The organism is Pseudoalteromonas sp. T1lg75, from assembly GCF_002964705.1.
Taxonomy (GTDB): domain Bacteria; phylum Pseudomonadota; class Gammaproteobacteria; order Enterobacterales; family Alteromonadaceae; genus Pseudoalteromonas.
This window is the reverse complement of record NZ_PQCD01000049.1, coordinates 1-57,671: the sequence shown is the minus strand read 5'-3', so window position 1 is coordinate 57,671 and position 57,671 is coordinate 1. Positions and strand designations below refer to the sequence as shown.

Genomic DNA, 57,671 nt, shown 5'->3' with positions numbered 1-57,671 from the left:
CGATGATTAAATTACCGTATCCCCTGAGCGCGTCCCCAGCGTAAACAACCACACCGTCCGCCGCTGCTGAGATAGCCGTTCCTGTTTTGTTCGCTATTTGCAATCCCTTGTAGCCATTCTCACGGTTGGAGAAACCTTGCGTTACTTTCCCCCGGGTGGGCCATTTCCACTTTATTTTGTTAGCTGCTCCTGACGATTTGCTAACATTTTTTTTACTAGTCTTATTCTGAACATACTCCCGTTGATTCGGCTTAGCAACCTCTTTCTTGATATTTTCTTTGGTTTTTTGACCTGTTTTTCTAGGCTTTTTACTCGAATTAAGGTATCTTTCTCGCTTTTTCTTTTTTAGCCACTGAGATTCTAGGTAAATGAGTTGATTGGGATAAATGGTATAGGGAGGTTTAATACCGTTTATTTTCGCGACTTCGCGCACATCTTTCTTTGCACTAAATGCAATGGAGTAGAGGGTATCGCCTTTTTGCACCCGGTAATGTTCACCGGTTATATGAATTTTACGTGTCACCTTGGCCTGACCAGTTTCCAGAGAGGAAACCGGCGCAGGGGCGGTGCGAGAGGAGCAGGCGCTAATAACAAAAGAAACCAGCAGCAATAAACTGGTGTTTTTGAAACTCATGCAGCGCCCTTCCATTAGCTAGCGAAGTACTAAATATAAAACGATTGCCAGGCCGACGACAAGCCAGCCCAAGATTTCCACATATTGGCGTAACTTTTCTTCCATGCGCGCGCCACCCCACTTCATCAGCGCCGCCACCAAAAAGAAGCGGGCTCCGCGGCCTATGGCCGAGGCCAGTAAAAAGGGCAAAAAGGCCATCTGTAACAAGCCCGCACCTATGGTGAAGACCTTATAGGGAATGGGTGAGAAACCGGCAAGAAACACCACCCAGACGCCATAATCCTTAAACCAGGCCAGCGCATGGTCAAATTTATCCTGCCAGCCCATGGAGGCAATCAAGGGCTCAACCACAGGCTCAAAAAGCCAATAACCCAGGGCATAACCCAGGATGCCGCCGATCACCGAGGCCAAGGTAGTCAGCAAGGCAAAGCGCCACGCCGTAGAGGGCTTGGCCAAACACATGGGGGCCAGCATCACATCGGGGGGCACGGGGAAAATAACCGATTCGGCAAAACTCATTCCAGCAAGATAACGCTCGGCATGGCGGTGTCTTGCCCAACGCAGCGCGGCGTCGTACAAAGCAGTAAAGAGGCGCAAAGAATATCCTTAAATTATATCGCCAGGCACCAGTGGCACGAAGCGCACATCGGCTATGACTTGTTGTTTAAACTCATTTTCGCAGCGAGTATACAGCATCAATTTTTGCTCTGCATCGCCTATGGGCACTATCATCACCCCGCCCTCGTCGAGTTGCTCCAGCAACTGCTGTGGCACGGTTTTCGCCGCGGCGGTAACGATAATCCCCTGAAAGGGCGCTTGTGACGCCCAACCTTTCCAGCCATCGCCATGTTTCATTGCCACATTGTACAAATCAAGCTGCTGTAAACGTCGCTTCGCTTGCCATTGCAAGGCCTTGATGCGCTCAACCGAATACACCTTGTCGAACAGCTGCGCCAAAATAGCACTTTGGTAGCCCGAGCCAGTGCCAATTTCCAGCACCTTATCGTGCACCCCATGCTGGCGTAATACCTGGGTCATCAGCGCCACGATATAGGGCTGAGAAATGGTTTGCCCCTGACCTATGGGTAAGGCAGTGTTCTGGTAGGCTTTATGTTGCAATACATCATCGATAAACAGGTGGCGCGGCGTTTTCGCCATCACCTCGAGCACCTGTTCGTCGCTAATGCCTTCGTGAGCCAGCAGCTTGGCCAATGAGCCGGCGCTGCGTTTGTAGTTAGTGATCATTGTCTTGCTCCGCTAACCAGTGCTGTAATGGAGCAATGCTTTCTCTGGCTGTCATATCTACGCTCAAGGGCGTGACCGAGGCATAGCCTTGACGGATAGCCGCAAAATCTGTGCCCTCTCCGGCGTCTAATTCCGGCCCCAAAGAACCATACCAATACACCTTCCGGCCCCAGGGATCGCGCTGGGCGGTCATGGTTTCGGCCTTGTGTCTGGCGCCCAAGCGGGTCACCTTGACGCCCTTTAGCTCGCTGTAGGGCACGTCGGGAACATTGATATTGATGATCTGATCTTTGGGTAAGGGATGACTTTTTAGTTTATTGATGATGTCAACGGTTACCTGGGCGGCGGTTTCGAAGTGCGTACAATCATGACCAACCAAGGACACGGCGATGGCAGGCAGACCCATATGGCGCCCTTCGGTGGCGGCGGCCACCGTGCCCGAATACAGGGTATCATCCCCTAAATTAGCACCATGGTTAATACCGGCTACCACCAAATCCGGCTGCTCGGAAAACAGCGCGTTTAGGGCCACATGGACACAATCCGTGGGGGTGCCATTTACGCTGATAAAGCCATTCTCCAATTTCTGCGCCCGCAATGGATTCATTAACGTCAGCGAGTTACTGGCACCGCTGCAATTGCGGTCCGGAGCAACCACATCGACATCGGCTATCTCTTTTAAGGCCTGATACAGGGCTGCTATGCCCTTGGCATGTACGCCATCATCATTGCTCAGCAATATCTTCATCATGACTCCTTGCAATACTGTTTTCGCACTGGCGGTAGTCCACCAATTCTCGTAACAACGCCGTGGCAAAACACCCTTTTTTAAGCGAAAAGCTCAGTTCAATCGAGTCGCTCGTGGGCATTTTTACCTGTAAGTTTTCCGGATATAAGCGCAGCATACGACGCTCGGTTTTTAAGCCGACCTCGGCCAAGCCCTGACACCAGCTTTGATAGGGTAACAACCACTGCTGCTCTTCCTCAACCAGTCCCTTCTCCCCCTTGCCGACCAAGGGCGCCGACAACTCGATGTCACCCTCCACCAGGCGAGTAATATTTTCCGGGGTAATGGCATCGGTAAAAAATGCGTTGCTGCCACTGAGCATAAAGACTTCATGTTGCAGGGTTTTGGCAAGGCCATGCTCGGCCACGCGCAGGCTGACAATCTGGTTAAAAATATAAGAGCGGGCGGCAGAAATCACCATAGACCTTAGTTTACGATCGCGAATTTGCTCACCGGCAAACATGCGTTCCGCCATCACCAAGTTATGGCCATCGTGACCAAAGCGTTGCTCGCCAAAATAATTCGGCACCCCTTGGCGCACCGCATTGATGCGGCTGAGCACTGCCAGCGGCTCGCTCACCTCGCGCAGCACTATGGTAAAACGGTTGCCCTTATGGCAGCCGGTACGCAACTTGCGACCATGGCGCACCTGTTTGGCCACAAAAATTTGCTCATCGTTAAGGGCGCTAAAGTCCAGCTCCTGTTTAATGGGCACTGGCACACTAAACCATTGCGAACACACACCTTGGCGGTCTTTTTGCCCAGCGTAACTGACATCCCGTGGCGCCACCTTGGCAAATTTGGCGATTTTTTTTGCCACATTGACCGTGTTGATACCGCGCTTGATCACATGCAAGCACACATGCTCGCCACTGCCATCGAGTTCAAAACCCAACTCTTCATCAACCATAAAATCTTCCGGCAGGCGCTTAAAGACCGCCGTGGCGCTGGGTTTGCCATACAAATACTGTAGCGATGCTATCGGATCATTTTTCTCCGGCGCTAAAGGCGCTTGTTGCCCAGAGGTTGAAGGCTCTTTCATGGTTGCTGAACCAACAGGGCTACCGCATGGGCGGCAATGCCCTCTTTACGCCCGGTATAGCCAAGCTTTTCCGTGGTGGTGGCCTTGACATTAACCTGGTCCAGGCTGATTGCCAGATCCGCCGCCAGACAGCCACGCATGGCATCAATATGCGGACTCATCTTCGGCGCCTGCGCCACTATGGTCAGGTCGACATTGGCAACCACAAAGGCGCGCTCATGCACCTCGCTCATGACTCGACGCAACAAAATACGGCTGTCTATGCCGGCAAATTCGTCGCTGGTGTCGGGAAAATGTTTGCCAATATCGCCCAGCGCCATGGCCCCGAGCAAGGCGTCACACAGGGCATGAATAGCAACATCGCCATCTGAGTGTGCGATAAACCCTTGTTCATAATCTACTTTTACCCCACCTATGGTGAGCGGCCCATGACCACCAAAGCGATGCACGTCAAAACCATGGCCAATTCGAATCATAAAATCTCCGTCATCTGTTGCGCTAACAGGAAATTAGCGAGCTGCAAATCTTCTGGGGTAGTTAACTTAAAGTTGTCGCTGCGACCGGCGATTAAACGCACCGGGTGTCCGGCCCACTCCATCGCCGATGCTTCATCAGTGATGGTGGCGCCACAGGCTAAGGCGTCACGCAAGGCTTTACGCAACTGAGCATAAGGGAAAAACTGTGGCGTCAGTGCCTGATAAAGGTGCTCACGCTCTATGGTTTGCTGCACATGGCTGTCGCCGCGCTTGATGGTATCCCTTACCTTGGCGGCTAAGATGCCCCCCTCGCCATAGTGCTGACATTGTGTAATCAGACGTTCGATGTCGGCGGGGCTAACCAAGGGTCTGGCGGCGTCATGCACCAATACCCACTGCGGTGGAGTTGCTGCAAGGGCATCAAGGGCGGCAAGCACGGAGTCGGCGCGCTCTTTACCGCCGATAACCGTATTCACAAATTGGGAGTCGATGGGCAGCTCGGCGAAGTACTCGTCATGGGCGCCTATGGCCACGGTAATACCCTTGACCGCCGCCACCTGGGCGAGCTTATTCAGACTGTGCTCTAGCACGGTTTTGCCCTGTAGTTCCAAATACTGTTTAGGGCGTTGAGATTGCATCCGCGCACCAACTCCGGCGGCGGGCACTATGGCAATAATGCCGTGATTTTCACTCATATAACTACTTTGCGTTATTGTTTTGTCTCTGATTGTTTACTCGGTAGGACCCGATAAAACACTTCTCCAGGCTTGATCATACCCAGCTCATGGCGGGCACGCTCTTCGACCCCTTCCAAATCCAGTTTTAAGTCTTGTATATCGGCTTCGAGTAACTTGTTACGCTTATTTAATTGCTGATTCGTTTGCTCATGATTGGCCACCGCCTTGGTTAAACGGCTATAGTCTTCGATGCCGTTGTGACCAAACCACAGCAGGTATTGCAGATACAGCAACAATGCCAACAAACCCAATTGGAATAATCGCATTAGCTTTCCTTCATCGGCAGTGGTTGCTTAAAGTTTTTCCAGTTAATTCGTGTTGTTAATAGCATTTCTCTCAGGCTCAAAGTCCGTGGTGAGGTCACCTTGTGTTGTTGCCAGCGGTGACCGCAACAAGCCGGTGTAAAGTGTTTTTTATTGGGTACCAGTAACTGCACGTCCTGGGCCGAGCTTAATCGCGTATCGCGATATTGGCCGTCGAGATCAAACCAGCCCGCCTGATTACAATGCAAACGGTTGCTGCTGACCTGGTCAAGGGTATCGAGCACCACAAATTGCAACCGCCCCTGCGTAACCAGTAATGGTACTAAAATACCGACTTCGGCATAAGCGCTAAAAAACGCTAAATTAGCGGATTTATCGCTTTGTGGCGGTCTACTCGCCTGTTTGGCTATCCAACTGCCATTTTGCCCATCCAAGGTTAACGGGCAATGACCATGAACGATATGAAAGGCGGCGCGCTCCACGTAATAGGGCAGACTGTCGAGCAAACGTGCCAAACGTGTGCCATCGCCTTGATGCGTTAATTGCTGGCTTATGCGGTGCAACTCGCGGGCATAAAAGGCATTACACAATTCGGCATACAGCACTCGTTGTTGATCGAGTGCAAATAAGTCTGCTTGCTGCGATGGTTGTTGCCGCACATTGCCTCCCACTGGTTGTGCTTAAGTTTATACCATAGTTGCGCAAAATTTGAGAAGCACCATGGGGAGGCCGTATAAATTACCCCGGCTGTTGGCCTAGGCGGGCAAAACCCGACTCTAAAAACTGCACCACCTGCGGGCGTTTTTTACCAATTAAGAAGCTGCCATCGGCTAAGAACATAAAGTTCTGCCAGTGCTGCTTAAATACATCGAAACGGGTTTCGATTACCTCGTCACGACTGATGCAGAAATACACAGTCGTGTTGTCCTGCCAGTCCAGATGAGCAAGAATTTCCTCAGGGATGGCGTCACCGGCTTCAAACGCCCGCTCCCAAAACACGTCATCGTGGGGCCAGTGCTGAGCCTGTTTGACCCAATCGGCGTCGGTGAAAAAGTCCGGGTGATCTTTGTCACGGCTGATAAAGGTGGTCCACAATACCGCCGCGCGGGTGGCGGTCATGGGTTTGATTTGCGCCAATTGCGGCGCCGGTATTAAAAGTTCTTGGTGTCGAAACACCCACGCCTTGGCGTACTCATCCAAAGGAAGATAGTTCATTCGTGCTTATGCCTGCTGCACTCGTTTAATGGGGCCATTATACGCATCTGTGGCGGCGCTGTCACAAGCCGACTTGGTAGTAAATGCCAACTATGGCAGACTAGGCTAATTCGATGTCTGACCAGTGTTAGGAATTTCCACGTGCATTTTGATTCAACCGACCATTATATTGCCAGTAGCGCCCTGAAACAGGCGGTCAATGCCGCCATCGCCTTAGAAAAACCGCTTTTGATAAAAGGTGAGCCGGGCACGGGGAAAACCCTGCTGGCCGAAGAGCTGGCGAATAGTATCGGCAGCGAACTGATCCAATGGCATATCAAGTCCACCACCAAAGCCCAGCAAGGCCTGTATGAGTACGATGCGGTATCGCGCCTGCGCGACTCACAACTCGGCGACGAGCGCGTGCATGATATCGGCAATTACATAGTTAAAGGCAAGCTGTGGCAGGCCTTTGGCGCCAAGGAGAATGAGCCGCGTCCGGTGCTGCTGATAGACGAAATAGACAAGGCCGATATCGAATTCCCCAACGACCTGTTGTTAGAGCTCGATAAAATGGAGTTCTTCGTTTATGAGACAGGTGAGCGCGTCCGTGCCGAGCAACGCCCCATAGTGATCATTACCTCAAACAACGAAAAAGAACTGCCGGACGCCTTTTTACGCCGCTGCTTCTTCCATTACATCGATTTTCCCAGCGCCGAGGAAATGCACAAAATCGTCGCCGTTCACTACCCGAATATCAAACAAAAGCTCTTGCGTGAAGCCTTAGAGGTCTTCTTTGGTTTGCGTCAGGTCGACGGACTGAAGAAAAAGCCCTCCACCAGCGAGCTGTTGGACTGGCTTAAGCTCTTGATGGCCGAAGACATAGCGCCCGAGGTTTTACATGGCAGCGCCACTAAAGGCGGACTTATGCCGCTCTTTGGTGCTCTACTGAAAAATGAGCAAGACGTTTCCTTGATTGAAAAACTGGCCTTTATGAGTCGCCGCTAATGCTCATCGAGTTTTTCTTCACCTTAAGAAAATACCGCCTGCCGGTAAGCCTGCGAGAGTTGCTCGACCTCATTGGTGCATTACAGGCCGGGGTGGTGTTTGCCGACAGCGAAGCCTTTTATCATCTAGCCCGTACCATAATGGTGAAGGATGAAACCCATTTTGACCGCTTCGATAAGGCCTTTGCCGATTACTTTTGTGGCATTGAGGATATCGACCTGCTCGACGCTTTGAAGGCGCAATACCAGCTTCCCGAGGACTGGCTGCGCAAGGAATTTGAAAAACAGCTGAGCGCCGAAGAAAAACGCCAACTTGAGGCCATGGGCGGCCTCGAAAAACTGATGGAAGAGCTCAAAAAGCGTTTTGAAGAGCAGCAAAAACGCCATGCCGGCGGCAATAAATGGATAGGCACAGGCGGTACCTCGCCCTTTGGCGCCTATGGCTATAACCCGGAGGGAGTGCGCATCGGTCAACCCGGCTCGCGCCAGCGCCGCGCCGTTAAGGTGTGGGATAAACGCCAATACCGCAACCTCGACAGCGAGGCCGATATCAGCTCGCGGACCATGAAACTGGCACTGAAAAAACTGCGCCGCTTTGCCCGCACCGGAGCCAGCGATACCCTGGACTTAGGCGCCACCATAGCCGCCACCGCCAAACAAGGCGGCATGCTGGATGTGAAAATGGCGCCGGAGCGCCATAATGCCGTTAATGTGATCATGTTGTTCGATATTGGTGGCTCCATGGACGACCATATTCAACTGTGCGAGCAGTTATTTAGCGCCGCTCATGGCGAGTTTAAACACCTGGAGTTTTTCTACTTCCATAACTGTGTTTACGAGCAGGTGTGGCAGGATAATGCCCGCCGCTATGACCAGAAGATAGACACCCACAGTCTGATGCAGCGTTTTGGCCGCGATTACAAGGTTATCTTTGTCGGCGATGCCACCATGGGGCCTTACGAAATCGCCTACCCCGGTGGCAGTGTTGAGCATTGGAATGAGGAGCCCGGCGCCGCCTGGCTGCAGCGCATTACCCAGCATTTCGACAAGGTGGTGTGGCTGAATCCACAGCCACAAACGCATTGGCGCTACTATCATTCCATCGAGATGATCGACCAGTTAATGGCCAAGGGCGAACAAAGCCGTATGTTTCCCCTGACCCTGGACGGCATCAGCGCCGCAATAAAAATGCTGACCTAGATTTATCCCCAGCGCAGCCAAATCTGCAGGCCGATAAACCCAAGGCTAAAGCCGACCAAATACGTCAAGCCCAACCAGCTTAACAGCCGCAACCACAGCGGCTGTTTAATCTTGGTTTGGCGCACCAAGCGCATATTCAACCAGGCAAATACCGGCGTGGTTAAAAACGCCAGGGTCATGGCAAAAGTCAGCATCTCTTTTAAATTGCTTTTGAAAAACAGGATCACCGCCATTCCCGCCACCGCCTGCATGATCAGCCAGGTATTTAAATGCTTTGGCAACGACCAGTTAGGCATCAACTTGGTGCCGGTGTACAAGGTCCGCGCATAGCCATCGAGTACAGTTAACGTAGTCCCCAGCATACATAAAAAGGCCACGGTGGCGATAAGCCATCGCGACCACTCGCCCATGGTATTGGTGTACATATCGATCAATTGCTGGGCAAAGGCCACTCCCGCCAGGGCAATTTGCGTATTGCCGCCATACTGAATGAGTACCCCCAAAGAGCAAAACACCAGTGCCAGTAAAGCGGTGACGATAAATCCGAAGTTAAAATCAAACAACCCCGCCTTGAGTGGCACCTGGGTTTGCTGCCGCTTTGCCTGCAACCACAAAGAGCTGGCCACGGAAATTTCTATGGGTGCCGGCATCCAGCCCATCAATACCACAATAAAACTTAAGGCCGTCAGCGACAGCAGGTCGGGCGGGGTGAAATCAGCGGCCGCATTCATGGGCACACCACCGCTTTTAAACAGGGCTATCACTAGCGCTGCTATGGTACTGATGGCGAGCACCGCCATAATCCATTTGGCAGCGCTGTCGAGCGCCTGATAATGCCCGAGCACCAAGAGCGTCAGGCAAAACAGTAGAATAATGATGCACAGCACCGTCAAGCTAATGGCGCCGCCGACCACATAATGCAACAGCGCCGCCGTCAGTAGTAAGACCCCGGCGGTATTAACGATGGCGGCAATAATATTGAGGGCAAAAAAGCAGTAAAAATACCAGGGGCCCTGGCTTTTATAACCGGCCACCAGGTTATTGCCAGTGACTAATGTGTATTCAACGCCGAAACGAAAAAACGGATACTTCAACAGGTTGACGGCGATAATCAACCAGATCATTTGCCAACCGAATAAAGCTCCTGCCTGGGTTGAAGCCACCAGATGTGAGCCGCCGATTGCCGCGGTGGCCATTAAAATGCCTGGCCCCAAGGCCTTTAGATACTGCCAGTATTGCACCAGATTACTCTTTATAATTATTATCTTGCGCCCAAGACTAGGGGAGATGGCGGGTGTTTTCAACCGCCTTCTTACTCTGCTTCAGCACTGCATAATTGGCAACAAAGGCACAATCCGCTTGTTTTTATTGCTACTTTTTGTTTACCTTTTTATAATCTCGATGAGTAGAGCAAGGAGCCCAACCGTGGCTCCTTTTTTGTTTTTGCAGGAGTCCAATGTCTTTATCTCGTTGTTTTCTAGCCGCTGCGGCCCTGCTGTGCAAGCCCATTATCAGTGATGCAGCACCAACCCAAGTAAGTGGTTTTGCCACCTTAGGCGTCAGTTATACCGACTCCAATGAACTGGCTTTTCGCAATGATGTCTCGGACGATAACGGCAAAAGCAAACAAGCAGACTTTGGCTCGCTGTCACGCATCGGCGTGCAGTTACATAAGAGCTTCAATGAGCAATGGGCGCTGACCGGGCAATGGGTGCTTAAGCGCCAGCTAGACTACGATCTGGATCAGCTGACCCAACTCGCCTTTATAAACTATTCCCCGTCGGCCAGCTGGAACATCAAGCTCGGGCGCAGTGCGCTGGACTTGTTTATGATGAGCCCTTACCGTAATACCGGCTATGCCTACACCGAAACCCATGCTCCGGTAGAGTTTTATGGCCTGATCCCGCACCAAAGTATCGACGGCATTGAACTGGCCAGTGCCCATGCCACCGACGAGGGCACCTTCTCCAGCCGCTGGTACTATGGCCATTCCAGTGATCATTTATCGAATCTTGAGTATCAATGGCAGCTAGATCTGGAAGACCTCACCGGCGTTACCCTGGCCTTTGAGCAGCATAATTGGTTGCTGCGCCTTAATCACAGTCAGGCGCGCATCGGTGGCAAAGAAATTGGTCATTATCCGCAGATCCGCCAAGCCGCGCAGGGCATAACCCCGAACGATTGGCCACAGCTGGCGGCATTACTGGGCAATATGAACCCGGTCGGCAGTCGGTTACGCTACACCACCGTAGGGGCTCGCTATGATAGTGGTGACTACTATTTGCAATCCGAGTTTGCCTATATCGATGCCAACAGTGATATTTTGACCCATGTGATCAATGGCTACCTGAATATAGGCAAACGCTGGCAAGAGTACAGCTTGCAACTGGGCTATTCCTTTACCGATGGCAAAGAGAATAATATCCCCAAGGCGCAGGCCCCTTCGCTGTTAAGCGAAGCCCTCTATCGCGAAATAGAGCGCAGCTATAACTATTACATTAATGACCAATCGACCCTGTCGCTCAGTGGTCGCTATGATTTTCGTGCCGATATGGCGGCCAAATTGCAGGTCGAATACGTAGACCTTAAGCGAGCCGATAATCAGTTTATGCTGCGTCAGCAAGATATGACGGCGCAAGATTCATTTTTGGTGCTCAGCGCCAGTATCGATTGGGTGTTTTAATATGAAGGTATTTGCCGCCCTGATACTGACCCTGCTCGGCACCAGCTTATCGGCACGCGGCGCCGAGGCCATCGCCGTGATTGTGAATATCGACAATCCCACGAAAGCGCTGACAACCAAACAACTGATCGACCTGTACATGGGTAAGCTCATAGCCTTTCCTAATGGCGAGCGCGCTTCCCCCTTGGATATGCCCCATGACTCAGTGCTGCGCCGCGAGTTTTATCAGTTGCTTACCAATAAACCCATTGGCAGTATTAACGCTTACTGGTCGCGGGTAAAATTCAGCGGCCACGCCCAATCACCACAAAGCATGGCAAGCAGTACCGAGGTTTTGCAGCGGGTGAGAGACATTGACAATGCCATTGGCTATGTAAAGCTAAAGGATGTAACCAACGATGTGAAGGTGGTATATACACTTGCTCAATAAGCACAGCCTGATTTTACGCCTGGCGATGGTGTTGGTCCTCACCTCCTTGATTGTCGGTGTGAGCGCCGTCAAATATTACTATCAAAGCATTTATCAGCAAGAGGTTGATAAGGCCCAGCGCGCCATCGAACAACTCCATAAAACCGTGGCCAGCACGGCGTCCATCGCCGCCTACCTTAAAGACAAAGACCTGGCTCTGGAAGTGATCAACGGCTTACGTAAAAACGACATAATTCTGGCGGCGGTGATCAGCAGTGAAGACGAACTCTTGGCCAGCGGTGGCGAACATAACCCCCATACCGCCTTGCCCTATCCCCTTTACCACCCCTTTTTAGCCGATGATGTCGTCGGCTATATAGCTCTGACCCCGGCTCAAGAAGGCATTCAGCAAGGCGCCAGAAATATAGCCCAAAGCAGCGTCACCCTGCTGCTAATACAAACCAGTACTCTATTGCTGACCTTCATCATCCTCGCCTATTTTATTATTGCCAAGCCCATGGCCAGACTCAGTGCCGAGCTAAAGCAAATCACCGCCGGTTCCAACAATCGCCTCACCGTCCCCTTTGCCCAGCATGACAGCGAAATCGGCGAAATGACCAAAAGCATTAACAACATGCTGGCGGTGGCGGAGTCACACTTTAGCCAGGAGCGCGCCCTGCGCAGCGAGGTACAGGAGCTCGGCAATCGCCTGCAATTGCTGTTTGAGCACGCCTCTTCGGCGATGATCCTGGCCACCCAGCAGGGACAGATCATGCTCTACAATGCCTCTACGGAAAAGCTGCTGGCCCGCCTCAATCTGAGTATCTGCGACAGCCTCTTTGAGTTGGTAGCGCAGGCTTTTAAAGACGGTGACACCTTGGTCGAGCGCATACGCGATAGCCTGGATCAGGACGATGTGGCCCGGGGAGAGTATCAATTGCTTAACGACACCACCGGCCAATCTATTTGGGTGCATATCCTGGTAACGCGCAGCTACGCACAGCAACAGCAATCTTATTTGCAGATCTTCATCCATGATATCAGTAGCCACAAACAGCAACTGGCCCATTTGAACCATGCCGCCAGCACCGACAAACTCACCGGCTTGCTTAATCGCATTGGCGCCGAGCGCGAGCTGGATAAGCGCTTAGCAGCGCAGCAAAATGTCACCCTGATGCTTATCGATCTGGATGGCTTCAAACCCATTAATGATATTTATGGTCATGATGCCGGTGACGAGATTTTACGTTATGTCGGACAACAGCTTAGGCAAAACCTGCGTAAGGATGATCTCTGTATTCGCTGGGGCGGTGATGAATTTGTGGTGGTGGTTGATGCACTCGAAAAAGAGCAGGCCATGCAACTGGCCACTAAACTGCATCAAGCCCTCTGCCAGCCCACCACATTAAGCAACTCCGAGCAGGTGGCCGTGGGAGCCAGTATCGGGGTGGCGGTCTCACCAAGACACGGCGGCGATTTCAAGTCTCTGATTGTTGCCGCCGATAGGGCCATGTATGGGGTCAAACGCGGGGATAAAAATGCGGTGGCCTTCGCCGCAGACTAAACCTCGCCGCTACAGCTGCTTAAGGTACTCGCTCTGATAGCGACTGGCATCGGCCTCAACATTGTAGCGCTGGGCCAAAGTATCAAGCTGGGCCTGGGAAATGGCCAGTTCATCCATGGTGATGGTGTTATCGTCAAGCTGCCACAACTGCCGTGAACCGCTGTAATTAAATTGCAGTGCGTGCATGGCCTGCACATCGCCCTGCTCCGCCGCCGCCTTAATCTTGGCCAACTTACGGGTGATCTGATTTAGCGCCTGCTTCAAACGCCACACATACACCACCTCGGTCATAAAGGGATGATGCTCGACACGCTTAAGGGCAAAACCGATGGCGACACAACTGACGACAACACCCAGCAGGTTCCAATGGAAGTGACTGCCGCTGTCGCTAGGAAGAGCAAGGATCAAGACTCGCGCGATACCTAGACTGCCCACCACTAAGGCTGCTATACAGGCAACTATCACCATATTGAGATGCTTACGGTAGCGGGTTTTGTCTATCTGTTCCAAGGTCATGCGGGTGCCCTACTGAAAATAAAAAGCGGGGGCATTATACCCCCGCCTGTTGGCAATAAATAGCGCTATTTAGCGACTCAGCCTAGAGCACAGCCAGGCTCACCAGGAAGTAGGCGACCAGGGTTAAGGCACCGCCCACCAAGGCATAAGGCATCTGGGTTTTCACATGGGTGAGGAGATCACATCCGGAGGCAATGGCCGACACCGCACTGGTATCGGAAATTGGCGAACAATGATCGCCGAATACGCCGCCCCCTAGGATGGCACCCAGCACCAGTGAAGGTGGCAGACCCAGGGCCTGGATTAACGGCACGCCAATGGGTATTAGAATGGCGAAGGTGCCCCAGGAGGTGCCCGTGGTAAAGGAGATCACCGCCCCGGTTAAAAACAGCATGGGCACCACCAAGGTGATGGGCAGATAATCCCCCACCAAGGAGGCCACAAAAACGCCGGTTCCCAGCTCTTTAAGGCTGGCGCCCAGGGTCATGGATAACAAGACGATGGCCACCAGCGGCAGTAACTCACCCATGCCCTTGAAGCCCATCTCGACCAGTTTATGGTGACTGAAGAGCTTGCTGGCGCTCAGCAGGAAATAGGCCACAACACAGGATAAAATGGTGGCATAAAGCACCGACTTAGAGCCGCTGCCGGCGGCAATGTCGCCATTGCCGGTCCAGAACATAAAGCCGACCATGGATACCACCAGGGTCAGTAAAGGCACCAGCATAAAGCTGGCCTTGGTGCCCTTGTCTGCCTCGGTGGGCACATTCACTTCCAAACGCTCAAGCTTTTGCTCCGCTTCCTTCATAGGCCCATGCACCTTATCAAAGGCGATGGTGTAAGCAACGATCAACAAGGCGATGATGGCATAAAAGTTATAGGCGACACTGCCCCATAAAATACTTACCGCCGATTGCTCTAGCTCATAGTTGCTCAGCAGCCCGAGCACATAAGCGCCCCAGCCATTAAGGAGAATAAGGATACACACGGGGGCACTGGTACTGTCGATAATATAGGCTAGACGGGCGCGGCTCATTTTAAACTTATCGAATAAGCCGCGCGATAGGATACCGGCGGTCAGTACACTGAGGTTGGATTCAATAAATACGGCAATGCCGGAGAACATGGTTAAAAAGCCCACCTGGCGTTTTGATTTGGCCACCCCCTTGCCGATTAACATGTTCACGGTTGCGGCCACACCACCGGACTCGCGAATATAGGCGAGCAGCGCGCCAATAAGCACACTAAAGAGAATGACGCGACTGTTACCCGGCGATGAGGCCGTCGCTACCACGCGCTCTATGGTATTGATAAAGGTATAGAATAAGGTATTACCCTCGCCACTTATCGCCAGTAAGAACTCGGATGTTGCCACGGCCAACAGCAGGGCCATGATCACTTCTTTACGCCAAAAGACGATTGCAATTGCTACCAGCGGCGGCAAAATGGAATACCAAGACATGGTGTTATCCTTGTTATTATAAAGCTTGAATAGTCTTGCAAATGAGCATAGATTATTCAATTAGTTTTCATTCAACTGTAATTTTTTAGTTATGCAGCCACTTCCCTACTTTCCTTATGTGGATCAGCACATGCAGGTTGAAGATGTCACCATCGGCGAGCTTGCCAAACACATCCCCACCCCCTTTTACTGTTACTCAGCTCAGGCTATTGCCAGTAATTACCAGCGCTACAGCGACGCGTTTGCAGGGCTGGATAGCTTAATTTGTTATGCCGTAAAAGCCAACTCCAATCAGGCAATTTTAGCCACCTTGGCGCAATTGGGTGCCGGTGCCGATACCGTTTCCGAGGGCGAGATCCGCCGCGCACTGGCCGCCGGCATTAAGGCGGAGAAAATCGTCTTCGCCGGTGTGGGTAAAAGCGAGCAGGAAATCCGCTTTGCCCTGGCCCAGGGCATTTTACAGTTTAACGTGGAGTCCGAGCCGGAATTAGAGCGCATCAGTGCCCTGGCGGTGGAAATGAATACCACGGCGCGCATCTCTATTCGCGTGAACCCGGACGTTGAGGCCAAAACCCATGCCAAAATCACCACGGGTCTGGCGGAGAATAAGTTCGGCATTAATATCGATTTGGCGCCCGAGCTTTATCTTAAGGCCGCCTCTTTACCAGGCATAGAGGTCACAGGTGTGGATGTGCATATCGGCTCACAGCTGATTAACCTCGAGCCCTTTGCCGCCGCCTTTGCCAAGGTCGCAGAATTGGTCGACACTCTTAAAGCCCAAGGCATCGCCATCAAGGTTATCGATATCGGTGGTGGCCTCGGCATTAACTACGGCGAGCACAGCGATGAGCCGGATATCACTACCTACGCCGAGCATGCCAAAAAACACCTGGGTCATCTTGGCTGCACAATTATCGTCGAGCCTGGGCGTTCCATGGTCGGCAATGCCGGCGTCCTGGTCTCTCGAGTGGAATACGTGAAAACAGGGCAAGAGCGCACCTTCTTGATCCTGGATGCGGCCATGAATGACTTGATCCGCCCCAGCATGTACGATGCCTACCATCATATTGCGACCGTGGAGCAAAAGCCCACCCAAGCGGTTTATGACATAGTCGGCCCGGTGTGCGAAACCGGCGACACCTTCGCCAAAAACCGCCGTCTTGGCGAGTGTGAACAAGGCGACCTGGTTGCCATTATGGGTGCCGGTGCTTATGGCGCGGTGATGGCTTCACACTATAACTCTCGCCTTAATGCCCCGGAGGTGCTGGTCAAGGGCAAGAGATACAGTATTATTCGCGAGCGCATCGACTTTGATGCCTTGCTTGCCATGGACAGTTTGCCGGACTGGCTATAATCGTGTGAGTTGGCAGAACTGTAGGCGTTAAGCACGCAAGCTACTGTCTAATTTGAGTAGAAAAAAACGGCATCAAAAGATGCCGTTTGGGGTGATACCCTGGCAGGGGTATCCTGTGTTAGTCGTTACTTGTCATGTGCCAAAATGGCTTCATAGACGCGGGTTATAACCGAACCGTATTTCCCCGTTTCAAATTCTTTGCCTTTAAATCTATAGTCACTGTCCGAGCCTGTCACTTCGCTATGCCGGGCATTGGTAAACAGCACTATGGCCAAATCATATTCCGGGTCTATCACGGTCACCGTGCCGGTCCAGCCCGTGTGTCCGTATGCCCTTGGGCTGGCGTAGGGACCAAAATGCCATCTGCGCGCGCCATTGCCGGCGCGACGCCAGCCCAGGCCATAGCTTTCATCCGTTGCCGTGGGCTTAATAAACTGATCGACCACCTCGGGCCTGATTAACTGCACTTCACCATAACTCCCCCGGTTTAGCAACAATTGTGTGAGTTTTGCCACACTTTGCACATCGGCAAACAGGCCCGCATGTCCGGCCACTCCTCCTAGGGAGTAAAAAGCCTTTTCATCATGCACCTCGCCTTGGAGCACATAATCTCGCACGCCCTCGAAATTCACCCGCCCACCGCGGGTGTTGCCTTCAATCTCGGTGGCCGCTATCTGCGAAGGCATAAAGCCCTTTTGCAGCGGATTAAATATCAGGGTATTGAGCCCCAAGGGAGCATACAAGCGGCTTTCCACATAGGCATCAAGGGGCATATTGGTGATGCGTTCAATCAAAACACCGAGCAGCATATAGTCAACATCACTGTAGAGGTGACGCTGAGCCCGCATCATCTCAAAGGGCACGCCGCGAATTAACAGCTGTTTGGTGCGCTCGCTATTAAGGGAATAAAATGGCCTGCCGAGATGATTATCGGTGCGATGAAAGTCCACCACGGCGGGGTAACCGGCGCTGTGAGTAAGCAGGTCTTTTACTAGCCGTACCTCGCGTCCCTGCCCGGTATATTCCGCCAGGTAATGACTAATGGGCTTATTAACATCGAGGCGTCCCTGCGACACCAGATGCATCAGCGCCAGATTGGTGGCAAACATCTTGGTATTGGACGCTATATCAAAAAGGGTGCCCTCGGTCATGGGCTGTGCGGCTACAGATTCTTTGCCGTGGTGTGCGCGGGCATAACCATAGGCGCTAAGCTTGACCAGCTCGCCCTTGTACACCACTCCAAGCACGGCGCCGGGAAACCCCTGCTCCACTTCCTGTGCAATTAAGGTATCCACCGCGGCAAAGTCAATTGCCCCGGGATTAGGCCTGAGCTCGGGCGCGGGAATGCGAATACTCAACGTGGCATCCTCAGGAAAGACCGACTTAATATGCAGGGTATTGACCCCATCGCGGGTGCGCCTTGCCAGCGAATAGCGGTAGCTGTGCCCGGCCTTTAAGGGCCGAGCGATATTAATGGTTTCGCCATTAATCAGGATTTCGGCGCGTTCGGCGCTGATGTTGTCTATGATGATCTCACCGCGGCGGCGATAGGACTTAAACTGGTATTTGTTGTTTACCTCGACCCGCGAGCTGAGCTCTTGCTGCGGGTACTGGATATAAAGCTGCTCATGACCCAAGGCGGCAAACTCCTGTGGCTGCTCGGCCAACTCTTGGTAAAGTGCAAAGTTTTTATCCGCCTTTTTCGACTTATAGCGTTTGAGCAGAGCGAACAACACCGCCGCCGTTTTTCCGTCCGCCTGGGCATTTACCTGCCAAGGTAAAAAGTGTGTTTGAAATGCCTTAAGTACATCCAGTGTTTGCTGATCGAGCCGAGCGGTCACCGCAATCCCGTAGCCATAATCCGCCAGCGCTTGCTGTATAACGGCTACAGAAGGCGGCGCGGCGCTAAAGTGGCGCCAGTAATATTCCACATCCTGCTGTTGATACCAGGCGCCAATGCCCGCCTTATAGAGCTGATACCAAGGGAAACGAGGACCTGGATCGAGTTTGCGCCCCGGTGCTATATCCGCATGCCCGACAACCTGGGTCGGGCCAATATCCGGATTACGAGCGAGAATATCCTGACTAAGGGCGATTAATAATTCGATTTGTTTGGGATCATAATCGGGGAACACACAAAACGGCTCAGCACCATATTCAATGGTGGAAATCTCCGGCTCCATACTCGGCGCCCTGTCGCTGCAGCTGGGCACATTGACCACCTCAATGCCGATGGAGTGGTCATTCAGATCACTGCGGCCCTGCCAATAGCTATTCCCCGCATGCCAGGCCCTGTCCTGTTCTTTCACCAGCTGCAAAACTTGCAGCTCGCGCTCGCCATAGCTGGGATCCAGGCTTTCGGGCACCAGATAATGGGCGCTTAAGCCGCCTTTTTCCACCAGCACGCGCTCGGACTTTTCATAGTCAATAGCGGTGTAATGCATCACTAAAAATTTAATGCGCTTGGAGTAATTCTGTGACTGCTTAAAATCGTAGCCTGAACTGCAACTGCTCAGTAAAAATAACAAGGGCAACGACAGCAGGCTCTTGCAGCGCATCTGCAAAGATTCTTTATCCATACCAACCTATAGCGAAAAAACTATGCTTAAGCACAGTGTCTTGAACTTATAAACGCAACAACAACCCTCCAACCGTATAATAATATTTTATTTCTTTCAATTTAAAATGAATGGAATATATATTCTTAAATTTAGCTTCCCCTGCGCTTAAAAGGTAATAAAAATAGCCTAGAAAATATGAACCAAGGCTTAGAAAAAGGCTTTTTTACTCGGCCTCTTTGGGCCTTCTTATAAAAATTTTTTATTCCTTTTATTTGGAATATTGAGTTACACTTTGCCATTACGTCGTTGTTAACATGTGTACCAAGCGTTCAAAGGTATCCATAAGACAGAGAAACCTAACAATACTAAGTAACTTCTTATGTCGACATTTGTAAAAATTAAAGCACTGCGTAAGTCTTTTTCCAGTAGCGAAGCCAAACTGGCCGATTTTACGTTAAACTCCGCGAATGCTATTCGCGACCTCTCCTCCATTGAGTTGGCCAAGGTGGTGGGCGTCAGCCAATCGAGCGTGGTTAAATTTGCCCAAAAGCTGGGGTATAAGGGCTTCCCTGCCTTTAAGCTGGCGGTTATTGACGCCCTGAACTCAGAATCTCCCGCCCCTAAGCTGCACGGTAAGATCACCCTTAATGATAGCCTAGAACAAATCGCCGAAAAGCTGTTAAGCAGCAAGATGGCGGTGTTGACCGAAACCAAGAACCTCAACGAAGCCGAGGCCGTGGAACAAGCGGTGGTTTTGCTTAAAAATGCCCGTCGCGTCGCCATTTGTGGTCTTGGCGGTTCGGCTTTGGTGGCCAAAGACTTTGCCTTTAAACTACAAAAGTTAGGCATAGCCGCCATCGCCGAAGCGGACGGTCATGCTCAACTGGCCTATGTGTCGACCCTGGGCAAGGACGACCTAGTGATCGCCATCAGTGAGTCGGGCAAAACCCGGGAAGTGGCGGAAGCGGCGCTTCAGGCACAAAAAAATAACTGTCCGGTGATTGCGGTGACCAAATTTGGCTCCAGTCCGGTGGCGGATTGTGCTACGGTAAACCTCTATTCTGTGGCCGAGGAAGAATCGATTCGTCTGAGCTCCATTCTGGCGCGCACGGCGCAGGACTTTGTGATCGATATTCTCTTTATCGCCCTCACTCAGGCGACGCGCCCGGGGCGTAAGCTGTTGGAGCATTCCAACGATGTGGTGAAGGCATTTCGCGAAAATTAAAAAGGCCCATTTCGGGCCTTTTTAATTGGGTATACAGTATCGCTTATTGATAAAGCAGGTATTTTGCACGCTTAGCTTTAAATTCCTCAAGCCCAGCTCGCCACGTTTGCTTAATTTCAGCTTCAGATTTACCCGCTTCGATGGCCTTGCGTAACTCGTCTGTGCCCGCAAGCTTATCCATAAAACTAGCACTAGTGAAAAACTCGGTGTTTTGTTGTTTGAATTTATTATGAGCGCTAATCAACCAGCCTAGGTCAAGCCCACGTACTGGACTTTGACGCAAGTCTAAGCCTTTGGCAATCTTGTCTTTAAGTTTTGGGTTACTGGCAGCGCCAGTAATAGAGCGAGGGGAAAAAGTAAACTCGCCTAGAGCCACCTTATCATGGCCTAACACCTGAAACGGGAAATCCGTGCCGCGGCCGATGCTGACCGGCGTCGCCTCAAAGAAACACAGCGACGGATATAAACCTATGGCCTGATCGTTAGGCAGATTAGGGCTGGGTTTTATTGGCAAAGAATAACTTCTATCGCGAGCGTAATTTGCCACGGGGATCACCGTCAGAGCCGGGCTTATACCGTCCTCCAGCCAGTTTTCTCCCACTATCATCTGCGCCAGCTCACCCACCGTCATGCCATGCAAAACGGGTATGGGGTGCATGCCAACGAAGGAGCGAAACTCCGGCTCCAGTATCGGCCCGTCGATATAGGCGATATTGGGGTTGGGCCTGTCGAGCACGATAAACTCGGCCTTGGCCGCGGCGCTCGCCTGCATCATATAGTGCATGGAGCTGATGTAGGTATAAAAGCGCACACCCACGTCTTGAATATCGAACAGCACCACATCGACCTGGCTCATCGCCTCTGCGCTGGGCTGTTTGTTCTTGCCATAAATAGAAACTATGGGCAGGCCGGTTTTGGTATCTATGCCCGAATCTATGTGGGCGCCGGCATCCTGATCACCACGAAAGCCATGCTCTGGTGCGAAAATGGTGGTGATCTTAACCTGCTTGGCCAGCAAGGCATCCACCAGGTGAGTGTCGCCCACTATGGAGGTTTGGTTGACGACTAGACCAACCCGCTTCCCCTTGAGTAAAGGCAGGTAGTGCTCAAAGCGACTGGCGCCAACCTGGATATCTTGCTGGTCGGCCTGAGCACAGGCACTGCTAAGTAAAATCAATAGGGCAAAGGCTGCCAACAGGCGCTTAATCATCGCCTTCAACCTCTTGCACCGCCGAGCGTAAAAAACCCTTGTTGTTATCCAGCAAGGCCTTGCCCTCACTCGCGGTTTTGCCGGTCAACAGCATTAAAATCGCTAACTTGGCACTATGCTCGCTCTGCGCCAGTGCCTCGACCGCCTCCTGCTCGGTGCATTCGGTGGCCTGCATTACGATACGCACGGCACGGGCCTTGAGCTTATCGTTGCTGGCATTCACATCCACCATCAGGTTGCGATAGACCTTGCCGGAGCGGATCATACTGGCGGTGCTGAGCATATTAAGCACCAGCTTCTGCGCCGTACCGGATTTCATGCGCGTTGAGCCGGTCAGCGCTTCTGGGCCGACCACGGCGGCCAGCTGGATATCTGCGGCATTGAGGACCGCTGAGTTAGGTGAACAACTGATCCCCACGGTGACACAGCCCTGTTCACGGGCATAATTGAGCGCCGATACCACATAAGGCGTGCGACCACTGGCTGCAATGCCCACCACAACATCGTCACTTTTTAGCTGTTGGTTTTGTAAGTCTTCAATTGCCATGGCCGCATTGTCTTCTGCCCCTTCCACCGCCTTTTGAATCGCCCGCTCGCCACCGGCGATAATGCCCACTACCTGGCCGGGTTCAACGCTAAAGGTGGGAGGACATTCGGCGGCGTCGAGCACCCCTAAACGGCCACTGGTTCCGGCGCCGATATAGATAAGGCGGCCGCCCTTAGCGAAGGCATCAACTATGGCGTCGACCGCCTTGGCGATAGCCGGGATAATTTCCCTGATCGCCGGGGCAACCTTTTGATCTTCATCATTCAGTTTACGAAGAATGGCCTCGCTGGGTAAGAGGTCAATATCCAGGGTTTGCGGGTTTTGCCCCTCAGAAACTATGGTATTTAACTCTCGCAATAACTCAGAGCTATGGTCACTTGGTAAACTCATGTACTTATTCCAGTTATAAATTCTTTAATGCCAGCAAATAGGCGCCATCCAGAGCCGAGCCCCGCGCGCGCTGCACCAGGGTCTGATACCAGGGTGCCAATAATGGGGCCGTATTGTCGGCTAAACCGCCCAACAATACCACCGGCAAATCATATTCCCCGCGGGTAGCGCGGATAAGCTGCTCAACCGCCCAGGCATGACGTTGCAGTATTTCTGCGGCCATGTCGCAGCGCCCTTGATAAGGCCACACCAGCTCACTCAGAACTGCATAATCCCCTACCTTAGCACCGCTTAGCCACTGACTCAGCGCCTCGCGGCTGTGACCGACTCTTTGCGCCAGCACCTCGAGTAAGGGGGTAAGTGCTTGTTGTCTGTCAAACGCCTGCATCAGGGCCTGCACCAACATGGCTCCCAAGCGGGCACCGCCGCCTTCATCGCCCAGGGTAAAGCCCCAGCCTCCCACCAGATGTGTGCTGCCATCGGCCTGCAAACGGGTGCCGACACTGCCGGTGCCAAGGGCAACACAAGCCACCGGGGCACCCAAATTGGCGCCATAGGCGGAGGTAATAGCGTCGCTGACCACCTTTACCTCGGCAAAGCCAAGTGCCTGTAAGCGGCTGCGTAATTGCGCTTGATTATACGGATTCCCGGCGCCGGCAACACCGGCGACGCAATTGACCTGACTCGGCAATATGGCCGCATCGTGAAGTATGCTTGCCACCTGAGCACACAGGGTATCACAGCCCAATAGCAAGTCATGACCCAGTGACGAGCCCGGCCCTCTTTGCTCTTGCACCACCTGACCATCCGGGCCATACAGGCGCAGCGCCGTTTTTGTGCCACCACCATCTATGGCCAACACCCAGTTAGCCATGACGCACCTCGTGATTGATGGGATTATTGCTTGATTGATTAGTCGCCGCGCTCACTGCCTGGCCTGCCGCTTCGGGCTTGCGACCAAAGGCACAGACCAGGGTGGCTAACGCGGTGCCGATACACAGCTGCCAGGTAAAACCTAGATTAAACTGCCACTGGCTCGGCAACAGCATCTCTTGCACATAGGGTTGCATCAACAAGGTGGCCACAAAGCCGACTATCAGGGCTGCGAGCACGGACGCTTCGCTGCCGCGTCCGAGGAAAAGACTAGTGAAGTACACGCCCAACAGGCCGGAGTAAGAAAACACCATGACACTCAGGGCAAATTTCAGCAGCGGCATTTGCGAATATTGCTGCCAGAAGTAACAAAGAACGGCCATGGAGCCCAGCGCCAGTGATACCCCTAACATGGCAAAGCGCCCCACCAGCACATAATGATGATCTTCTTTTTGTGCGTCGCCCTGCTGGCGCTGACGCTTTTCATGCCAGGGCCGGTAGATATCCTGCACCACCACCGAGCCCATGGAGCTGAGCCCTGAGTTCAGGGTGGAAATGGCGGCGGCGATAATGCCTATGGTCACCAGGCCCTTTACTCCGGCGGGAATTTCATTAAGAACATAGTGCATAAAGACGGTGATCTTCTCACCCTGGAATTGCCCGACATTGGCCTCGGCAACGGCCCCGGCGACAGCCCCCCCGGCAACCCCTTCGGTGGCCCCCAGCATGATGTCGGGGCGCTGATAAAACACAAACAACAGCAGGCCAATCACGATAAACAAGAACATCACAGGGATCACCATGGCGATGGACAGCATAATGGCGCGACTGCCGGAGCGCGCATCTTTACAGGTCAGCACCCGCTGCGTCATGTCCTGATCCAAGCCGAAGGCGGCAATGTTTAAGAGCACAAAGCCGGTCAGTACCGACGCCATGTTAAACACCCCGGCAGCGGAAAAATCCAGGTCAAATTTAAACAAGGCCAGCTTGGAGCCCTGCTCCGGCCCCGGGTTTTGCAACGCCTCGATAATGGTTGAGAAATCGGCGGGGATCGCCAGCCATAAACTGACAATCACGCACACGGCGGCACTGGTGTACACCAAGCACTGGATCACATCGGAATAGATGACGGTGCGAATACCGCCAAAAATACTGTAGGCAAGACCTATGACCACCAGCACCAGGGTGGCCATAATGACGCTGCTGGCGGCGATATTGCCATAGAGGATCATGGCCACGGCAATGGCGGCCATATACAGGCGCGCACCGCTGGCAAACACCCGCCCGAACAAATACATCAGGCCGGCGCGGCGCTTGGCCTTGGGGCCCACCTGCTGCTCCAGCAGCTCATAAACGGTATAAACACGATATTGATAAAAGCGTGGAATAAGCACCTGAGCCACCACCAGGGCTGCAATAAAGGCGCCTATATTGGTGGCCAAATAGGACAAATCTCCCTGATAGCCTTGATCCGGGCCACCGATAAAGGTAGCCGCCGATTGCGAGGTGGCCAGCACAGATACCGCCACCATCAGGTCGGCATGGCATTACCACCGAGAAAATACTCCGCCGAGGTATTGGCCGTCTTGCGGTTAAACCACCAGGCCGTCAGCGCGATGAGCAAAGCATAGGCGCCGAATACCAGCCAGTCGAGCGCTTCATAATGTGCGTTTATCATTCACCCGCCTTGTTCTTATTCTTGTGGCCCTAAGGGCGGCAAGCGCCAGAGTGTTTGCTTTAGCGCATATTCCATGCGCGGCAATATCACCACCAGGGGTTGTTTGTCTTTATCCAGCCAGCGCAACAGGGCATCCATATCCGCCTCGGCCATGGCCGTGCACCCCGCCGTGGGCTTATCCACGGCGCGCCATAAATGCATAAAAATACAGCTGCCGGCACCGCTGATATTCCCCGGGTTATGGGCAACGATAATACCCTTTTTGTATAAATCGTCCTGGCTGTGAATATCGCGGCGCATGGCCTCGGATGAGCCTTCTACCGCCTTTTCACCCACCACCTTGGTATTCACCAACTGGTTGTAATAGGGCGAGCCGTTCACATCGATGCAGTAATCCCCCGCATCCATGGGATGATAATCCAGGCCGGTGGTAAGCGCATCCATATAACCAAAGGCATTCCCCAAACGAAATACTCCGGCGGGCGCCTTGCCATCTCCTTCCACCTTCTGCTGGCCTTGCTGGTGCTCATGTAAGCCAATGCCCCAGGCCAGGCCGGTGCGACCAATCACCACGGCGCTAGGCTCCCCCATGGCGTGCCACTGGTTATCATCGCCGCGTTCAAACAGGAGCATTTCACCTTGAATATCTGTCCAGGAGTCGGTTACCACCACCACCAACTGCCGGTGTTCGTTTTCTATCGGTCCAGCCTGTACACCAGCACACAGCACACCGGCAGCCAGCACTAACAAAAGGTTTTTAAACGGGTTCATTGTGCACCACCCGGAGCGATACGTTTAATGGCATAGGTTTTATCTAAATAGGAGGTGTCGGCATTTAAATGCAGAGGCAACAAGGGCGTCACGGACACGCCGTTAAGCTCACCATCGTAAAAAGCACCATCCTCCTTTAAGTAACCAAGCCCTTTTACATCATGGATCACATAGGGCTGGCCTTGATAATCACCGATATACATCATCACATGGCCGGGAATATAGATTAGGTCGCCCACCTGCATCTGTGCCAGCACCTGCTGCTTTTGCTCAAGCTTGGCGTCTTCATCGAAGCGCCAGTTATAACCATAGTCTCCCTTGCCCTGCCATGAAGAATTACGCGGCATCATCACGCCAAAGGTTTTATAAATCTCGCCGACAAAGCCGGTGCAATCCCGGGCGTTGTAATCGTGCCCCCAGCCATAACGCTCGCCTAAAAACTTAAACCCCTGAGCGATAAGGTTATGCCGGGTAAGCGGCAAATAGCCAACGCTAACATCGCTGGAGCGCGGTAACAGCGCCTTTTCAAAGGCCAGGGAGCCGTCCCCATTGCGCACCGGCAACTTGACGATATAGCTGGCAAAACTGTTCTGGCCGTGAGTCAGGTGCTCAATGTTCTCTTGTGGCATCAGCGTCAAACGCACGCCCATATCCAATTGCACCTCTGAAACCCGTGGTTTATTGAGCACGAAGCTGGTGTCCACCTTATCGCCGCTGACAATGATGAAGTCCTTGGCCTGCATATAATCGACAATGGTATCTTTATCCCCCAAGGCGATGGCCGACTTTTTCACCCAGGCGGTGTAGTTGTAGGCGGCCACCAGATACCAGAGCCCATCCGCGCTTTCATGCAGCACCGCCACCGCTTCACCGGGGAAGGCGCCACTTTCCTGGAAACGATCCAAATCCGCATCCATTTCCGCATTTAACACCCGGTCATCGGTGGGAAAGGTGCGTAGCGACGTTCGCTCAACCACCATACCAAAGCGCACCTGATTTTTGTCCTGCACCTGGGCTTTATTGGTGTTGGTGTGATAGCGCGCAAAGTCCTCATCTGTCAGCTGGCGGCCACCGGTATAGAAACGCGGACTGGAAGGAGTCGAACTGGCTTTTTGCAGGTGTTGGATCAGCTCGTCACGGGAGAGGTCATCCGCATAGGTGAGCGGATCTCTGACATAGGGATTATTGGCGATCAGTTTGCGGTTAAAGGCCTGAATTTGCCGCTCGCTCATCAGCGGCGCGTTATCCGCCTGCTGTTTTAACCAAAAAGCCGGAGAGAGCATAGTAGGCTGAACCAAAGGCACATCACTGACAAAGGGCGCCGTTGGCTGAGCGTAAGCCAGACCCTGACTGGACAGCAGCAAGGCCGCCGCAATGGCGGCACCGAGAATAGATTGGGCTTTGTTGTTCATTGTTATCTCTCCCCTTCGCCTTCGGCGTTAAGTCGCAGGTTTTAATACATGAGATTACTTTATAGTCGCAGGGGAAACAAATATTTCAAGGAAAATATTTGTTAGGAATATTTTATTAAAAACAACAACAGGCGAATGCCTTTAGGCATTTTTAGGTCAGCGCCTTACGGCAACACTGGTTATAAAAGATAGATCTTGTCGGGTCGCCGACTACGACTTAGAGGAAATAGGAAGAATAGTGCTAATAATTCATCCATGAAGCTGGGTTCCTGTCGGCATCCATGCCTCCACCTCCTCGCGCTGCGAAGCGGTGCTTCGGTCACTCGTCGCCCCTAAGAACCCCAAGGCGCCCCAACATTGCATTATTTCCTCAACGCGCTACGAGAAATGAACGTAACCAACATGCACAGTACATCCATGTACTGGGCATGTTTTCGCCCGTAATCCAACGGGCGATTACTCTTCTCGCATCCCGTTTCGGATGCAATGTAAGGGGATAAGGCTGATACACCAGCACTCTACAATAAGACCATCGCAAACTGTAATTCAGTTAAGGGCTAGCGGGCTTTAACGCCACATTAAGGTGTGAGAGAGCAAAGCTGCGACCAAATCTAGACCACTACACCATAAACTCGAAACCCAACGATGGAATAAAAAATACCAAGCGTTGGAAATCACTCTTAAAAGCCTTCTATGTTCAATCGTACGTTGCGACTAATTCGCCAATATTTGGTGGGATAGTAACCCAAACAGACTTGTTACTTTTCCAAAACAAACGAAATTCGTTCTGCCAAGAGTCTTCTGTGGATTTCAAAAAGTGATCTCGCTGGAACCCCTTGGTATAAGAACAATTTTTCATGACTCCTTTGCTACCAACTTCAGAATCTAAGGCTACTTTAAGTTGATGCATATCTAAAATTTTAACACAAGCCTTCTTTCCCATACGTCTAGCTATATCAGCATTTAGCTCGTTACAGAATGATAAAATCAGACCGTCCTCGTTGTAATAACTAGCATTTTTAACATCTGGGATTCTCTTACCATTAAATGTATTTCCAGTCATAGTGACATTTTTTACATTTTCCAAATGTATACCGAATTGGCGGAACGATGGGATTGGATAAGATGAATCATGAATCAAGTTTTCATCTGGGGTATAAATCCCTTCGCGCGAATCGCTCAAGTAACTACTAGCAAGTGAAATAGGGATTTCACCACCATTAATCCATGCATCTGCCCACTCAACTTCTGTTAGATATAGATATTTTTCCATCGAACATCCTTATGCATATAACAGATGATTAGACTCCCCCTTCCTGCTAGGCTTGCTACTGGCTAGCTTTTATGATTGGAGTCATACAGTTACGAACAATACTACAGTTATCAATGTTGATTTGGCAAAAGGTGTTTTGCAGATTTGCATATAAGGAAATAATCAGGTGCAGCCCAACTACTGGAAAAGGGCAGCTGTGAGTTACTAATCACCACCTTTTGAAAGCAAAGCTGACTGCTCTTAAATCCCACACCAAACTCACAGGTATCATACATCCCGTTTAGATTCGCGCTGGAGAAATCGGCTTTTGTTGTGGAGTGTGTTATTGAGAGCGAGGCACGACGCCGAGCTAGATTTATCAGTACAGGGATGTGCTGTTAAATCGCCTCAATGACTAAACGGAACGTTTAACAAAACGCTGAGTTCGCAAGCATCAGCGAATAACGGGCGCCTTGGGGTTCCAAGGGGCGGTTGGCGCAAACCGCCCTTTGGTTGCCGTCGCCAACGCGACAGAAGCAATCCAAAGACATTTTTGTCGACGCAGAGCATCGACCTACAAAGCGTCTTGTCGGCGGCCGACAAAAGTTGTCAGGTTGAAACCTGACCTACAGGTATCGATCCTCCCGTTTAGATTCGCGCTGGAGAAATCGGCTTTTGTTGTGGAGTGTGTTATTGAGAGCGAGGCACGACGCCGAGCTAGATTTATCAGTACAGGGATGTGCTGTTAAATCGCCTCAATGACTCAACGGAACGTTTAACAAAACGCTGAGTTCGTAAGCATTAGCGAATAACGGGCGCCTTGGGGTTCCAAGGGGCGGTTGGCGCAAACCACCCTTTGGTTGCCGTCGCCAACGCGACAAGATCTCAAATTGAAAACAGGTACCAACCAAATATAAAAACCTGAATTACAACAAAAGATTGCGAGTTGTCAGACTGAAGTCTGATCTACACAAACAACGAGGCTGTGGGAAGCTTTGAGATAAGATAAGTGTGGCCTAGATTGGAAATCAACGAACCTCGGAGGTTCGCAGCCGCATGCGTTCACTGAAATTTAGGCATAAAAAAACCAACTTTCGTTGGTTTCTTCTCACTTCCCTCTAATGAAGAGAAAGAAGTGGCGGACGCAGGAGGATTCGAACCTCCGACCGCCTGGTTCGTAGCCAGGTACTCTATCCAGCTGAGCTATGCGTCCGTTATGTTCTTGAACCTGAGGTTCTAATTTTTCACTTAGATTATGCTTCACCACTGCCCTTAAAAGAGAAGTGGCGGACGCAGGAGGATTCGAACCTCCGACCGCCTGGTTCGTAGCCAGGTACTCTATCCAGCTGAGCTATGCGTCCGTTACATAAAAAGTGATTATAGATATACACCATCTTGAAGAAAGATGGCGGACGCAGGAGGATTCGAACCTCCGACCGCCTGGTTCGTAGCCAGGTACTCTATCCAGCTGAGCTATGCGTCCATATCTATTACAAAGAAACCATTTAAAAATAAATGGCGGAGAAGGAGGGATTCGAACCCTCGATAGGGCTACAAACCCTATACACCCTTAGCAGGGGCGCGCCTTCAGCCACTCGGCCACCTCTCCGTCTTTGTGGGGCGTATAATAAAGGCTTGAGCAAATATGTCAAACACTTTTCTATGAAAATCAGCCTATCTGCTCAGAGATTGCGCAGCTGGTAATTTATGGCATAAAAAATGGCCGCCATGGACCAAATTATCGCGACTTTGATTCACCTAGTTAATTACCCAGGCTGCCCCAGCCGTCTAGGTAATTAGGCACCGCTGCCAATGGCTAATAAGGGGATCGCCTGTATTTTCGCCTTACCATCCAAGGCGCTATCGAGCTCGCGTAAAATCTGATCACGGTAACCGTGACGCTCAAATTCGATAATGCAGGCGCGATAGTAGGCGGCGCGCTTGTCATCCTTGGGTATTTCCGGCAAAAACTCTTCGTAATCCATTACATTCGTCCCCATTATTGTTTTTCAGCACTTTCTTGCTCATACCCCAGGCAAATCCTAAGCGCTGTGGTAATGGCTGAAAATTGTAGTGCATTAAACCTAGATACGCAGCTAGGATAAAAGCACTAATTTTTATGAAACGAATTAAATATTCATAAAAATCATAGAGATAACATTTTTACCATGTGTTTTATATTCGTCTTTTAGGCCTTAGCGAGGTGCTTTTTGCGATATATCGCACAAGCTAGATACAAAAAACGCGGCCAAGGCCGCGTTTTTAAGGGTTAGACGTTCTTACTTAGTCTTGCTCTGGACGCATATGCGGGAACAAGATCACGTCTTTGATTGTCGGTGAGTCGGTAAACAACATCACCAGACGGTCGATACCAATACCCTCACCCGCCGTCGGTGGTAAACCGAATTCCAAGGCACGGATATAATCGTCATCGAAGTGCATGGCTTCGTCGTCACCGGCATCTTTTTCTTCTACCTGACGGGCAAAACGCGCCGCCTGGTCTTCTGCGTCGTTCAACTCCGAGAAACCGTTTGCCAGCTCACGACCGCCGACGAAGAACTCGAAACGATCGGTTACGAATGGGTTGTCGTCGTTACGACGTGCAAGTGGTGATACTTCCCACGGGTACTCGGTGATAAAGGTCGGTTGAATCAGTTTGTGTTCTGCCGTCTCTTCGAAGATTTCACACATGTACTTGCCCGCACCCCATACGCAGTTTTCAGGGATCTTCACGTGTACTTGCTTAGCGTACGCAATCAGCTGTTCCATGTGGTTCTCAGGGTCGGCAAATACCGCCGCATCGAACTCTGGGTTGTACTTCATGATGGCATCGGCCATGCTCAAGCGGGTGAACGGCTGACCGAAATCGTATTCTACGCTATCAACCACTTCACCATCGGCATTCTTCGTGGTGTTTACAATCTTTGTTGTGCCCAACACATCTTGTGCCACTGTACGTAGCATGTCTTCTGTGATGTTCATCAGGTCATTGTAATCCGCGTAAGCTTGGTAGAATTCGATCATGGTGAATTCTGGGTTGTGACGCGTTGACAGACCTTCGTTACGGAAGTTACGGTTGATCTCAAATACACGGTCAAAACCACCTACCACTAGACGCTTCAAGTAAAGCTCAGGGGCGATACGCAGGTACATATCGATATCCAGGGCATTATGGTGCGTTACGAATGGACGTGCCGATGCACCGCCAGGGATAACCTGAAGCATAGGCGTTTCCACTTCCATAAAATCACGATCGGCAAGGAAACGACGAATGCCTTCAATTACCTTAGAACGAATACGGAAGGTCTCACGAGTATCCATGTTGGTGATCAGATCCACATAACGCTGACGGTATTTGGTTTCCTGATCCGACAGACCGTGGAACTTCTCTGGCAACGGACGCAGTGACTTGGTCAGTAGCTCATACTCCTGCATATCGACGTAAAGGTCGCCCTTACCCGATTTATGCAATGGACCAGAAACACCAATAATGTCGCCGATATCAAGCTGACCGTACTTTTCTTTCAAGTCTTTTTGTACGTCTTTTGAAGCATATGCCTGAATACGGCCTTTCATATCCTGAAGCACCAGGAAAGGACCACGCTTGGCAAGAAGACGACCGGCAACGGCAACCTGATGGTCTAGCTCTACCAGTTCTTCTTTCGATTTATCACCAAATTCTGCTTGAAGATCAGCTGTGTAGTGTTTTCGGCGGAAAGTATTCGGGTGGCCGTTTGCACTACAATTCTCGCGAATAGCGTCGAGCTTGGCGCGACGCTCTGCAATTAATTTGTTTTCGTCTTGGTTTTGATCTGTCATTTTCTAGCTCTATTAATTTGGCGTTAAATTACAGCCCTGATTTCAGGCTTGCTTCAATAAACTTGTCGAGATCACCGTCTAATACGGCTTGGGTATTACGGTTCTCAACTCCGGTGCGCAGGTCTTTGATACGCGAATCATCTAGGACATAGGAGCGAATCTGTGAGCCCCAGCCAATGTCTGATTTGGCATCTTCCTGCGCTTGCTTCTCGGCATTTTGCTTTTGCAACTCAAGCTCAAACAACTTGGCTTTAAGCTGTTTCATCGCCTGGTCTTTGTTTTTGTGCTGCGAGCGGTCATTCTGACACTGCACCACGGTATTGGTCGGCAAGTGGGTGATACGTACCGCAGATTCGGTACGGTTAACGTGCTGACCACCGGCCCCCGATGCACGGTATACATCGATACGCAAATCGGCCGGATTAATATCGATTTCAATGTTGTCATCGATCTCTGGGTAAACGAATGCCGAGGCAAACGAGGTATGACGACGACCACCCGAATCGAATGGACTCTTACGCACCAAACGGTGCACGCCGGTTTCGGTGCGCAGCCAGCCATAGGCATATTCACCACTGATCTTCACCGTGGCACCCTTGATACCGGCAACATCACCATCGGTCGCTTCGACTATCTCGGCCTTAAAGCCTTTCGCTTCGGCCCAGCGTAAGTACATACGCAGCAACATGTTACACCAGTCTTGCGCCTCGGTGCCGCCAGAGCCAGCCTGCAGATCCAGGTAAGCATCATTGCTATCCTGAGCACCGCTAAACATGCGGCGGAACTCTAATTGCTCCAGGTGGGCATTGAGATCTTCAAGCTCGGTTTGCGCCTCGGCAAAGGTTTCCTCGTCTTCGGCTTCAACCGCCAGCTCAACAAGGCCTTCCACATCGTCGGTACCGCCTTCAAGTTTCTCTATGGTCTCAACGATGGCTTCCAGGCTAGACTTTTCTTTACCCAGGGCCTGAGCGCGCTCTGGCTCATTCCACACGGCTGGATCTTCAAGTTCGGCATTGACCTCTTCTAAACGCTCCTTCTTCAGAGCGTAGTCAAAGATACCCCCGAAGAAGCTCAGTACGTTCGCGAATTTCCTTGATTTGGTTAATCACAGGATTCACTTCAAACATGCATGTTACTCCGCAAAAAATAGACTCACGCCCGCATAAAATTGGCGCGTCAATAAAAGCGCTCGATTTTAACAAATAATTGTCGAATTTATTAGCGCTTTTATACGAATTAGTACAATTTTATTGGCCCGGGCGACGGACGCTTGGTTAGCTGCGTTTTTGCATTTCTCGCACGATTAGTTGCAGCGAGAACTGGCCACGGAACTCATTAATATCGAGCTGATAAGCCAGATGCACATAACGCACCTGGGTATCGGGCCAGGCTCGCACATCGATATTAAAGGCAATGGCATCGACAACCCGACCGCTTTGATGGCGCAGCACCAGCTTCAGGTGCTTCTCACCCACTATCCTTTGTTGCAACAACTCAAAGGTGTGCTCAAACACCGGCTCGGGAAAATGCTGACCGAAAGGGCCGGCCTGACGCAGCAGCTCGGCAAAATCGAGTGAGAAGCAATCCGCCGGCAGCTCACCATCGGTGAGCAAGACGCATTCTTTGGCTTCTTCTGTCAGCTCCTTGGCCACCTCGGCAACAAAGGCCTGCTGGAATTCGCTAAAACGGGCTTCTTCTATGCTTAACCCCGCGGCCATGGCATGACCGCCAAACTTGACGATCAACCCCGGATGTTGGGCGTGCATATGCGCCAACACATCGCGCATATGCACGCCCTCGATGGAGCGACATGAGCCCTTCAGCTGGCCGTTATCCCCGGCGGCAAAGATGGCGGTGGGCCTGTGGTGCTGCTCTTTTAAGCGCCCGGCGAGAATCCCTATCACTCCTTGGTGCCAGTCTTGCTGATACAAACACAAGGCGTCGGGAACCTGGTTAGTGCCCAAAGAAAGCCTGCTCAGCGCCGCTTGCGCCTCTTGCTGCATGCCCTGCTCAATTTCCTTACGCTCGGCGTTGAGGGCATCGAGCTCACCGGCAATCCGTCGGGCCTGATTGATCTCCGGCGCCAATAAACAAGCGATGCCTAAACTCATGTCGTCCAAACGCCCGGCGGCATTAAGACGCGGCGCCAAGGCAAAACCAAAGTCGCTGGCACTAAGGCGAGCGCGGTTACGTCTGGCCACCTCAATCAAGGCGTCGATACCCGGGCGGGTACGACCGCTGCGAATGCGCGCCAACCCCTGATAAACTAAGGTGCGGTTGTTGTCATCCAGAGCCACCACATCGGCGACCGTGCCCAGCGCCACCAGGTCCAACAGGTTGCCTAAATTAGGCTCGGCCTGTCCTTGCTGTTCAAACCAATTCGCCTCACGCAGGGCATGGCGAAAAGCAATCAAGAGGTAAAAGGCAACGCCCACGCCGGCAATGGACTTGGATGGAAACTGACAATCGTGGCGATTGGGGTTCACTATGGCGTCGGCATTGGGCAGGTGCTCACCTTGGAGGTGGTGGTCGGTGACCAACACCTTGATGCCCGCTTCTTTGACTCGGGCAATGCCGTTAATACAGGAGATACCGCTGTCGACTGTGATCACCAGATCCGGTGCTAGGCCAATAATATGCTCGGCCAGCTCGACACTGAGCCCATAACCAAAGTTAAAGCGGTCGGGCACCAGGTAATCAACTCGGGCAAAACCAAACATCTGCAACCCTTGCATCAGGGTGGCGGTACTGGTGGCACCATCGGCGTCGAAATCACCGACAATGAGTACCTTTTCCTGTTTAGTTAGGCTCTCTAACAACAGGGCTGCGGCCTTGTCGATATCGCGAAACAAGCGAAAATCATGCAAGGTGCTGACGCTGTTATCTATCTGTGCCGGATCGCTGACCCCTCGGGCCGCATAGAGTTGACGAATAACTGGGTGTAATTGAGCGCTAAGGTGAGAATCATCCACGCGCTGACGGGCGGTAATGGTAGTTTGCGCCTGCAAGGCTCGACTCCATATTTTAAATAGCAAAAAAACAGGCCTGCCGCTAAAGCAACTAGAGCGCTCTAGCTAAGCAGACCCAGTAATGACCTTGTTAAGATTTAGATTTTAACTGGTCAATGGCAACACTGATGGCGGCAGCCGGTTGATAACCCGGGATCATACTGCCGTCAGACAGTATGATTGCCGGCGTACCGCTAATACCAAAGCTTTGGCCTAGCTGGTAATGCTCCGCCACCGGGGCATTACATTGCGCCACTTCTTCCGGTTTTGCACCGGCTTTAGCCTCGGTCAGAGCTTTTTGTTGATTCTCGGCACACCATACATTCATCAGATCCGTATAGCCTTGAGAGCCCATGCCACCGCGCGGGAAAGCCAAATATTGCACGGTAATGCCGGCGTCGAGGTAATCGTCTAACTCACGATGCAGTTTACGACAGTAACCACAGGTGATATCGGTAAACACGGTGATCTTGCCTTTTTCTTCATCGGCCTTGTAGACGATCATCGAGTCCTTGTATTGCTCTACCCCTTCAAGACGCACATTGCTTAGTGCCGACTCGGTGAGGTTTTCTTTATTTTTGATGTCAATCAAGGTGCCCTGCAACAGGTAACGACCGTCGTCACTGGCATAAAATACGCCGCGGTTGGTGATCACCTCAACCACACCGTCCAGAGGCGTGGTATTTACTTTCTTGGCGTTTAGACCCAATTGTGCAAACTGAGCCTTTACTGCGCTGTTACCTTCAGCCACTGGTTGCGCCGCCGCAACACTGACGCTGCTTGTCGCACTAACACCGGCCAGGGCCAGTGCGATAAATAAATTTTTCATAATATATGTCTCTAAAAACTTCTAGTCATACTACCTAGACCGTGAATCAGCGATAAAATTCACGCCCTACGCTTTATGCCCTCAACCTAAGCCTGCTAGTTAAGCTAGAGGCTAAGCTCGGGGGTGATGAGTTTGATGCACTAATTTTAGTCGTTCGTTGGCCACATGCGTATATATCTGTGTGGTCGACAAATCGCTGTGACCCAGCATCATCTGCACTACTCGCAGGTCGGCACCATGATTAAGCAAGTGAGTTGCAAAGGCATGACGCAGGGTATGCGGCGACAGATCTGATTTAATGTTCGCCAACATAGCATAGTGTTTAATGCGATGCCAAAAGGTTTGCCTTGTCATACCAATACCGCGCTTGGAGACAAAGACAAAATCCGTGGCGTGTTTTATCAATGCCGGGCGCGCAAATTTCATATAGCGCGCCAGCCAGTCAAGGGCCTCTTCGCCCATGGGCACCAAGCGCTCTTTACCACCCTTGCCCTTAACAAAGACCACCGCCTGGTTCTGATTGACATGCTCCAGGCGCAGGCCGATAAGTTCACTGACGCGTAGTCCGGTGGCGTAAAGCAGTTCTAACATGGCTCTGTCGCGCAGCCCCATGGCATCCTCGCAATCGGGGGCCGCCAGCAGGGCCTCAACATCCGCCTCACTCAGGGTTTTTGGTAGAGCCTGCATGGCCTTGGGACGACTAATGGTTTCCAAGGGCGAGCGTGTTAGGCGCTTGTCGGTTATTTGATGCTGATAAAAACGTTTTAAGGCGCTGATACTGCGCGCCGTGCTGCGCGGACTTAACCCCAGGTCAACCCGATAGGCCAGGTATTGCTCCACCTCCTGCGTATCCACATCCAGCAGCGCCCGGGGGGCAATAAAGTCACTGAACTTTTTCAAGTCGGTGCGATAGGCGGACAAGGTATTGTCGCTGGCCCCGCTTTCAAGAAACAAGGCATCCAAAAATTGCTCAATATGCTCTAGGTTATCCGGGTTTGGCGGCTGCTTACTCACGTCAATGGCCATGCAGATTTATATTAATTGCATCATATCAGATAGATACTCGGGGCACGATACGTTAGACTTCGCCCTATCAATGACAAGCGATGTGATAACGATGAAGATTGGTTTATTTTACGGCTCGACCACCTGCTACACAGAAATAGCGGCAGAAAAAATCCGCGATATTATCGGTGCCGACGTTGTTGATCTCTTCAATATTAAAGACGAAGCGCTGAAAACGGCCGAAAACTATGATTTTGTCATGTTTGGCATTTCCACCTGGGACTTCGGTGAAATTCAAGAAGACTGGGAGTCGCACTGGGACGACATTAAAGACGTCAACCTGACGGGTAAGGTCATTGCCCTGTTCGGCATGGGTGACCAACAAGGCTATGGCCAGTGGTTCCAAGATGCCCTTGGCATGCTTCATGATGAAATCGCGCCGCAAGGGGTGCAATTTATCGGTTACTGGCCTAACAGCGATGAGTATGAGTTCGAGGCATCTAAAGCGCTGACGGAAGATGGTTCACACTTCGTAGGCCTGGCCCTTGATGAAGACAGCCAGTATGAAAAAAGCGATGATCGCATTGCCACCTGGGTGGAGCAGATCATGACCGAATACGCCGAGCTATAAGCTACTTAAGCTTTGTAACCTTCAGAAGCGTAAATAAAATTCACGGCACAGGCGACGATAATCCTCACTGTAATCGTCGCCCGCGTGGATCACCAACTCCTGCCTTTCACACTCCCCTGCTTGCCAGCTAAATTGCATCAGCCACCGACTGACCGCCTTACGCTCGGTGCTTTTTACTTCACATAGCCGCCTTAACTGTCCACCAGCCAGATCAACCAATTGCACCAGGTGTTGCCCCTGCTCACGAGGAAGGATCACCGCCAATTCAGTGTGTTCATGGCCTACCCTTTGCCATAAGTCGATCAGTGCCGAAAACGGCAGGCTATCGGTGTGACGCGCCAGATTACGCTTATCGTCCTGCGCCTTTAGGGCGTTATCGAAATAGGGCGGATTGCTGATCAGCAGGTCAAACTTGCGCCCGCTGTTAAAATGCTGCGCATCTGTCAATGTGACTTCAATATCAGGCCAGGAGCTGGCGGCAATATTGGCCCGAGCCTGGGCATGGGCTTGAGGTTCAATTTCCAGCCCCTGCACCTGGGCGTTTTGAGCGCGCTGTTTACACATAAGCGCCAGCAATCCGGTGCCCGTGCCCACATCCAATATATGCTGCGCAGAGCCCAGATCGGCCCATGCTCCCAGCATAATGCCATCGGTGGAGACCTTCATGGCGGTGCTGCACTGCGCAATAGAAAACTGTTTAAACTGAAAACCTGCCACTTTAGACCTTTGTGTTTGGGCATGTGCCACGTATAATTGCCTTAATTGTCCATCATTTTGACTCCTTTATGCAATTTGCCGATTTTGATCTTGATACCGCGCTACTCAACGCCATTGACAGCCTAGGTTTTACTAAGCCCACCAGCATTCAGCAACTGGCTATTCCAGAAGCGCTGGAAGGCCGTGATGTCCTTGCCAGCGCCCCGACCGGCACCGGCAAAACCGCGGCGTTTTTGATCCCCGCCATTCAATACCTGTTGGACCATCCGCGTCGTAACCCGGGGTTTGCTCGAGTGTTGATCATGACCCCGACCCGCGAGCTGGCCTACCAGGTACATGAGCAATGTGAAAAACTGGCAGAGCACACCCATTTAAAAATCGGTGTGGTGACCGGCGGTATCAACTACGGTACGCATAAAGAAATTTTTGAAAAAAATAACGATATCCTGATCGCCACCCCAGGACGTCTGATGGAATACCTGGACACGGAAAACTTCCACGCCGAAGACGTAGAGCTGCTGATTTTGGACGAAGCGGACCGCATGCTGGACATGGGTTTTCGCAAGGAAATGCTGCGCATTTGTGAAGAAGCGAAAAACCGTCGTCAATGTATGCTCTTCTCTGCCACTCTCGAGGGCGACAGCGTCGCCAAGTTCTCCGAGCGCATCCTGAATGATCCGGCGCAACTGGAGGCTTCGCCTTCACGTTCTGAGCGCGGCAAGATTTTGCAATGGGTGCACCTGGCCGATGATTACGATCATAAACTCAAGTTATTGGTAAACTTGCTGCAGCAAGAGAATGTTGAAAAAGCCATTGTCTTTGTAAAAACCCGTGAGCGTTTAGAGAAGTTGGTTGGCGAGTTGTACACCCATGATATCAAGACCACCTGGTTGCGCGGTGAAATGCCTCAGGATAAGCGCATGGCGGCCATGGCCAGCTTCCACAGCGGCCGTACCAAGATCTTAATTGCCACCGATGTGGCGGCTCGTGGCATCGACGTCAACGATATCAGCCATGTCTTTAACTTCGATATGCCGCGCAGTGCAGACGTGTACGTTCACCGTATTGGTCGTACCGCCCGCGCGGGCAAAAAAGGCACCGCCATTTCCCTGGTTGAGGCCCATGAAGTGTCCATGGTGGGTAAAATTGAGCGCTACACGGATCAGGTATTAAAACGTCGTAAGATAAAAGGCCTGGAGCCACAGCACAAAGAAGCCAAGCTGCCGCCGAAGAAGAAAAAAGATCCGGAAAAAATGAAAGCCAAACGCAAAAAAGCCAAGGCTAAAGCGAAAAAGAAATAACCCATTAAAAAAGCCGCTCGATTGAGCGGCTTTTTATTGTCTCGGTTCAACTTACTTAAACACGTCTTCCAAAGGCACCACCTTGATGTTGCTGCTTGGAATGGCCAGCTTGTAGCTTTCGATTTGCTTATCTTCGGCCACCAGCTCGGCTGGTTTTTCGGTGTTGTACTTCAGCGGTGAAACCTGCTCGTTCGCTAAACGTGCCTTCATGTCTTCACCATCGCCACTGACAAACACATAATGAATGTTATCGGTTTGCAGGTTCTCGCGAATAACGCGGTTTACATCAGCCACGGTGAGGGTTTCCAGCTGTGAACGTACGTAGTCGGCGAAGTTATCGATGCCGTAGAATTGGCTATCTAAGGCATAACCTAACTGACGGTTTTGACTCGCCACCAGCTGCGGCACAAAGTTAACCAGGAAGTTACGGGTAGCGATGAAGTCTTCCTCACTCATGCCCTGATTGATTAGCTTATCCAGCTCGAACAGTGCCGTGCGCGTTGCAAAGTGGGCATCGTTGTTCGAGCGCAGCGGACGCAACCAGACCTGGAAGATTTGCTCGGAACGACCCAGGTTGGCATCCGGCTTGGTTTGGAACATGCCTCGTGGGAAGTATTCGATATAGGCATAATCACCGTAGTTCATGCCGCGTACTTGGCGAATACGCTCAAATAATTTGGCATTGGAGTTACGGTGCTCACCAAGGAAGGAACGTACCAACCACAGCGCCGTCCAGTCTTTGCTCGAACGCGTGGTTTCGATTGGGAAGCCGAATGACACCGCCGTGGATTTGGCGTTCTTTTCGATGATGGTAGCGTGATGGCCCTCAAGTGCTGGCGCATCCGGAATATCCAAACGCGCTTGCTCGCCCGCTGGCAATGATTGCAGGTCGGTCATCATTTGCGCCTTCACCTTTTCAGGCACAGCACCGATCAGACCCAGGTGCAAATTACGCTGGGTAAAGTTTGCACCATAGAAGGCTTTGACATCATCCAGGGTCAAGGCTTCTAAGTCAGACAAGTCACCGTAGTTGTAGGCCCCATAAGGGTGACCGTGATACAGCTCGGCGTAGAGTACCTCTTTACCCAGCTCTTCATCGTTAGAGGCTTTTAGACCCGACTTGATGCCGTCGATCAGTTCTTTCTTCAAACGGGCGAAATCGTCTTCGCGGAAGCCTGGATCAAGTAGTTGGTCGCTGACAAGCTCATACCATTGCTCGGCGTTGTCCTTATGAATGCGACCACGTAGCGAGATCATTTCCTTATCGATTTGATAGGCAAAGCTGCCGGCGATGGGATACAGGGCTTTTTGGATTTCCTTGTAGCTCATCGACTGACTGCCGCCCTTGGCCAGCATGGCCGCAGTTAAGGCTGCCACGCCCTTTTTACCTTCAGGATCGGCCGCAGCACCTGTGTAGAACAACCAGTTTACGTCAACCAGTGGCGAGCTGTTGGTTTTATCCAGCACGGTAAACAGCTGCTCCGTTGGTTTGTTGTTGATGTCGGCGACCAAGGCATCAAGCTGCACTTCGGTATCAAAACCGGCAACCTTATCCTTGGCCGACATGGTCACCGTAGTGCGGTTGTTGTCGGTAAAATACTGATTGGCGATGGCGCGAATGTCTTCGGCACTGACGCTGTCGGCACTTTGATACAGGGCGTTGATCACTTCCGGGTCACGCTCAAAGTGCATATAACTGGCCAGCGTCGATGCGATCGCCTGTGAGGAGTCCAGGCTATTGATAAAGCTGTACTTAGCATTTGATTTCAAGGCTGCCAGCTTGCCTTCGTCCACCAGCTCGGTGCGCGCCTGGGCATAGGTTTGATTAATGGCATCACGTACCATTGCCAGGTTCTCTTCGTCATCCACCTTAACGAATACATGCAATAGACCGGGATCTTTGGTTTCCGGGTTGTAGGTAAACATTTGCGAAGCTATTTGCTTTTCAACCACCAACTGCTGGTATAGCTCCGAATTTTCTGAGAAGTAAAGTTGTGACAGCAGGTCCAACGCGGCGCGGTCCTTGGTATTTGGGTTCCACTCGGTGCCCTTATACGAAACCAAAAGCCAGTGCCCAGGTAAGCCTTCGTACTGCTCATGCACATAACGCGGCGCCGCTTGTTTCGGCTCTACCGGAATATCCGCCTGATAGTCACCACGCTGCCAGTTACCCCAGTGCTTTTTCACCATTTCAATGGTTTCTTTGGGGTCAACGTCGCCGACGATCACCAAGGAAACGTACTCGGGCTTATAGAAGCGCTTAAAGAAGGTTTGCCCGTACTCGCTTTGGTCCGGCATGGCCTCGATATCTTCGAAGAAGCCCATGGTGGTGTGCTCATAGGTGTGCTTGTCGAACGCTTCTTTGCGCACCGCGGCCAGTAGCTTACGAATAGGGCTGGCATTGTTTTTTAGGTATTCGCCCTTCACCGTCAGCGCCTCGGTGCGGAACTGCTCTTCGGTGTAGCTGAGGTTTTGAAATACATCGGCTTTCACCTCCAGCACCTTGTCTAAATGCTGCTTGGAAAAATTAAGGTGATAGTTGGTGTAGTCATTGGTGGTGTAGGCACGGTTATCTACGCCTGAGTTTTTCATGATATCGGCATACACATCTTCCGGGAATTTTTCCGAGCCTTTGAACATCATGTGCTCGAAAAAGTGGGCAAAGCCGGTTTTACCTTCCTCTACTTCGTTGCGCGAGCCTACCGAAACCGGGATCTGTAGCGAGACCACATCTGGGTAATCGGTTTTAACCACCATGACCCGCAGACCATTGTCTAGCTCTTCTAATACATAGTCCTGGGCAAATACTTTATTGTTTTGCTGTGCCGTTTCAACTGCTGCACTTGTTTGCGTTGTCTGTGTGCTTTGACATCCGCCTAGCGTCAGCGCCAGCGCGATACCCGAAGCAATGACCGATAGTTTCATCTTCCTACCTTGTGTTATCTGATTGTTATCTGATTTTTGATCCAATCCATTATGCAATAAATTCACTCACTGCGCGTAATCGACACCCGATTTTGCTGTAAACAAATGTGTCAAAGGGGCGACGAGTGACCGAAGCCCCGCTTCGCAGCGCTCGGAGGTGGAGGCAGGGATGCCGACAGGAACCCAGCTTCATGGACGAATTATATGCACGATGGTTATGAACTCCCTCTTTGGTTGCCGTCGCCAACGCGACAAGATCTTAATTTGGAGACCGCAGTTGAGAAAGTCATTTGTAGGTCAGTGCTGTGCGCCGACAAGGTGAGAATGGTGCATATTTGTTGGCCTGGAAGGCCGACCTACAAGGCAACATGAATCAAATTCAACACCCTTGAGTAAGTTTCACTAGAAAGGGCTGTATAGACGTCTAAATGGCTGTTATAGTTATTCAATCAACCGCATATGGGAATGAGGATCATGGCGCTAACACTGCAAGAGAAAATTGAAGACCCCCGCCAAGGGGTTTACCTTATCGGCACCACGCCACCAAAGACAGGCACCGACGACACCAAGCTGCAAGCCATTGCCGAAAAGCTGCTTGGTCGCTTACACGAAATCGAGTACGACGGCGTGGTGGTTTACGATATTCAAGATGAAAGCAGCCGCACCAATGTGCCCCGCCCTTTTCCGTTTAAAGAGACCATTGACCCGCGTCACTACAGTGGCTTATTGCGTCGTTTGTCACAGCTCGATGTGATCACCTATAAGAGCGTGGCCCAGCGCAGCGCCGGCGAGTTTAACCAGTGGTTAGATACCACCTACCAGGAATATAATCTCAATAATCTGGTATTGGTCGGCAGTCCATCGTCATCCGGTGATATAAAGCTGAGCCTAAACGATGCCTATAACCACCTTGGCGAGCACGACCATGATTTCTTTTTGGGGGGTGTCACCATAGCCGAGCGCCATGCCAGTAAGGGCAATGAACACGAGCGTTTGCTGACGAAAACGGAGCAAGGTTGTAAGTTCTTTATCTCGCAAGCGGTCTACAACGCCCAGGCAACCATAGACTTGATCACCAGCTATGCCCGCAGCTGCCGTCAGCAAGGGCTGACTCCACAACGTATTATCCTCACCTTTACCCCCTGTGGAGGTGAAACTACCTTGGACTTTATGCAGTGGTTAGGCATTTCCGTGCCCGAAGCGACCAAGTGGCGTATGCTCGATGCCGACAACACCTTAAGTGAGTCGGTGCGTATTTGCCGGGAGAACCTAGATTTAATTCTACGCAGCTGTGCCCACCTCGGGGTACCGCTGGGCTTAAACATAGAATCTCTCACCAATCGTAAAGAAGAGATCGATGCGTCGATTAATCTTTACCGTTTGCTTAAAGCGACCATGGAACTGAGTTTGGCCGAGCGCCTTATCGCTTAAACGTCTATCGATTTACCCATCATTCTTTTGCTTAACTTTTGCGTCACTACATATGGTGGCGCTTTTATTATAAAAATTGCCTCTTTAAACCCTTTAGCAACTTACAGCGTCTAACCCCTTAAATTAATAGGGACTTTTACAATGTTTGTAGCAAGATTCATTAAACTCACAGCGTTATTAATCACGGTACTTTTTCATCAGACCTGGGCCAGCTCTGATTTAACCGCTATCCATTCACTGAATAAAACCATCACGCCGGAGCAGATGCACGATGACATTGATACATGGTGGCGCTGGGTCAAAGATACTCATCCTGATTTGTCTTTGCGCATTGAGGATATCAAGACTTTTGAAAGTAAGTTAAATGAACTCAAAAGTGAGCTTGATTCTCCCCTAAGCGTTAATGAATTTCTCACACACATTAGTGTTTTGAACGGTCAATTCAATGATGGTCATATGAATATAATGATCCCTAGCCAGCGTCGCCTAGTGGAGCAACTCGCTAATGACAATCAGGGTTTATTTCCATTTGAGGTCAAGATAAGGGAAGGTGAAATTTCTATCGCCAGTAAACTCGGTGGAGAAAAAAGTCCATATGAGAACGCGCGCATTGTCGCCATCAACAACCAACCCATAGAGTCGATTTACACTAGATTGATGTCACGAATGTATGGTGACACTGTTCGCCATAGGGAAGCGCTGCTAAGCACCAAGTTTGCTTTGTACTACTGGTTGTTTATTGGCAAAAAGGAGGAGTTTATTATTGAGTTTAGTGATAAGTCCCTCCCTCGCACTTTGATTGTTGACGCTTCAAAAAGCAAGCCTATGAGCATGAGCAAGCCAACCTTTGATGATACATTTAAGTTTGAGATTCTAAGTGCAGGTGAAGCCAAAATGACCATCAATGAGTTCTGGTGGCATGACAAACAGGCATTCTACGACTTTACTCGCGACGCATTCAAAACCATACAAGAGCACAACATACAGCATCTGATCATTGACGTGAGTCTTAATCGCGGTGGTGATGATGATATGTGGAAGAAGGGCCTACTAACCTATATCGCCGATAAGCCCTACAGGCACACCAGCTTCTACCAAAAAAAAGTGATTGCAGCACATCAGGATGAGGGAGAAAAAATCGGTGACGTCGTCAGCAGACAATATGAAAAATACGAGCGCAGTGATGTCTCTAACCCTTTGCATTTTAGTGGTAAAGTAAGCGTTATTATTGGAGTACAAACCTACTCTTCCGCTATTTTGTTTGCCAATACGGTTCAAGACCATGAGTTTGGTCGCCTTGTAGGATCACCCACGGGCGGGTACAGCTGGCAAACGGGTGGAATTCAGTTTTTCACTTTACCCAACTCAAACCTACGTGCAGTAAGTCCCCGGTTTTACTTAGTGCGCCCAAGTGGGCGAGGGCTAAATCAGGTTGTTAAACCAAATACAAATGAACAAGCACAGTGAATACCCTGCTTGTTCATTTTTATGATTATTTCTTACGCCATTTACCATCGACCTTGACCATGTGTCCGGGAACGGTCTTTTCAATGGCCTTGGCGCCGGCCAGGGCTTCAACCTGACTGAGGCTGATGCCGTTTTTCTTGGCCAAGGACAGATATTTAGCCTTGCGCTTGGCATTGATCTCGGTGATCAGTTGCTGCGCCTCGGCAGAGTCTTGCACCAACGCTAGGTAACCAGTGCTGGTTTCACCGACAATGCCCTGGGCCTTGGCCTGATCTAAGGTCAGCGCCCAGGCACTAAAGGCCAACATGGTCGCACTTAGTAACATAGTCCATTTAACTAGTTTCATATTCGCCTCCTAAAATAGCTCGCTGTCGTCGCCGAAAAGTTCATCGAGTTCTTTATCTACTTTAACGCGAATTTCATGATCCACTTTCACGTTAAGGTTGATGGTGATCGGCTCTTTACTCTCTACCTCGACCTTATGGGTACAACCCATTAGGGTTAACGCGCCGACTAAGGCCACCAGCATTCGCGTACTCATTGCTTTACTCCTTCGCTTGATACTCTTGCTCTACTCTTTTGGTGATTTCGTCACTTAAGCGCAGCGCTCTGAATAAGGTATAAATATTTTCCTGGTGATTATAGTTAAAATTAACTTCTTGTTGATGCTCGGGATTTTTTCCCTTCAATTGCATCGCCATAGTTAACCAACCATCGTGGGTTAAATCAACATCGGCATTAATACTGTTAATATCTAAATTCTCCAACATGGCCAACATGGGCCCTAACTGTTGCTGCTGCTCTTTAACCGCATTGAAGGCGGCGTTGTTATCTATGGTTAACTTACCCGCGGCCTGAGAGTATATGCGGCCATTTTCGATGCTGATCCCCTGCTCATTAAAGCGCAGCGGCAGCTCTGCGGCCAATAGCCCTTTGACGCTGATTCCCTGCTGCGGTTCCAGGGCAAGGACATTTTCGGCGCGGATCCCCTCGAGCTTTAACAGCGTCGGCACCCGCTCCTTCCCCAGAGTGGTTAGATAAAGCTTATCCAGTGCAAAGGTACCATCAAAAATATTGCCCTGTACCTGGCTGATATAAAGGTCTTCATCCATTCCAAGCATACCAGACACCTCTTTTAATACTGGGCCGGCGCGCACTTCACTTAGGGTAAACTTAGTCGTATCGAGCTGAAGTGCACCTGAATTCACACTGCCTGTCGGGGCCAGGGTAAAGGACTGGGCCAGGTAGCTCTGATACAAGATATCGGCGTTATTGATATCCATTTGCCAATCAAAGCGTTCCAGCAGCGCATCCCCCTCAAGATGCAAGGATACGGTGCCGCCGCTGAGCACCAGTTCGGGCTCAAGTTGCTGTACCAGGGGCATAAAGGTAGGCAGCTCGGTGTCATTGATAACCACACTTAGGGCATGGGCGTTGTCGCTCCAGTTATGCTTGAGCAGCGCTTCTACATCTTGCCAAGAAGCGATATGAGTGCCCTCGATAACTCGACTAAAGCTCAGGTTGCTGTCGAGCTCAAGGCTACTTAAGCGTACCCCCTCCAGCTCTAAGTCTCCTACCTGGCTTTGCACTTTAGCCTCAGCCTGCCGCTCGCCAGCAGCCAGGGCATTGGCCTTAATATGATATTGCTGCGTCAGGGTGCGCGCCTTCAACCGCGGACTATTGAGCGCCGCCACCGCAGTGGTCAGCTTGGCTTCGACTTGGCCATCAGCAGCAAGCGACCCATCCAGGGTCAGCGCCAGGCTCTTTAACTGATAATCCTGATAACTTAAGGCCGGGGTTTCCACATCAGCGCGCAACCACCCGGAGCCCAGATAGTCGTAACCAAACTGGCCTTTTGCCTGCAGCGGCTGATATTCAAGTTCGGGTTGCGGCGGCAACGCTACTTGACCCAGGAAGTGCCCTTGCAGCTGCTTCTCGGTCAGGGTGCCCTGGCTTTGCAGCGAGCCGATACCGTCTAATTGTGCCGCTAACAGATACTCACTGCTTAAGGTCAGGGTTTGCCAATTACCCTGGCTGTTGTTTGCTTCAATGAGCACGGATTGCTGCCCGGCCCGGTTCGCCATGCTCAACTCTGGCAGGTTAAACTCACCGTTCATATGCACCGTTATTGGCTGCCGACTATTAAGCTGCCAGCGAGTTTCGGCCAACTCCCCCAGGTAAGCGCTGTACTTATCAAGCGCCTGACAATGACTCAGGGCTCCCAGCTCAGTCTGCAACTGTTGTGCTGTAATAAGGTATTGGCGCATATCCTCGGATTGAATATGCACCCGACCCCGACTTGCAAGTTGCCACAGACAATGCGGCTCGGTGCGCAGCTCGCCATCGAGATGCAAGGCCAGACTCGCATCGAGGCGATTACCCATAAAGCTGCCTTTAAGGGCCAGCTGGACCACATCTGCATGCCAGTCCAGCGCATGATTTTGCTGCGTTTTAATATACTCGCCCAACACCTTGGTAAAATCGCGCTCAAGGGCTACATCAACCTCAATGGCATCGGCTTTGAGCAACCATTGGCCCTGAATATCACCCGTGATTTGAAAATGATTGATTTGCGTTTCTTCAATAGCGAAGGTCATGGGGCGACTGAAGTCGACAAAGCTGACCTTGGCTTCGGCTATGCTCAGCAGGGGTCTTTTTAGTGGCAACAATAAGGCCAAAGGTGCAGGCTGCCAGGGGCTGGCTTGTTTATCTTGGTTATCATTGCTGACGATGGGGCCCGCCTGGACATGGGCTCTTGCTATATTCAAGGCCGTCGGCGTTAGGGTAACGCCTTCCAAGGTCAAAGCATGACCCTGATATTCGAGGCAAAGCCGGTCGGCATCTATGGCTAACAACTGAGAACCCCATTGCCAGCGTGAGCAGGTCAGCGTGGCGCCCTGGTGTTGCAAATAATGCTTGGCCAGCATGTGGGTAAGTTCGCTGCGAAATCCATAGGCCACCGCAAGCGCGGTGACAAGCACTAAGATTACTCCAAGTAACATTAAAAAAGCCTTCCGCAGCATAGCCTTCCTTTAGCTTAACCTTTGGCTTAATACTAACACGGAGAAACTGAATACGCCGCACACAAAAAAGGCTGCAAATGCAGCCTTTTTGTTATCTTTGGTAATTAACCCTGAAATTAACCCAGGTATTAGCCAATGTGCTTACGTGCGTTACGGAACATACGCATCCACGGGCTATCTTCTTTCCACTCGTCTGGGTGCCATGAGTTAGCCACGGCGCGGAATACACGCTCTGGGTGTGGCATCATTACTGTTGCACGACCATCGGTAGAGGTAATACCCGAGATCGCCTCTGGTGAACCATTCGGGTTAGCCGGGTATTGCATAGTTGGGTTGCCGTAGTTATCTACGTATTTAACCGCAACCGTACCTGAGTTAACCGCCGTTTGAATTGCCGCATCGTTAGCAAACTCGGCACGACCTTCACCGTGAGAAACGGCGATAGGCATACGTGAACCAGCCATGCCATTGAAGAAGACAGACGGGCTGTCTTGTACTTCAACCAGGGCAACACGGGCTTCGAAGCGCTCACTTTGGTTGGTTACGAAACGTGGCCAGTGCTCTGTGCCTGGGATCAATTCGCGCAGCGTCGACATCATCTGACAGCCGTTACACACACCTAGGCTGAAGGTATCTTGACGCTCGAAGAAGGTTTGGAACTGCTCGCGAGCCATGTCATTGAAAAGAATTGACTTAGCCCAACCTTCACCGGCACCCAGTACGTCACCGTATGAGAAGCCACCACAAGCTACCAGGCCTTTGAACTCTTCAAGAGTCAAACGACCTTCAAGAATGTCGCTCATGTGTACGTCGATGGCCGCAAAGCCAGCACGGTTAAATGCCGCCGCCATTTCCACGTGAGAGTTAACACCTTGCTCACGCAAGATAGCCATCTTCGGCTTAGCACCGGTGGCAATGTAAGGCGCGGCAACATCTTCGTTAATGTCGAAGCTTAGCTTCACATTCAGACCTGGGTCCTTGGTATCAGCTTTGGCATCATGCTCTTGTTGCGCACAGGCAGGGTTATCACGTAGTGACTGCATCTGATATGTGGTTTCGGCCCAGGCTAAACGAAGCTCTGTACGACTGTTATCAACAAGTGCAGCACCGCCGCGCTTGATAACTAGCTGATCAGCATCGTTCAAGGTACCAATCTCGTGGCTCATTGCCGCAAGACCGTTATCCGCAAGTACCGCTTTAACCGCGTCTAGGTCGCTATTACGAACCTGGATTACCGCACCTAGTTCTTCGTTGAATAGCACTTCAAGGTCAGGACCGGCTAGCGCGTCTAGTTCAAGCGTCACACCTGTGTGACCAGTAAACGCCATTTCCGCAACGCTTACGAATAAACCACCGTCTGAACGGTCGTGGTAAGCAAGTAGTTTCTCTTCGCTTACAAGCGCCTGCATGGCTTCGAAGAAGCCTTTTAGTAGCTCTGGGCTATCAACGTCAGGGGTCTTGTCGCCAAGTTGCTTGTAAACCTGTGCCAGGCTCGATGCACCCATACGGTTTTGGCCAGCGCCCAGGTCGATAAGTAGCAGCGTTGACTCGCCTTTGTCGGTGCGCAGCTGCGGCGTTACCGTTTTACGAATGTCTTCAACACGACCAAACGCAGTGATAACCAGTGACAATGGCGCAGTTACCGCCTTGTCTTCGCCGTTATCCTGCCAGGTGGTCTTCATCGACATTGAGTCTTTACCAACAGGGATAGTCAGGCCAAGTGCTGGACACAGCTCTTCGCCCACCGCTTTAACGGCTTCATATAAACCGGCATCTTCACCCGGGTGACCTGCTGCTGCCATCCAGTTTGCAGATAGCTTGATGTTATGCAATGAACCTATGTCCGCACAGGCGATGTTAGTCAGTGATTCGGCTACCGCTAGACGCGCAGAAGCACCAAAGTTAAGCAGTGCCGCAGGGGTACGCTCACCCATAGACATGGCTTCACCGTGGTAGGTGTCAAATGCTGCCGCTGTTACCGCACAGTTTGCTACCGGCACCTGCCATGGACCCACCATTTGATCGCGCGCAACCAAACCGGTTACCGAGCGGTCACCAATGGTGATAAGGAAGGTTTTCTCTGCAATCGCAGGCAGACGAAGCAAACGTTGAACCGCGTCTTTTACTGTAATCTGAGCAGTCTCCAGCGCTTCACCTTGTGCTTGTTTTGACGTTACGTCACGGTGCATCTTAGGTGCTTTACCAAGTAGCACTTCAAGAGGAAGATCTACCGGGTTGTTGCCGAAGTGTGAGTCAGCAACGCGCAGGTGACGCTCTTCGGTCGCCGTACCAATCACGGCATATTGTGCGCGCTCACGCTTACAGATTTGCTCGAAACGTTCGAAGTTTTCTTCGGCCACTGCCAGTACATAACGTTCTTGTGATTCGTTACACCAGATTTCGTGTGGCGCCATGCCCGGCTCATCGTTTGGCACATTACGAAGCTCGAAAATACCACCACGGCCACCGTCGTCTACCAACTCAGGGAAGGCATTTGATAGACCGCCCGCGCCCACATCGTGGATAAAGGCGATTGGGTTGTCATCGCCTAGCTGCCAACACTTGTCGATTACTTCCTGACAACGACGCTCCATTTCTGGGTTTTCACGTTGTACAGAGGCAAAGTCTAGATCTTCGTTTGATTGACCAGAGGCCATAGATGAAGCAGCGCCGCCACCCAAGCCGATGTTCATCGCCGGGCCACCCAACACGATTAGCTTGGCGCCAACAGGGATTTCACCTTTTTGTACGTGCTCGGTACGGATGTTACCTAGACCACCGGCGATCATGATTGGCTTGTGGTAACCACGCACCTCTTCACCATTGTGGCTGTTTACTAATTCTTCGTAGGTACGGAAGTAACCCAATAGGTTTGGACGACCGAATTCGTTGTTAAACGCCGCGCCACCTAGTGGGCCTTCGATCATGATATCTAGCGCTTCAACGATGCGACCTGGTTTACCGTACTTGGTTTCCCATGGCTGTTCAAAGCCAGGAATACGCAGGTTAGATACGCTGAAACCAACTAGGCCCGCTTTTGGTTTAGAACCACGACCCGTTGCACCTTCGTCACGGATTTCACCACCAGAACCGGTAGATGCACCCGAGAACGGAGAAATAGCCGTTGGGTGGTTGTGGGTTTCAACCTTCATCAGGATTTCGATATTTTCTTGATGGTAGGTGTACTCACCAACAAAATCAGGGAAGAAACGACCCGCTACCGAGCCTTTCATTACGGCGGCGTTATCTTTATAGGCAGATAATACGTTTACACTGCTTTGCTCGTAGGTGTTTTTGATCATTTTGAACAGCGACTTAGGCTGCTCAACACCGTCGATAGTCCAATCAGCGTTAAAGATTTTGTGACGGCAGTGCTCAGAGTTAGCTTGAGCGAACATAAATAGTTCGATGTCGTTCGGGTTACGACCTAGCTTCTGGAAGTTCTCTACCAGGTAGTCGATTTCGTCGTCCGCTAAAGCGAAGCCCTGCTCAACATTCGCTTTTGCTAGCGCTTCACGGCCACCACCTAGAATATCTACCGATGACATCGGACGCGGCTGCTCATTGGTGAACAACTTGCTGGCATCTTCAAGTGAACTATGTGTCGCTTCGGTCATGCGGTCATGAAGCAGTGCTGCAACCTCTTGTTGCTGCTCAGCGCTCAAGTCGCCTTCAACATAGTAGGCAATACCACGTTCGATGCGATGCACCTGAGTTAAACCACAGTTATGGGCAATATCGGTGGCCTTCGAGGCCCAAGGCGAAATCGTACCTGGACGCGGTGTAACCAAGATCAGCGTACCTTGTGGCTCGTGCTCTTGAATGTGCGGCCCGTAGGTCAGTAGCTTCTCAAGTTTAGTGTGCTCGTTGGCACTAAGCTCTGCTGTTAGGTCAGCAAAGTGCATAAACTCGGCATAAACATCGGTTACGGGAAGGTTAGCTTGCTTACACTGAGTAAGCACTTTTTGAACGCGAAAATCGGAAAGTGCTGGCGCACCGCGAAGGATCAACATAGGTATTATCATCCGGGGTTAAGGATTGAACGACAGTTGCCGCGCATTATACTTAATTTCCCTTAAAATGCGAGTTAAAGGGGGCACGACAAGGACGATTGTCCGCATTTATTAACTCCAGCCATACCACATTAAAGTAGTGGTGACGCAAGGCCTTGGTTTTGTTATAAGAGTAGCTGACAAGGCGATAGGGGCTGGCTGTGAGATTATTTTTGTTATCAATTGCTTTAGTGGCACTTTTTGGCTGTAGTGAGCCACAACAACCAACGCAACTGGAACATATTTATCACACCAAAACATTAAGGGTGGGCACCCTGGCTGGCGCCAGTAACTATTATCAAGGCACCCAGGGCGAGCAAGGTTTTGAATACGAGCTGGCCCAGGAGTTTGCCGACTATATGGGCGTTAAGCTCGAAATAGTGCCCTTTTTCAGCCTCAGCGATATGTTTGCGCGCCTTGATAACGGCTCTCTGGATCTCATCGCCTCGGGGATCGGCTACTCGCCGAGTCGGGCCGAGTTGTATCGCTTTGGCCCAAGCTATCGCACCATCAGCCAAAAGCTGGTGTATAAACAAGGGCGCCCTCGCCCTAGAGGATTCGAAGATCTTGAGGGCACGCTGACCGTGTTGGAACGCAGCAGCCACTCGCAAAGTCTGCTGCGAGCGCAAAAGCAATTTCCGCAACTTACCTGGAATGAAACCGATGACCTGGATGAATCGGAGCTGCTACAGGCCATTATCGACGGTGACATAGATTACACCCTGGCCGACTCTCATACCCTAGCGCTATTTCGTCGTTATCACCCCAATCTCAGCATCGGCTTTTCGGTGACTCGTAATGACCCCATTGCCTGGTTGATGCGCAAGGACGATGATGATTCTCTTTATGCCCTGATGATAGAGTTCTTCGGCGAGGTAAAAGAAAACAACCGTCTTTACGCGTTAGAAGAAAAATACTTTGGTCATGTACGCCAGTTCAATTATGTAAACACCTTGGCCTTTATTGAGGCCGTGGCCGATACCCTGCCCAAATACGCTCACTGGTTTAAGCAATATGCTAATGAGCTCGATTGGCGTCTGTTGGCGGCACTGAGCTACCAGGAGTCGATGTGGGATCCCCGCGCTAAATCACCCACTGGGGTGCGTGGCATCATGATGCTGACCCTGCCCACCGCCAAACAGGTGGGGGTTAAAAACCGTCTTAAGCCGGAACAAAACATTGATGGCGGTGCCAAATACCTGCGTTATTTACTGGAGCGTGTACCGGATCGTATTCCACAACCGGATCGCACCTGGTTTGCCTTAGCTTCTTACAATGTTGGCTGGGGTCATGTGAACGATGCCCGAGCGCTCACCGAGCGCGGTGGCGACGATCCGGACAAATGGGCGGACGTTAAAAAATACCTACCGCTGCTAGTGAAGAAACGTTATTATCGAACAACAAAGTATGGTTATGCGCGTGGAGATGTTGCCGTAACCTACGTAGATAATATAAGGCGCTACTACGACACCTTGGTATGGCTAGACGAAAACCAAGCCCTGGATGTCGCTGATGCCAGCGCCACGGAAGAATCAGCAGGAATGCCATAAAACTGTCACTTAAACGTGATGTGATGGTAGCTCTCCCCTCTCACTTTCAGGAGAAGTACTATGTTGAAACGTCGTAGAACGCATAGCTTTAAACAACGCGTGCTATTTTCTAGCGCCAAACGTCGCCGAGTGCTAAGAAAGAGCACTCACAGTAAAATCCTCTGGCGCTGCCGCCTGTTTGCCGCCCAGCAAATGGAAGAGCTAGAGCAACAGCGTATGGCGGAGTCTTAATCCTCCTCCGTGCGCTGCTGTCGCGCTTTCTTCAATTCCTTATGTTCTTGCCGACGACGCTTAAAAAACGCCGATAACTGTGCCGAACACTGCTCAGCCAACACGCCGGATGTCACCTCGAGTTGATGATTTAACCTTGGTTCCTGCACCAGATTCATAATCGACCCCGCCGAGCCTGTTTTCAGATCCGTAGCTCCGAACACCAAGCGCTTGATACGGCTGTGTACCAAGAGCCCGGCACACATGGAGCAAGGCTCCAGGGTTACATACAGGGTGCAATCGATAAGGCGATAGTTGTTAAGCGCCTCACCGGCGGCCCGAATTGCCATCATTTCAGCATGGGCAGAGGGGTCGTTGAGCGTGATTGACTGGTTCCACCCTTCAGCGATAAGCTCATCATCTTTAACAAGCACCGCGCCCACAGGGATTTCATCAATAGCTTCAGCACGTTGCGCGCACTCCAGAGCCTTTTGCATCCAATATTGATCGTCAAACTTCGTCATATATGCTCAAATAACTACAATAAAGACGCGATTATATCGCGAAAAGCGGTAATTTTATAAGTATCACCATAGCCCGCACAGGCTAAATTAAGATATAATTCGCCGCTTTTTTTGTTCTATGAATACCGCAAACGGGTAAGTCATGAAGTTTCCTGGTCGTCGAAGACACAAACATTATTTTCCGGTGGAAGAGAAAGATCCACTTACTAATCAAATTAATGCCGAGTCGCGACTCAAGCGCAGCTACATTGTCGGCATTGATCAGATCGTGGTCGATATTGAAGCCAAGGTCGATTTAGCTTTTCTTGATGAGTTTGGTCTACGTCGAGGCATGTCTCAGGTGATCGACAGTGAAACCACCAATGCCTTGTATGATCGTCTTAAACTAAACGAGATGATTGATTACGAGTTTGCCGGTGGCACCATTGGCAATACCATGCACAATTATTCTGTGCTGGCCGATGATCGCTCGGTATTACTTGGCGTTATGAGTGAGAACATAAAAATAGGCAGCTATGCCTATCGTTTCTTGTGTAACACCTCAAGCCGCGTCGATTTGGATTACCTTCAGCCCGTGGACGGTCCTATCGGCCGCTGCTTTACGCTGATCGATGAAAGTGGTGAACGTACCTTTGCCATCAGTGCGGGCTTAATGAACCACCTGCGCCCCGAGTCTATCAGCAAAGAGCTTATCGAAAACTCTTCGGCCCTAGTGATCAGCGCCTATCTTATGCGTACTCAGGGCGTAGAGACCATGACCGACGCCACTATGCAGGCGGTCAAGTACGCCAATGATGCCGGCGTGCCTGTGGTACTTACTCTGGGCACCCGCTTTTTGATCGAACAAGACCCCAAATGGTGGGCGGAGTTTGTCCAAAAGCACGTTGATATTCTCGCCATGAATGAAGAAGAAGGCGAGGCCATTACCGGCTTTACCGACCCGCTGTTGGCTGCAGACAAGGCGCTAGACTGGGTTGACCTGGTGATCTGCACCGCCGGAGAAAAAGGCATGTTTATGGCCGGTTATGTCGATGACCCCTGTAAGCGCGAGACCGAGTACCCGCTATTGCCCGGTGCCATTGCCGACTTTAACCGCTATGAATTTTCTCGCGCCATGCGCAAGCTGGACTGTGAAGCCCCGTTAAAAGCATACAGCCATACCGCTCCGTTTATGGGTGGACCGGATAGCATTAAAAACACCAATGGCGCCGGTGATTGTGCCTTGGCCGCTGTGCTCCACGATATCAGCGCTAACGAATACCATAAGTTGAATGTACCAAACTCGGCCAAACATGAGCAGGCGGCAATCACCTACTCGTCTTTAGCGCAGATCAGCAAGTATGCAAACCGTGCCAGCTACGAAGTATTGGTACAGCACTCACCACGCTTAACCCGTGGCCTGCCAGAACGCGAAGACTGCTTAGAACAAGCTTACTGGGAACAGTAAATCATAGCTCTCTGATTGTTTAAAAGCCGCTTCTAGCGGCTTTTTTATTTATGGCTATCCTTAAGACTGATTAATGTTCTGAACGGTGCAAATGCCTTTGCTAAGTAAATTGGTGGAAAAGTTACGGGCGTACCGTACCTTGATTGCTGTAACGGTAGTTCTTGGTTTGATAATTTGCGGCGCTTGCATTGCGTTCGTTCCGTCTGACTTAGGCTTTGACCTTATGGGACCCCTTGTCATCTTCCCTTGGGGTCTTTTGTGCATTGCCTTTGTTCGTCGACCTTCTGCCCCAGAGGTTGTCTTCTTCGCTGTATTTGCACTGTCCGGTCTTGCTTGGCCATTGCTCTAAGTCTTTGGATACCTAATCGGAGCGAAACTTGTATTTTGATAAGCCCTAAACGCCAGAACGCAAAAAACCCGCTGCATTGCTGCAACGGGTTTCTTTAATTAGGCGAAGTAAGACCGAAGCACAGCTTCGCAGCTTACTGAGGTAAGGTCATGGACGACCGAGGTAACCAAGCTACAGGGGCTTATTGTTGAAGCCACTCTTAACCGTGCCACCTCTTATATAACAATAAGGCTCAGCTATTCGAGTGTTATAGCTTGGTATAAACTGCTTTGAATAGATTGGTCAAAAGTCAGAAAGCAAAAAAACCGCTGCATTGCTGCAACGGGTTTCTTTAAATAAGGCCCTGACGATGTTCTACTTTCACATGGCAAATGCCACACTATCATCGACGCTGTTTCGTTTCACTACTGAGTTCGGCATGGGGTCAGGTGGTTCCAAAACGCTATGGTCGTCAGGAAAAAATTGTAAATTCGGAAAGCTTTATAAGTAATCGTCTACTTCAGTCTTTAATTTCTAACTTCTAACTTAACAGTCTCACACCATTTTGGTGTTGTATGGTTAAGCCTCACGGGTAATTAGTACAGGTTAGCTTAACGCCTCACAGCGCTTCCACACCCTGCCTATCAACGTTGTAGTCTTCAACGGCCCTTTAGTGGAGTCGAACTCCAAGTGAGAACTCATCTCGAGGCTCGCTTCCCGCTTAGATCACTTAACCATACAACCCAAAAGGGTGTGTATTTCAAGGACTGTTTAACTTCGCCAGAAGTTAGAATACTAAAGTAGACGCACAATCAACTTTCGTTGACTGGCATATTTCTTTACTTATTGAGAACTCTAAATTATTCAAATTGAACAATTCAAAGTTTTTATCAGCTTTCCAAATTTTTAAAG

General features: G+C 51.1%; 47 protein-coding genes, 4 tRNA genes, 2 rRNA genes and 1 pseudogene (1 of these 54 running past the window's edge). 14 read left to right on the top strand and 40 right to left on the bottom strand.

The window, feature by feature from the left end; all coding sequences use genetic code 11:
* The 10 genes from C2M36_RS10410 to C2M36_RS10365 form a co-directional block, all read right to left on the bottom strand.
* Positions 1–634, bottom strand: partial view of a peptidoglycan DD-metalloendopeptidase family protein gene (locus C2M36_RS10410; protein WP_105254852.1) — the 5' portion only. Its footprint begins 188 nt before the window's first position; 634 of the gene's 822 nt are visible here — the first part of the coding sequence; its start codon is at positions 632–634; its stop codon lies off the left edge, out of view.
* Positions 635–652: 18 nt separating this feature from the next.
* Entirely contained in the window at positions 653–1,231 is a 579-nt protein-coding gene (locus C2M36_RS10405) for a YqaA family protein (RefSeq protein ID WP_105254851.1), read from the bottom strand.
* A 9-nt stretch (positions 1,232–1,240) separates the two neighbouring features.
* Positions 1,241–1,879: a protein-L-isoaspartate(D-aspartate) O-methyltransferase gene (locus C2M36_RS10400; RefSeq protein ID WP_105254850.1), complete on the bottom strand. Its 639-nt coding sequence runs from the start codon at positions 1,877–1,879 to the stop codon at positions 1,241–1,243.
* A complete protein-coding gene (gene surE / locus C2M36_RS10395) occupies positions 1,869–2,627 on the bottom strand; it encodes a 5'/3'-nucleotidase SurE (protein ID WP_105254849.1) in 759 nt (252 codons plus the stop codon). The genes C2M36_RS10400 and surE overlap by 11 nt, the downstream gene beginning before the upstream one ends.
* Positions 2,605–3,648: a tRNA pseudouridine(13) synthase TruD gene (gene truD / locus C2M36_RS10390; protein WP_105255187.1), complete on the bottom strand. Its 1,044-nt coding sequence runs from the start codon at positions 3,646–3,648 to the stop codon at positions 2,605–2,607. The genes surE and truD overlap by 23 nt, the downstream gene beginning before the upstream one ends.
* A 56-nt stretch (positions 3,649–3,704) precedes the next feature.
* A complete protein-coding gene (ispF, locus tag C2M36_RS10385; protein WP_105254848.1) occupies positions 3,705–4,184 on the bottom strand; it encodes a 2-C-methyl-D-erythritol 2,4-cyclodiphosphate synthase in 480 nt (159 codons plus the stop codon).
* Positions 4,181–4,879, bottom strand: coding sequence for a 2-C-methyl-D-erythritol 4-phosphate cytidylyltransferase (ispD, locus tag C2M36_RS10380; protein ID WP_105254847.1), 699 nt, complete (start codon positions 4,877–4,879; stop codon positions 4,181–4,183). Before ispD ends, ispF begins: the two co-directional genes overlap by 4 nt.
* A gap of 14 nt (positions 4,880–4,893) precedes the next feature.
* Complete coding sequence (ftsB, locus tag C2M36_RS10375; protein ID WP_105254846.1) at positions 4,894–5,187, bottom strand: cell division protein FtsB; 294 nt, start codon at positions 5,185–5,187, stop codon at positions 4,894–4,896.
* The gene (locus C2M36_RS10370) at positions 5,187–5,843 is read right to left on the bottom strand and encodes a hypothetical protein (protein WP_199883040.1); all 657 of its coding nucleotides are present in this window, start codon (positions 5,841–5,843) and stop codon (positions 5,187–5,189) included. Before C2M36_RS10370 ends, ftsB begins: the two co-directional genes overlap by 1 nt.
* Positions 5,844–5,922: 79 nt before the next feature.
* Positions 5,923–6,399 carry a DUF2947 family protein gene (locus C2M36_RS10365; RefSeq protein ID WP_105254844.1) on the bottom strand — a complete coding sequence of 159 codons (477 nt, stop codon included), beginning with the start codon at positions 6,397–6,399 and terminating at the stop codon, positions 5,923–5,925.
* A 141-nt stretch (positions 6,400–6,540) separates the two neighbouring features.
* Between C2M36_RS10365 and C2M36_RS10360 the strand changes: the two genes are divergently transcribed.
* Entirely contained in the window at positions 6,541–7,386 is an 846-nt protein-coding gene (locus tag C2M36_RS10360) for an AAA family ATPase (RefSeq protein ID WP_105254843.1), read from the top strand.
* Positions 7,386–8,585 carry a vWA domain-containing protein gene (locus tag C2M36_RS10355; protein ID WP_105254842.1) on the top strand — a complete coding sequence of 400 codons (1,200 nt, stop codon included), beginning with the start codon at positions 7,386–7,388 and terminating at the stop codon, positions 8,583–8,585. Before C2M36_RS10360 ends, C2M36_RS10355 begins: the two co-directional genes overlap by 1 nt.
* A 2-nt stretch (positions 8,586–8,587) precedes the next feature.
* Here the strand turns inward: C2M36_RS10355 and C2M36_RS10350 are convergent, their stop codons facing one another.
* Entirely contained in the window at positions 8,588–9,781 is a 1,194-nt protein-coding gene (locus C2M36_RS10350; protein ID WP_105255186.1) for an NRAMP family divalent metal transporter, read from the bottom strand.
* 260 nt (positions 9,782–10,041) lie between these two features.
* Here C2M36_RS10350 and C2M36_RS10345 point away from each other — a divergent pair, with 260 nt between their 5' ends.
* From C2M36_RS10345 to C2M36_RS10335, 3 genes are read left to right on the top strand one after another with little or no spacing between them, the layout of a single operon-like run.
* Positions 10,042–11,268 carry a hypothetical protein gene (locus C2M36_RS10345; RefSeq protein ID WP_105254841.1) on the top strand — a complete coding sequence of 409 codons (1,227 nt, stop codon included), beginning with the start codon at positions 10,042–10,044 and terminating at the stop codon, positions 11,266–11,268.
* A 1-nt stretch (position 11,269) separates the two neighbouring features.
* Positions 11,270–11,698, top strand: coding sequence for a hypothetical protein (locus C2M36_RS10340; RefSeq protein WP_105254840.1), 429 nt, complete (start codon positions 11,270–11,272; stop codon positions 11,696–11,698).
* On the top strand, positions 11,688–13,241 hold the full coding sequence (locus C2M36_RS10335) for a sensor domain-containing diguanylate cyclase (protein WP_105254839.1): 1,554 nt from the start codon (positions 11,688–11,690) through the stop codon (positions 13,239–13,241). The genes C2M36_RS10340 and C2M36_RS10335 overlap by 11 nt, the downstream gene beginning before the upstream one ends.
* A 9-nt stretch (positions 13,242–13,250) precedes the next feature.
* On the opposite strand, the gene C2M36_RS10330 is transcribed toward C2M36_RS10335, so the two are convergent.
* The gene (locus tag C2M36_RS10330; protein WP_105254838.1) at positions 13,251–13,757 is read right to left on the bottom strand and encodes a DUF3087 domain-containing protein; all 507 of its coding nucleotides are present in this window, start codon (positions 13,755–13,757) and stop codon (positions 13,251–13,253) included.
* Positions 13,758–13,839: 82 nt separating this feature from the next.
* Complete coding sequence (locus C2M36_RS10325) at positions 13,840–15,219, bottom strand: Na+/H+ antiporter NhaC family protein (RefSeq protein WP_105254837.1); 1,380 nt, start codon at positions 15,217–15,219, stop codon at positions 13,840–13,842.
* Between the two features lie 130 nt (positions 15,220–15,349).
* Here C2M36_RS10325 and lysA point away from each other — a divergent pair, with 130 nt between their 5' ends.
* On the top strand, positions 15,350–16,573 hold the full coding sequence (gene lysA / locus C2M36_RS10320) for a diaminopimelate decarboxylase (protein WP_234399155.1): 1,224 nt from the start codon (positions 15,350–15,352) through the stop codon (positions 16,571–16,573).
* A gap of 125 nt (positions 16,574–16,698) precedes the next feature.
* On the opposite strand, the gene pbp4b is transcribed toward lysA, so the two are convergent.
* On the bottom strand, positions 16,699–19,152 hold the full coding sequence (pbp4b, locus tag C2M36_RS10315) for a penicillin binding protein PBP4B (RefSeq protein ID WP_105254835.1): 2,454 nt from the start codon (positions 19,150–19,152) through the stop codon (positions 16,699–16,701).
* A 361-nt stretch (positions 19,153–19,513) separates the two neighbouring features.
* On the opposite strand from pbp4b, the gene C2M36_RS10310 reads away from it, so the two are divergent.
* On the top strand, positions 19,514–20,359 hold the full coding sequence (locus tag C2M36_RS10310; RefSeq protein ID WP_105254834.1) for a MurR/RpiR family transcriptional regulator: 846 nt from the start codon (positions 19,514–19,516) through the stop codon (positions 20,357–20,359).
* 43 nt (positions 20,360–20,402) lie between these two features.
* Here C2M36_RS10310 and C2M36_RS10305 read toward each other — a convergent pair whose 3' ends face one another.
* The 17 genes and pseudogenes from C2M36_RS10305 to xerD all read right to left on the bottom strand — a co-directional run bounded on the left by C2M36_RS10305 (position 20,403) and on the right by xerD (position 37,174).
* Positions 20,403–21,569 (bottom strand): exo-beta-N-acetylmuramidase NamZ family protein, encoded by a 1,167-nt coding sequence (locus C2M36_RS10305; protein WP_105254833.1) that lies wholly within the window; start codon positions 21,567–21,569, stop codon positions 20,403–20,405.
* Positions 21,562–22,506, bottom strand: coding sequence for an N-acetylmuramic acid 6-phosphate etherase (murQ, locus tag C2M36_RS10300; protein WP_105213752.1), 945 nt, complete (start codon positions 22,504–22,506; stop codon positions 21,562–21,564). Before murQ ends, C2M36_RS10305 begins: the two co-directional genes overlap by 8 nt.
* A gap of 13 nt (positions 22,507–22,519) precedes the next feature.
* On the bottom strand, positions 22,520–23,380 hold the full coding sequence (locus C2M36_RS10295) for a BadF/BadG/BcrA/BcrD ATPase family protein (protein WP_105254832.1): 861 nt from the start codon (positions 23,378–23,380) through the stop codon (positions 22,520–22,522).
* Positions 23,373–25,054, bottom strand: a pseudogene (locus C2M36_RS10290) (sodium:solute symporter). Before C2M36_RS10290 ends, C2M36_RS10295 begins: the two are co-directional and overlap by 8 nt.
* 18 nt (positions 25,055–25,072) lie before the next feature.
* The gene (locus tag C2M36_RS10285; RefSeq protein ID WP_105254830.1) at positions 25,073–25,828 is read right to left on the bottom strand and encodes a L,D-transpeptidase family protein; all 756 of its coding nucleotides are present in this window, start codon (positions 25,826–25,828) and stop codon (positions 25,073–25,075) included.
* The gene (locus C2M36_RS10280) at positions 25,825–27,240 is read right to left on the bottom strand and encodes an SH3 domain-containing protein (RefSeq protein ID WP_105254829.1); all 1,416 of its coding nucleotides are present in this window, start codon (positions 27,238–27,240) and stop codon (positions 25,825–25,827) included. Before C2M36_RS10280 ends, C2M36_RS10285 begins: the two co-directional genes overlap by 4 nt.
* A 697-nt stretch (positions 27,241–27,937) precedes the next feature.
* Entirely contained in the window at positions 27,938–28,513 is a 576-nt protein-coding gene (locus C2M36_RS10275; protein ID WP_105254828.1) for a hypothetical protein, read from the bottom strand.
* Between the two features lie 1,115 nt (positions 28,514–29,628).
* Positions 29,629–29,705: transfer RNA gene (locus tag C2M36_RS10270), tRNA-Arg, on the bottom strand.
* A 71-nt stretch (positions 29,706–29,776) separates the two neighbouring features.
* Positions 29,777–29,853, bottom strand: a tRNA-Arg gene (locus C2M36_RS10265).
* Positions 29,854–29,898: 45 nt separating this feature from the next.
* Positions 29,899–29,975 (bottom strand) — tRNA-Arg (locus C2M36_RS10260).
* A 33-nt stretch (positions 29,976–30,008) separates the two neighbouring features.
* Positions 30,009–30,101, bottom strand: a tRNA-Ser gene (locus C2M36_RS10255).
* 187 nt (positions 30,102–30,288) lie between these two features.
* Positions 30,289–30,477 carry a hypothetical protein gene (locus C2M36_RS10250; RefSeq protein ID WP_105254827.1) on the bottom strand — a complete coding sequence of 63 codons (189 nt, stop codon included), beginning with the start codon at positions 30,475–30,477 and terminating at the stop codon, positions 30,289–30,291.
* A 298-nt stretch (positions 30,478–30,775) separates the two neighbouring features.
* Entirely contained in the window at positions 30,776–32,311 is a 1,536-nt protein-coding gene (lysS, locus tag C2M36_RS10245; RefSeq protein ID WP_105254826.1) for a lysine--tRNA ligase, read from the bottom strand.
* Positions 32,312–32,339: 28 nt separating this feature from the next.
* Positions 32,340–33,438, bottom strand: a protein-coding gene (gene prfB, locus C2M36_RS10240; RefSeq protein WP_105254825.1) for a peptide chain release factor 2 whose coding sequence is annotated in 2 segments (ribosomal slippage) — positions 32,340–33,362 and positions 33,364–33,438 — 1,098 coding nt in all. Because the reading frame shifts where the segments join, the coding sequence is not laid out codon by codon here.
* Positions 33,439–33,585: 147 nt separating this feature from the next.
* Positions 33,586–35,319 carry a single-stranded-DNA-specific exonuclease RecJ gene (recJ, locus tag C2M36_RS10235; RefSeq protein ID WP_234399154.1) on the bottom strand — a complete coding sequence of 578 codons (1,734 nt, stop codon included), beginning with the start codon at positions 35,317–35,319 and terminating at the stop codon, positions 33,586–33,588.
* Between the two features lie 91 nt (positions 35,320–35,410).
* A complete protein-coding gene (dsbC, locus tag C2M36_RS10230; protein ID WP_105254824.1) occupies positions 35,411–36,148 on the bottom strand; it encodes a bifunctional protein-disulfide isomerase/oxidoreductase DsbC in 738 nt (245 codons plus the stop codon).
* Between the two features lie 111 nt (positions 36,149–36,259).
* The gene (gene xerD, locus C2M36_RS10225; protein WP_105254823.1) at positions 36,260–37,174 is read right to left on the bottom strand and encodes a site-specific tyrosine recombinase XerD; all 915 of its coding nucleotides are present in this window, start codon (positions 37,172–37,174) and stop codon (positions 36,260–36,262) included.
* 91 nt (positions 37,175–37,265) lie between these two features.
* Between xerD and fldB the strand changes: the two genes are divergently transcribed.
* On the top strand, positions 37,266–37,784 hold the full coding sequence (gene fldB, locus C2M36_RS10220; RefSeq protein ID WP_105254822.1) for a flavodoxin FldB: 519 nt from the start codon (positions 37,266–37,268) through the stop codon (positions 37,782–37,784).
* 21 nt (positions 37,785–37,805) lie between these two features.
* On the opposite strand, the gene C2M36_RS10215 is transcribed toward fldB, so the two are convergent.
* Positions 37,806–38,501, bottom strand: coding sequence for a tRNA1(Val) (adenine(37)-N6)-methyltransferase (locus tag C2M36_RS10215; RefSeq protein ID WP_105255184.1), 696 nt, complete (start codon positions 38,499–38,501; stop codon positions 37,806–37,808).
* A gap of 68 nt (positions 38,502–38,569) precedes the next feature.
* Between C2M36_RS10215 and srmB the strand changes: the two genes are divergently transcribed.
* Positions 38,570–39,802 (top strand): ATP-dependent RNA helicase SrmB, encoded by a 1,233-nt coding sequence (gene srmB, locus C2M36_RS10210; protein ID WP_105255183.1) that lies wholly within the window; start codon positions 38,570–38,572, stop codon positions 39,800–39,802.
* 51 nt (positions 39,803–39,853) lie between these two features.
* Here the strand turns inward: srmB and C2M36_RS10205 are convergent, their stop codons facing one another.
* Positions 39,854–42,727, bottom strand: a complete 2,874-nt coding sequence (locus C2M36_RS10205) for a M16 family metallopeptidase (protein WP_105254821.1) — start codon at positions 42,725–42,727, stop codon at positions 39,854–39,856.
* Between the two features lie 474 nt (positions 42,728–43,201).
* Here C2M36_RS10205 and C2M36_RS10200 point away from each other — a divergent pair, with 474 nt between their 5' ends.
* Together C2M36_RS10200 and C2M36_RS10195 are read left to right on the top strand one after the other, a co-directional pair.
* Positions 43,202–44,158, top strand: a complete 957-nt coding sequence (locus C2M36_RS10200) for a methylenetetrahydrofolate reductase (protein ID WP_105254820.1) — start codon at positions 43,202–43,204, stop codon at positions 44,156–44,158.
* 141 nt (positions 44,159–44,299) lie between these two features.
* Entirely contained in the window at positions 44,300–45,625 is a 1,326-nt protein-coding gene (locus C2M36_RS10195; RefSeq protein WP_105254819.1) for a S41 family peptidase, read from the top strand.
* Between the two features lie 25 nt (positions 45,626–45,650).
* On the opposite strand, the gene C2M36_RS10190 is transcribed toward C2M36_RS10195, so the two are convergent.
* The 4 genes from C2M36_RS10190 to purL form a co-directional block, all read right to left on the bottom strand.
* Entirely contained in the window at positions 45,651–45,971 is a 321-nt protein-coding gene (locus tag C2M36_RS10190) for a YdbL family protein (RefSeq protein ID WP_105254818.1), read from the bottom strand.
* Between the two features lie 9 nt (positions 45,972–45,980).
* Positions 45,981–46,166 (bottom strand): YnbE family lipoprotein, encoded by a 186-nt coding sequence (locus C2M36_RS10185; protein WP_425416044.1) that lies wholly within the window; start codon positions 46,164–46,166, stop codon positions 45,981–45,983.
* 4 nt (positions 46,167–46,170) lie between these two features.
* The gene (locus tag C2M36_RS10180; RefSeq protein ID WP_158678921.1) at positions 46,171–48,606 is read right to left on the bottom strand and encodes a YdbH domain-containing protein; all 2,436 of its coding nucleotides are present in this window, start codon (positions 48,604–48,606) and stop codon (positions 46,171–46,173) included.
* Between the two features lie 170 nt (positions 48,607–48,776).
* Positions 48,777–52,661, bottom strand: coding sequence for a phosphoribosylformylglycinamidine synthase (gene purL, locus C2M36_RS10175; protein ID WP_105254816.1), 3,885 nt, complete (start codon positions 52,659–52,661; stop codon positions 48,777–48,779).
* Between the two features lie 200 nt (positions 52,662–52,861).
* On the opposite strand from purL, the gene mltF reads away from it, so the two are divergent.
* Positions 52,862–54,250 carry a membrane-bound lytic murein transglycosylase MltF gene (gene mltF, locus C2M36_RS10170; protein ID WP_234399152.1) on the top strand — a complete coding sequence of 463 codons (1,389 nt, stop codon included), beginning with the start codon at positions 52,862–52,864 and terminating at the stop codon, positions 54,248–54,250.
* 60 nt (positions 54,251–54,310) lie between these two features.
* Positions 54,311–54,481 carry a hypothetical protein gene (locus C2M36_RS16900; protein WP_199883039.1) on the top strand — a complete coding sequence of 57 codons (171 nt, stop codon included), beginning with the start codon at positions 54,311–54,313 and terminating at the stop codon, positions 54,479–54,481.
* On the opposite strand, the gene tadA is transcribed toward C2M36_RS16900, so the two are convergent.
* Entirely contained in the window at positions 54,478–54,984 is a 507-nt protein-coding gene (gene tadA, locus C2M36_RS10165; protein WP_105254814.1) for a tRNA adenosine(34) deaminase TadA, read from the bottom strand. The genes C2M36_RS16900 and tadA overlap by 4 nt on opposite strands.
* Before the next feature lie 142 nt (positions 54,985–55,126).
* Here tadA and C2M36_RS10160 point away from each other — a divergent pair, with 142 nt between their 5' ends.
* A complete protein-coding gene (locus tag C2M36_RS10160; protein ID WP_105254813.1) occupies positions 55,127–56,431 on the top strand; it encodes an inosine/guanosine kinase in 1,305 nt (434 codons plus the stop codon).
* Between the two features lie 690 nt (positions 56,432–57,121).
* On the opposite strand, the gene rrf is transcribed toward C2M36_RS10160, so the two are convergent.
* Positions 57,122–57,236 (bottom strand): 5S ribosomal RNA (gene rrf / locus C2M36_RS10155).
* 98 nt (positions 57,237–57,334) lie between these two features.
* A 23S ribosomal RNA gene (locus C2M36_RS16895) occupies positions 57,335–57,671 on the bottom strand; the annotation flags it as partial.

Coding starts and splice junctions, on each gene's coding strand:
- C2M36_RS10365 (WP_105254844.1), bottom strand. CDS start 6,399: ATGAACTATCTTCCTTTGGATGAGTACGCCAAGGCGTGGGTGTTTCGA.
- C2M36_RS10195 (WP_105254819.1), top strand. CDS start 44,300: ATGTTTGTAGCAAGATTCATTAAACTCACAGCGTTATTAATCACGGTA.
- C2M36_RS10275 (WP_105254828.1), bottom strand. CDS start 28,513: ATGGAAAAATATCTATATCTAACAGAAGTTGAGTGGGCAGATGCATGG.
- C2M36_RS10280 (WP_105254829.1), bottom strand. CDS start 27,240: ATGAACAACAAAGCCCAATCTATTCTCGGTGCCGCCATTGCGGCGGCC.
- ispD (WP_105254847.1), bottom strand. CDS start 4,879: ATGAGTGAAAATCACGGCATTATTGCCATAGTGCCCGCCGCCGGAGTT.
- C2M36_RS10200 (WP_105254820.1), top strand. CDS start 43,202: ATGGCGCTAACACTGCAAGAGAAAATTGAAGACCCCCGCCAAGGGGTT.
- C2M36_RS10310 (WP_105254834.1), top strand. CDS start 19,514: ATGTCGACATTTGTAAAAATTAAAGCACTGCGTAAGTCTTTTTCCAGT.
- C2M36_RS10330 (WP_105254838.1), bottom strand. CDS start 13,757: ATGACCTTGGAACAGATAGACAAAACCCGCTACCGTAAGCATCTCAAT.
- lysA (WP_234399155.1), top strand. CDS start 15,350: ATGCAGGTTGAAGATGTCACCATCGGCGAGCTTGCCAAACACATCCCC.
- ftsB (WP_105254846.1), bottom strand. CDS start 5,187: ATGCGATTATTCCAATTGGGTTTGTTGGCATTGTTGCTGTATCTGCAA.
- C2M36_RS10350 (WP_105255186.1), bottom strand. CDS start 9,781: ATGGCCACCGCGGCAATCGGCGGCTCACATCTGGTGGCTTCAACCCAG.
- C2M36_RS10325 (WP_105254837.1), bottom strand. CDS start 15,219: ATGTCTTGGTATTCCATTTTGCCGCCGCTGGTAGCAATTGCAATCGTC.
- surE (WP_105254849.1), bottom strand. CDS start 2,627: ATGAAGATATTGCTGAGCAATGATGATGGCGTACATGCCAAGGGCATA.
- C2M36_RS10285 (WP_105254830.1), bottom strand. CDS start 25,828: ATGAACCCGTTTAAAAACCTTTTGTTAGTGCTGGCTGCCGGTGTGCTG.
- C2M36_RS10340 (WP_105254840.1), top strand. CDS start 11,270: ATGAAGGTATTTGCCGCCCTGATACTGACCCTGCTCGGCACCAGCTTA.
- murQ (WP_105213752.1), bottom strand. CDS start 22,506: ATGAGTTTACCAAGTGACCATAGCTCTGAGTTATTGCGAGAGTTAAAT.
- tadA (WP_105254814.1), bottom strand. CDS start 54,984: ATGACGAAGTTTGACGATCAATATTGGATGCAAAAGGCTCTGGAGTGC.
- C2M36_RS10160 (WP_105254813.1), top strand. CDS start 55,127: ATGAAGTTTCCTGGTCGTCGAAGACACAAACATTATTTTCCGGTGGAA.
- dsbC (WP_105254824.1), bottom strand. CDS start 36,148: ATGAAAAATTTATTTATCGCACTGGCCCTGGCCGGTGTTAGTGCGACA.
- C2M36_RS10355 (WP_105254842.1), top strand. CDS start 7,386: ATGCTCATCGAGTTTTTCTTCACCTTAAGAAAATACCGCCTGCCGGTA.
- C2M36_RS10295 (WP_105254832.1), bottom strand. CDS start 23,380: ATGGCTAACTGGGTGTTGGCCATAGATGGTGGTGGCACAAAAACGGCG.
- ispF (WP_105254848.1), bottom strand. CDS start 4,184: ATGATTCGAATTGGCCATGGTTTTGACGTGCATCGCTTTGGTGGTCAT.
- fldB (WP_105254822.1), top strand. CDS start 37,266: ATGAAGATTGGTTTATTTTACGGCTCGACCACCTGCTACACAGAAATA.
- lysS (WP_105254826.1), bottom strand. CDS start 32,311: ATGACAGATCAAAACCAAGACGAAAACAAATTAATTGCAGAGCGTCGC.
- purL (WP_105254816.1), bottom strand. CDS start 52,661: ATGTTGATCCTTCGCGGTGCGCCAGCACTTTCCGATTTTCGCGTTCAA.
- pbp4b (WP_105254835.1), bottom strand. CDS start 19,152: ATGGATAAAGAATCTTTGCAGATGCGCTGCAAGAGCCTGCTGTCGTTG.
- C2M36_RS10190 (WP_105254818.1), bottom strand. CDS start 45,971: ATGAAACTAGTTAAATGGACTATGTTACTAAGTGCGACCATGTTGGCC.
- C2M36_RS10250 (WP_105254827.1), bottom strand. CDS start 30,477: ATGGATTACGAAGAGTTTTTGCCGGAAATACCCAAGGATGACAAGCGC.
- C2M36_RS16900 (WP_199883039.1), top strand. CDS start 54,311: ATGTTGAAACGTCGTAGAACGCATAGCTTTAAACAACGCGTGCTATTT.
- C2M36_RS10185 (WP_425416044.1), bottom strand. CDS start 46,166: ATGAGTACGCGAATGCTGGTGGCCTTAGTCGGCGCGTTAACCCTAATG.
- C2M36_RS10400 (WP_105254850.1), bottom strand. CDS start 1,879: ATGATCACTAACTACAAACGCAGCGCCGGCTCATTGGCCAAGCTGCTG.
- C2M36_RS10305 (WP_105254833.1), bottom strand. CDS start 21,569: ATGATTAAGCGCCTGTTGGCAGCCTTTGCCCTATTGATTTTACTTAGC.
- C2M36_RS10205 (WP_105254821.1), bottom strand. CDS start 42,727: ATGAAACTATCGGTCATTGCTTCGGGTATCGCGCTGGCGCTGACGCTA.
- srmB (WP_105255183.1), top strand. CDS start 38,570: ATGCAATTTGCCGATTTTGATCTTGATACCGCGCTACTCAACGCCATT.
- xerD (WP_105254823.1), bottom strand. CDS start 37,174: ATGGCCATTGACGTGAGTAAGCAGCCGCCAAACCCGGATAACCTAGAG.
- C2M36_RS10345 (WP_105254841.1), top strand. CDS start 10,042: ATGTCTTTATCTCGTTGTTTTCTAGCCGCTGCGGCCCTGCTGTGCAAG.